This window comes from Bacillus sp. CH30_1T, from assembly GCF_008364765.1.
Classification (GTDB): domain Bacteria; phylum Bacillota; class Bacilli; order Bacillales; family Bacillaceae_B; genus Rossellomorea.
Genome location: NZ_VTUY01000015.1, coordinates 1 through 57,671, shown reverse-complemented (window position 1 = coordinate 57,671; position 57,671 = coordinate 1). Strand labels below are relative to the sequence as shown.

The 57,671-nt window shown below is 42.0% G+C and carries 55 protein-coding genes, 9 tRNA genes, 2 rRNA genes, 2 riboswitches and 1 other annotated feature (1 of these 69 running past the window's edge); of the genes, 16 read left to right on the top strand and 50 right to left on the bottom strand.

The annotated features are described in order from the left end of the window. The 5 genes from F0342_RS22125 to F0342_RS22105 form a co-directional block, all read right to left on the bottom strand. A protein-coding gene (locus F0342_RS22125; RefSeq protein WP_188048666.1) for a nuclease-related domain-containing protein crosses the window boundary here: on the bottom strand, positions 1-872 show its 5' portion. Its footprint begins 100 nt before the window's first position; 872 of the gene's 972 nt are visible here — the first part of the coding sequence; its start codon is at positions 870-872; the stop codon falls past the left edge of the window. A gap of 295 nt (positions 873-1,167) precedes the next feature. Further along, on the bottom strand, positions 1,168-2,694 hold the full coding sequence (cshA, locus tag F0342_RS22120; protein WP_188048665.1) for a degradosome RNA helicase CshA: 1,527 nt from the start codon (positions 2,692-2,694) through the stop codon (positions 1,168-1,170). A gap of 261 nt (positions 2,695-2,955) precedes the next feature. Continuing rightward, on the bottom strand, positions 2,956-3,645 hold the full coding sequence (locus F0342_RS22115; RefSeq protein WP_149157976.1) for an alpha/beta hydrolase: 690 nt from the start codon (positions 3,643-3,645) through the stop codon (positions 2,956-2,958). A 109-nt stretch (positions 3,646-3,754) separates the two neighbouring features. After that, entirely contained in the window at positions 3,755-5,131 is a 1,377-nt protein-coding gene (locus tag F0342_RS22110) for a UDP-N-acetylmuramoyl-tripeptide--D-alanyl-D-alanine ligase (RefSeq protein ID WP_149157975.1), read from the bottom strand. A gap of 89 nt (positions 5,132-5,220) precedes the next feature. Further along, positions 5,221-6,291, bottom strand: a complete 1,071-nt coding sequence (locus tag F0342_RS22105; protein ID WP_149157974.1) for a D-alanine--D-alanine ligase — start codon at positions 6,289-6,291, stop codon at positions 5,221-5,223. A 297-nt stretch (positions 6,292-6,588) separates the two neighbouring features. On the opposite strand from F0342_RS22105, the gene F0342_RS22100 reads away from it, so the two are divergent. The 3 genes from F0342_RS22100 to F0342_RS22085 all read left to right on the top strand — a co-directional run bounded on the left by F0342_RS22100 (position 6,589) and on the right by F0342_RS22085 (position 9,954). Next, positions 6,589-7,776, top strand: coding sequence for a dicarboxylate/amino acid:cation symporter (locus F0342_RS22100; RefSeq protein WP_149157973.1), 1,188 nt, complete (start codon positions 6,589-6,591; stop codon positions 7,774-7,776). 525 nt (positions 7,777-8,301) lie between these two features. Continuing rightward, complete coding sequence (locus F0342_RS22090; protein WP_149157971.1) at positions 8,302-8,853, top strand: GNAT family N-acetyltransferase; 552 nt, start codon at positions 8,302-8,304, stop codon at positions 8,851-8,853. A gap of 12 nt (positions 8,854-8,865) precedes the next feature. Beyond that, positions 8,866-9,954 (top strand): NAD(P)/FAD-dependent oxidoreductase, encoded by a 1,089-nt coding sequence (locus F0342_RS22085; protein ID WP_149157970.1) that lies wholly within the window; start codon positions 8,866-8,868, stop codon positions 9,952-9,954. A 59-nt stretch (positions 9,955-10,013) separates the two neighbouring features. Here F0342_RS22085 and F0342_RS25090 read toward each other — a convergent pair whose 3' ends face one another. From F0342_RS25090 to F0342_RS22040, 10 genes are all read right to left on the bottom strand, one after another. Further along, positions 10,014-10,202: a hypothetical protein gene (locus tag F0342_RS25090; protein WP_188048664.1), complete on the bottom strand. Its 189-nt coding sequence runs from the start codon at positions 10,200-10,202 to the stop codon at positions 10,014-10,016. A 198-nt stretch (positions 10,203-10,400) separates the two neighbouring features. After that, positions 10,401-10,628 carry a nuclease-related domain-containing protein gene (locus tag F0342_RS25775; RefSeq protein WP_395940717.1) on the bottom strand — a complete coding sequence of 76 codons (228 nt, stop codon included), beginning with the start codon at positions 10,626-10,628 and terminating at the stop codon, positions 10,401-10,403. 14 nt (positions 10,629-10,642) lie between these two features. Further along, positions 10,643-10,894, bottom strand: a complete 252-nt coding sequence (locus F0342_RS22075) for a hypothetical protein (RefSeq protein ID WP_149157969.1) — start codon at positions 10,892-10,894, stop codon at positions 10,643-10,645. Between the two features lie 245 nt (positions 10,895-11,139). Continuing rightward, the gene (locus F0342_RS22070) at positions 11,140-12,564 is read right to left on the bottom strand and encodes a dihydrolipoyl dehydrogenase family protein (RefSeq protein WP_149157968.1); all 1,425 of its coding nucleotides are present in this window, start codon (positions 12,562-12,564) and stop codon (positions 11,140-11,142) included. A 12-nt stretch (positions 12,565-12,576) separates the two neighbouring features. Continuing rightward, positions 12,577-13,158: a CDP-alcohol phosphatidyltransferase family protein gene (locus tag F0342_RS22065; protein ID WP_149157967.1), complete on the bottom strand. Its 582-nt coding sequence runs from the start codon at positions 13,156-13,158 to the stop codon at positions 12,577-12,579. A gap of 14 nt (positions 13,159-13,172) precedes the next feature. After that, positions 13,173-13,832 carry a TVP38/TMEM64 family protein gene (locus F0342_RS22060; RefSeq protein WP_149157966.1) on the bottom strand — a complete coding sequence of 220 codons (660 nt, stop codon included), beginning with the start codon at positions 13,830-13,832 and terminating at the stop codon, positions 13,173-13,175. 11 nt (positions 13,833-13,843) lie between these two features. Continuing rightward, positions 13,844-14,812, bottom strand: a complete 969-nt coding sequence (locus tag F0342_RS22055) for an ABC transporter ATP-binding protein (protein WP_188048663.1) — start codon at positions 14,810-14,812, stop codon at positions 13,844-13,846. Next, positions 14,809-15,444 (bottom strand): ABC transporter permease, encoded by a 636-nt coding sequence (locus F0342_RS22050; protein ID WP_262481853.1) that lies wholly within the window; start codon positions 15,442-15,444, stop codon positions 14,809-14,811. Before F0342_RS22050 ends, F0342_RS22055 begins: the two co-directional genes overlap by 4 nt. Positions 15,445-15,616: 172 nt before the next feature. Then, positions 15,617-16,480 carry an ABC transporter permease gene (locus F0342_RS22045; RefSeq protein WP_149157963.1) on the bottom strand — a complete coding sequence of 288 codons (864 nt, stop codon included), beginning with the start codon at positions 16,478-16,480 and terminating at the stop codon, positions 15,617-15,619. Then, entirely contained in the window at positions 16,458-17,690 is a 1,233-nt protein-coding gene (locus tag F0342_RS22040; RefSeq protein WP_149157962.1) for an ABC transporter substrate-binding protein, read from the bottom strand. Before F0342_RS22040 ends, F0342_RS22045 begins: the two co-directional genes overlap by 23 nt. Positions 17,691-17,904: 214 nt before the next feature. Between F0342_RS22040 and F0342_RS22035 the strand changes: the two genes are divergently transcribed. Further along, the gene (locus F0342_RS22035) at positions 17,905-18,393 is read left to right on the top strand and encodes a BsuPI-related putative proteinase inhibitor (protein WP_149157961.1); all 489 of its coding nucleotides are present in this window, start codon (positions 17,905-17,907) and stop codon (positions 18,391-18,393) included. A 48-nt stretch (positions 18,394-18,441) separates the two neighbouring features. On the opposite strand, the gene sfsA is transcribed toward F0342_RS22035, so the two are convergent. Then, a complete protein-coding gene (sfsA, locus tag F0342_RS22030; RefSeq protein WP_262481852.1) occupies positions 18,442-19,167 on the bottom strand; it encodes a DNA/RNA nuclease SfsA in 726 nt (241 codons plus the stop codon). Between the two features lie 24 nt (positions 19,168-19,191). After that, positions 19,192-19,971, bottom strand: a complete 780-nt coding sequence (locus F0342_RS22025; protein WP_149157996.1) for a hypothetical protein — start codon at positions 19,969-19,971, stop codon at positions 19,192-19,194. Positions 19,972-20,428: 457 nt separating this feature from the next. On the opposite strand from F0342_RS22025, the gene F0342_RS22020 reads away from it, so the two are divergent. From F0342_RS22020 to F0342_RS22010, 3 genes are all read left to right on the top strand, one after another. Next, positions 20,429-21,604, top strand: coding sequence for an FtsW/RodA/SpoVE family cell cycle protein (locus F0342_RS22020; RefSeq protein ID WP_149157959.1), 1,176 nt, complete (start codon positions 20,429-20,431; stop codon positions 21,602-21,604). Positions 21,605-21,654: 50 nt separating this feature from the next. Next, positions 21,655-21,859, top strand: a binding site (T-box leader). 51 nt (positions 21,860-21,910) lie between these two features. Further along, on the top strand, positions 21,911-23,593 hold the full coding sequence (argS, locus tag F0342_RS22015) for an arginine--tRNA ligase (RefSeq protein ID WP_149157958.1): 1,683 nt from the start codon (positions 21,911-21,913) through the stop codon (positions 23,591-23,593). A gap of 220 nt (positions 23,594-23,813) precedes the next feature. Beyond that, positions 23,814-24,395: a YqaA family protein gene (locus F0342_RS22010; protein WP_149157957.1), complete on the top strand. Its 582-nt coding sequence runs from the start codon at positions 23,814-23,816 to the stop codon at positions 24,393-24,395. 48 nt (positions 24,396-24,443) lie between these two features. On the opposite strand, the gene F0342_RS22005 is transcribed toward F0342_RS22010, so the two are convergent. From F0342_RS22005 to F0342_RS25085, 3 genes are all read right to left on the bottom strand, one after another. Then, positions 24,444-25,343: a diacylglycerol/lipid kinase family protein gene (locus tag F0342_RS22005; RefSeq protein WP_149157956.1), complete on the bottom strand. Its 900-nt coding sequence runs from the start codon at positions 25,341-25,343 to the stop codon at positions 24,444-24,446. Positions 25,344-25,511: 168 nt separating this feature from the next. Then, entirely contained in the window at positions 25,512-25,793 is a 282-nt protein-coding gene (locus F0342_RS22000; RefSeq protein ID WP_262481851.1) for a hypothetical protein, read from the bottom strand. A gap of 83 nt (positions 25,794-25,876) precedes the next feature. Further along, the gene (locus F0342_RS25085; protein WP_181778163.1) at positions 25,877-26,026 is read right to left on the bottom strand and encodes an Lmo0850 family protein; all 150 of its coding nucleotides are present in this window, start codon (positions 26,024-26,026) and stop codon (positions 25,877-25,879) included. 384 nt (positions 26,027-26,410) lie between these two features. Between F0342_RS25085 and F0342_RS21990 the strand changes: the two genes are divergently transcribed. The 5 genes from F0342_RS21990 (at position 26,411) to F0342_RS21975 (ending at position 30,656) form a co-directional block, all read left to right on the top strand. After that, on the top strand, positions 26,411-26,824 hold the full coding sequence (locus F0342_RS21990; RefSeq protein ID WP_113970217.1) for a CBS domain-containing protein: 414 nt from the start codon (positions 26,411-26,413) through the stop codon (positions 26,822-26,824). A gap of 217 nt (positions 26,825-27,041) precedes the next feature. Continuing rightward, entirely contained in the window at positions 27,042-27,209 is a 168-nt protein-coding gene (locus F0342_RS25080) for a hypothetical protein (RefSeq protein ID WP_188048662.1), read from the top strand. Between the two features lie 254 nt (positions 27,210-27,463). After that, on the top strand, positions 27,464-28,666 hold the full coding sequence (locus F0342_RS21985; protein WP_149157954.1) for a DUF819 family protein: 1,203 nt from the start codon (positions 27,464-27,466) through the stop codon (positions 28,664-28,666). A gap of 196 nt (positions 28,667-28,862) precedes the next feature. After that, entirely contained in the window at positions 28,863-30,311 is a 1,449-nt protein-coding gene (gene cls, locus F0342_RS21980; RefSeq protein ID WP_149157953.1) for a cardiolipin synthase, read from the top strand. A gap of 87 nt (positions 30,312-30,398) precedes the next feature. Further along, positions 30,399-30,656, top strand: a complete 258-nt coding sequence (locus F0342_RS21975) for a YpbS family protein (RefSeq protein WP_149157952.1) — start codon at positions 30,399-30,401, stop codon at positions 30,654-30,656. Between the two features lie 105 nt (positions 30,657-30,761). On the opposite strand, the gene F0342_RS21970 is transcribed toward F0342_RS21975, so the two are convergent. Continuing rightward, complete coding sequence (locus tag F0342_RS21970; protein WP_149157951.1) at positions 30,762-31,034, bottom strand: DUF2187 family protein; 273 nt, start codon at positions 31,032-31,034, stop codon at positions 30,762-30,764. A gap of 284 nt (positions 31,035-31,318) precedes the next feature. Continuing rightward, entirely contained in the window at positions 31,319-32,491 is a 1,173-nt protein-coding gene (locus F0342_RS21965) for an MFS transporter (RefSeq protein WP_188048661.1), read from the bottom strand. Positions 32,492-32,718: 227 nt separating this feature from the next. Further along, positions 32,719-32,822: riboswitch (SAM riboswitch) on the top strand. Between the two features lie 86 nt (positions 32,823-32,908). On the opposite strand from F0342_RS21965, the gene F0342_RS21960 reads away from it, so the two are divergent. After that, positions 32,909-34,225 (top strand): Na+/H+ antiporter NhaC family protein, encoded by a 1,317-nt coding sequence (locus tag F0342_RS21960; RefSeq protein ID WP_149157949.1) that lies wholly within the window; start codon positions 32,909-32,911, stop codon positions 34,223-34,225. 414 nt (positions 34,226-34,639) lie between these two features. Here the strand turns inward: F0342_RS21960 and F0342_RS21955 are convergent, their stop codons facing one another. The 7 genes from F0342_RS21955 to F0342_RS21925 form a co-directional block, all read right to left on the bottom strand. Then, complete coding sequence (locus tag F0342_RS21955) at positions 34,640-35,395, bottom strand: (S)-benzoin forming benzil reductase (RefSeq protein WP_149157948.1); 756 nt, start codon at positions 35,393-35,395, stop codon at positions 34,640-34,642. 104 nt (positions 35,396-35,499) lie between these two features. Further along, positions 35,500-36,291, bottom strand: coding sequence for a divergent polysaccharide deacetylase family protein (locus F0342_RS21950; protein ID WP_149157947.1), 792 nt, complete (start codon positions 36,289-36,291; stop codon positions 35,500-35,502). A 114-nt stretch (positions 36,292-36,405) separates the two neighbouring features. Continuing rightward, positions 36,406-36,879, bottom strand: a complete 474-nt coding sequence (locus tag F0342_RS21945; protein ID WP_149157946.1) for a helix-hairpin-helix domain-containing protein — start codon at positions 36,877-36,879, stop codon at positions 36,406-36,408. Positions 36,880-36,893: 14 nt separating this feature from the next. Further along, positions 36,894-38,873 (bottom strand): ABC transporter permease subunit, encoded by a 1,980-nt coding sequence (locus tag F0342_RS21940; protein ID WP_149157945.1) that lies wholly within the window; start codon positions 38,871-38,873, stop codon positions 36,894-36,896. 139 nt (positions 38,874-39,012) lie between these two features. Continuing rightward, positions 39,013-39,723 (bottom strand): EAL domain-containing protein, encoded by a 711-nt coding sequence (locus F0342_RS21935; protein WP_149157944.1) that lies wholly within the window; start codon positions 39,721-39,723, stop codon positions 39,013-39,015. Between the two features lie 57 nt (positions 39,724-39,780). Then, a riboswitch (cyclic di-GMP riboswitch) is annotated at positions 39,781-39,861 on the bottom strand. Between the two features lie 97 nt (positions 39,862-39,958). After that, on the bottom strand, positions 39,959-40,543 hold the full coding sequence (locus F0342_RS21930; RefSeq protein ID WP_149157943.1) for a DNA-3-methyladenine glycosylase: 585 nt from the start codon (positions 40,541-40,543) through the stop codon (positions 39,959-39,961). A gap of 123 nt (positions 40,544-40,666) precedes the next feature. Beyond that, the gene (locus F0342_RS21925; protein WP_149157942.1) at positions 40,667-41,719 is read right to left on the bottom strand and encodes a DmpA family aminopeptidase; all 1,053 of its coding nucleotides are present in this window, start codon (positions 41,717-41,719) and stop codon (positions 40,667-40,669) included. Between the two features lie 176 nt (positions 41,720-41,895). On the opposite strand from F0342_RS21925, the gene F0342_RS21920 reads away from it, so the two are divergent. Continuing rightward, positions 41,896-42,657 carry a CAP domain-containing protein gene (locus F0342_RS21920; RefSeq protein WP_262481850.1) on the top strand — a complete coding sequence of 254 codons (762 nt, stop codon included), beginning with the start codon at positions 41,896-41,898 and terminating at the stop codon, positions 42,655-42,657. Between the two features lie 165 nt (positions 42,658-42,822). Continuing rightward, positions 42,823-43,686 (top strand): LiaG family protein, encoded by an 864-nt coding sequence (gene liaG / locus F0342_RS21915; RefSeq protein ID WP_149157941.1) that lies wholly within the window; start codon positions 42,823-42,825, stop codon positions 43,684-43,686. A gap of 37 nt (positions 43,687-43,723) precedes the next feature. Here liaG and F0342_RS21910 read toward each other — a convergent pair whose 3' ends face one another. The 9 genes from F0342_RS21910 to sigW all read right to left on the bottom strand — a co-directional run bounded on the left by F0342_RS21910 (position 43,724) and on the right by sigW (position 54,434). Beyond that, positions 43,724-44,455, bottom strand: a complete 732-nt coding sequence (locus F0342_RS21910) for a YqcI/YcgG family protein (RefSeq protein WP_149157940.1) — start codon at positions 44,453-44,455, stop codon at positions 43,724-43,726. A gap of 163 nt (positions 44,456-44,618) precedes the next feature. Next, on the bottom strand, positions 44,619-46,817 hold the full coding sequence (locus F0342_RS21905) for an FUSC family protein (RefSeq protein ID WP_149157939.1): 2,199 nt from the start codon (positions 46,815-46,817) through the stop codon (positions 44,619-44,621). A 373-nt stretch (positions 46,818-47,190) separates the two neighbouring features. After that, positions 47,191-48,993, bottom strand: coding sequence for a glutamine--fructose-6-phosphate transaminase (isomerizing) (gene glmS / locus F0342_RS21900; protein ID WP_149157938.1), 1,803 nt, complete (start codon positions 48,991-48,993; stop codon positions 47,191-47,193). Between the two features lie 88 nt (positions 48,994-49,081). Then, positions 49,082-49,273, bottom strand: a complete 192-nt coding sequence (locus F0342_RS25075) for a hypothetical protein (RefSeq protein ID WP_188048660.1) — start codon at positions 49,271-49,273, stop codon at positions 49,082-49,084. 268 nt (positions 49,274-49,541) lie between these two features. Continuing rightward, complete coding sequence (gene glmM, locus F0342_RS21895) at positions 49,542-50,891, bottom strand: phosphoglucosamine mutase (protein WP_149157937.1); 1,350 nt, start codon at positions 50,889-50,891, stop codon at positions 49,542-49,544. 25 nt (positions 50,892-50,916) lie between these two features. Continuing rightward, positions 50,917-52,158: a CdaR family protein gene (locus tag F0342_RS21890; RefSeq protein WP_188048659.1), complete on the bottom strand. Its 1,242-nt coding sequence runs from the start codon at positions 52,156-52,158 to the stop codon at positions 50,917-50,919. After that, the gene (gene cdaA / locus F0342_RS21885) at positions 52,151-52,987 is read right to left on the bottom strand and encodes a diadenylate cyclase CdaA (protein WP_148971376.1); all 837 of its coding nucleotides are present in this window, start codon (positions 52,985-52,987) and stop codon (positions 52,151-52,153) included. Before cdaA ends, F0342_RS21890 begins: the two co-directional genes overlap by 8 nt. A 235-nt stretch (positions 52,988-53,222) precedes the next feature. Continuing rightward, on the bottom strand, positions 53,223-53,855 hold the full coding sequence (locus F0342_RS21880) for an anti-sigma factor family protein (protein ID WP_149157935.1): 633 nt from the start codon (positions 53,853-53,855) through the stop codon (positions 53,223-53,225). A gap of 15 nt (positions 53,856-53,870) precedes the next feature. Continuing rightward, a complete protein-coding gene (gene sigW, locus F0342_RS21875) occupies positions 53,871-54,434 on the bottom strand; it encodes an RNA polymerase sigma factor SigW (RefSeq protein WP_113970158.1) in 564 nt (187 codons plus the stop codon). Positions 54,435-54,600: 166 nt separating this feature from the next. Between sigW and F0342_RS21870 the strand changes: the two genes are divergently transcribed. Further along, positions 54,601-54,762 carry an aspartyl-phosphate phosphatase Spo0E family protein gene (locus tag F0342_RS21870; protein WP_098351124.1) on the top strand — a complete coding sequence of 54 codons (162 nt, stop codon included), beginning with the start codon at positions 54,601-54,603 and terminating at the stop codon, positions 54,760-54,762. Between the two features lie 59 nt (positions 54,763-54,821). On the opposite strand, the gene rocF is transcribed toward F0342_RS21870, so the two are convergent. From rocF to F0342_RS21810, 12 genes are all read right to left on the bottom strand, one after another. Beyond that, positions 54,822-55,724 carry an arginase gene (gene rocF / locus F0342_RS21865; RefSeq protein ID WP_149157934.1) on the bottom strand — a complete coding sequence of 301 codons (903 nt, stop codon included), beginning with the start codon at positions 55,722-55,724 and terminating at the stop codon, positions 54,822-54,824. 506 nt (positions 55,725-56,230) lie between these two features. Next, positions 56,231-56,306 (bottom strand) — tRNA-Ala (locus F0342_RS21860). 60 nt (positions 56,307-56,366) lie between these two features. Further along, a tRNA-Lys gene (locus F0342_RS21855) sits at positions 56,367-56,439 on the bottom strand. 5 nt (positions 56,440-56,444) lie between these two features. Then, positions 56,445-56,519, bottom strand: a tRNA-Gln gene (locus F0342_RS21850). A gap of 68 nt (positions 56,520-56,587) precedes the next feature. After that, positions 56,588-56,671, bottom strand: a tRNA-Tyr gene (locus tag F0342_RS21845). A gap of 11 nt (positions 56,672-56,682) precedes the next feature. Next, positions 56,683-56,758: transfer RNA gene (locus F0342_RS21840), tRNA-Thr, on the bottom strand. Between the two features lie 85 nt (positions 56,759-56,843). Next, positions 56,844-56,919, bottom strand: a tRNA-Val gene (locus F0342_RS21835). 41 nt (positions 56,920-56,960) lie between these two features. After that, positions 56,961-57,035 (bottom strand) — tRNA-Glu (locus tag F0342_RS21830). A gap of 20 nt (positions 57,036-57,055) precedes the next feature. Then, positions 57,056-57,128, bottom strand: a tRNA-Thr gene (locus F0342_RS21825). Positions 57,129-57,130: 2 nt separating this feature from the next. After that, positions 57,131-57,205, bottom strand: a tRNA-Asn gene (locus F0342_RS21820). 8 nt (positions 57,206-57,213) lie between these two features. Beyond that, positions 57,214-57,330 (bottom strand): 5S ribosomal RNA (gene rrf, locus F0342_RS21815). Positions 57,331-57,482: 152 nt separating this feature from the next. Continuing rightward, a 23S ribosomal RNA gene (locus F0342_RS21810) occupies positions 57,483-57,671 on the bottom strand; the annotation flags it as partial.

Below are 57,671 nucleotides of genomic sequence, written 5' to 3'. Positions count from 1 at the left end.
TGCAAAAATCTCCTCAGTTCGCGATTGGTTATGTGATCACTTAATAGTAAGAAATAATCTCGAATCGCTTCTAGATGAGCATATTTAGATGAACTACCACATTTAACGCAAGACCACGCTCCACTTACTCTAATCATTGGTATGTGATAGCAGTTTTCACAACGGACTCCAGTCACAATATCGATTTGGGTAAGAGAATATTTCTCCATAAAGTCTAACTCAGATTCTTCATGATTTTTTAAAATGGTTTTCTTCATTTTGGTCATTTCTTTATCAGTCATGTCCTCTTTTACGTATATCTTATTTAAACCCTTGATATTATCAATTATATTTTGGGCATGAATAATATTTCTGTAAGGTGAGTCCACTGATGGGGGTTCGGTATATTTTAAGATGGTTGATGGGTTGCTGAATACAACGAGGTGTTTGATTGGAGGGTGCTTCAGCTTTTGGACACTGAACCATTTTTGCAGTAATAATTTTTGTCTTTGAACCTGAGAGATCGGGTCAGAGAATCCTTCTGTAATTCCTTTATAAGTCCGGGTAAGCTGTCTTATGAATGGATCAATGGTAACTATTCCTGAAATGTTCTTTACTTCGATAACTAAAATATAGACTGGGGTGAGGATGAGGAAATCGATTTGGAAATAGTTTGAGAATAGAGGAAGCCTTACATCATAAAAAATTTTATATTTCTTGTCGTTCAAGAAACTGAGGTGGTAGTAGACAGTTGCTTCACCGTTGAAACCTGCTTTTCTTTTCTTTAAATCCTTATCTACAATGGGAAACTTTTGATGATTGAGAGGCAGGCGCCATAATAACGCTTGGCTTTTACCAATATTGATTGGGATTTTGAGTTCTTTACAGATCAATTGATCACTCTCCTTTAAGGTTCTGCCTACTTTAGTTCGCCACAGGCTTAAAAAACCCTTCTTTTTAATTTCAAAAATACACAGAATATCACTAATTGCGTCGATGTCTGAATAATTGCGTCGTTTTCACCTTAATTGCGTCATTATTTTGTTTATTGCGTCGCTTCACATGACAATTGTATTTTTGTAAAAATTGGAACCGGTTAATCGTCCTTGCTCCATTCCTATACGTAATCAAACCCAAAACAAAAAAAACACGACAACCCAAAGGTCATCGTGTCCTCAAATCTATTGATCAAGAATTGTTATAAGATTTACGTTTGGTTGAAGATTGTGGTCTGCCGCCGCCAGTACGGTTGCGATCTCCGCCACGGCTTCCGCCTCCGCGATTTCCACCGCCGCTGCGTGATGATCCACCACGGCTTCCGCCTTTACCGCTGCGTGCTCCACCTTTGTATCCACCGCCGCGATTTCCGCCGCCACGATTTCCACCACCTCTTGATGGTAATGGACGCTCTTCAGTGATTTCAACTGGTGTTGTATCCGGCTCTTTCGTCAGGACACGGATCGCTGCTGCAACTGCTTGAACAGAATCATGGCCTCCAAGGAATTCTTCTGCTAATGGATAGTAATCTTTTAGATCACTTTCTTTTGCCGCTTCAGCTAATTTTTCAAGAGCTAAGCGTTGTTGACCTTCAAGGGCTTCGTTTAAGCTAGGTGGCTTAAGAGCCGTCATTTTCTTCTTCGTTGTTTGTTCAACGATCTTCAGGTAACCCATTTCTCTTGGTGTTACAAAAGTGATGGACATACCCTTCTTACCTGCACGACCTGTACGTCCGATACGGTGAACGTAGCTTTCAGGATCTTGAGGAATATCAAAGTTGTAAACATGCGTTACGCCGGAGATATCTAATCCACGAGCGGCAACGTCTGTAGCGATCAGGATATCGATGCGCCCCTCTTTGAACTTCTTAAGAACCGTCATACGACGAGCTTGAGAAAGATCTCCGTGAATACCTTCTGCCAGGTAGCCGCGAATGCTAAGAGCACGGGCTAATTCGTCTACTCTGCGTTTCGTACGACCGAATACAATCGCAAGTTCCGGTGATTGAACGTCGATTAAACGGGAAAGAGTATCGAATTTTTCTTTTTCGCTTACTTTAGTGAAGTATTGTTCAATGTTCGAAACCGTTACTTCTTTTGATTTCACTTTGATTACTTCCGGCTCTGTCATAAAGCGATTAGCAATGCGTCGGATCGGATCCGGCATTGTTGCAGAGAATAGAAGTGTTTGTCTTGTGCTTGGAACAGTCTCAAGAATGCTTTCGATGTCTTCGATGAAGCCCATGTTCAGCATTTCGTCTGCTTCGTCAAGTACTAATGTTTCAACATTTTCAAGGTTGAGTGTTTTACGTTTGATATGGTCAAGAAGACGACCTGGTGTACCAACGATGATATGAGGGTTCTTTTTCATCGCTCGAATTTGACGTTGGATGTCCTGTCCTCCGTAGACAGATAACACGCGTGCACGCTTGTCAGCTCCGATACGATATAACTCTTCAGAAACTTGGATGGCAAGTTCACGAGTTGGTGCAATGATAAGAGCTTGAACGTTTGGATTTTTCATATCGATCTTCTCGATCATCGGGATTCCAAATGCTGTTGTTTTACCTGTTCCAGTTTGTGCCTGACCGATAATATCCTTACCTTCTAAACCGACTGGAATCGTACTCGCCTGAATTGGTGTCGCTTCTTCAAAGCCCATACGTTTAATTGATTTCAACGTAGATGCGCTTAAGTTTAAATCTGCAAACTTAGTCAATGTTACATTCTCCTTTAATTTACATCTTTTATAACTAATCATTATCTGATTATATTTTTAGGTCGGAACGAAATCTTACCCACCGAAAGACTTCGGTATCTAATCTAAAACTGTCTATATGAGATGTTTAGTTTTATGTTTGGTACAAAAAAATACACTCTTCAAAATAGAAGAGCTAGCACGTCCAACAAATTAAGAACTATGTTGTAGCTATGTTACCACTTCTAGAATTGAATTTCAATCTAATGTCAAATAGTCAATCTATTCATTTAGAAGGAATTGGTAGATCTCTTCAAAAAGTTCGTGCTTATCTTCACTATGACAGATCAAGTGTTTTGCTTTAGGGGAATAAAAAAGGTTTTTTTCTTGGGAAGAAATAGTCTCATATATATATTTTGCAGCTTTAGGGGGGACTATTCCATCAATCTCTCCTTGGGCAATAAAGGTAGGAACGTTAACCTTTTTCAAGAGTGGGCGAGCAATACGAACGACTTTTCTAAATTCGTACGTGGACAGAACTGGGGTTTTTGTCACCTTCCATTTGTACCGTTTGTACAGCTCGTTTTCAATCAGATTTCCTTGCATTCCTTCTTTGATCATATTTCCAATATCTCTCAATAATTGTTTCACATTTATATAATAAGCTGCCGCGCTTAAAAGCACGAGCTTATTGACTTCATATTTCACTGAAAGATACGAAGCGATCAAACCGCCCATGGAGAAGCCTATTACGTAAACCTCATCGCATTTCTCTATAAGATCTTGAAGTTCTACCTCAGCATGCTCGATCCATTCAATATGTTTGACCCCTTTCAGTTCAAGGGTTTCACCATGACCAGGCAGAGTCGGCACAACGATATCCCAGTTGGTTCTCTCTTGAAGGAAATCTGCCAGAGGCTCTACTTCAAAAGGGCTCCCAGTGAATCCATGGATTAGTAAACAACCGATCATGTTATCCCCTCTTACTTTTCAAAAGGTAGGGAGCGAGCCAAACTCCCATCATCTACAAGCTCATTTTGTTCATTTCTATTAAGGTTTAAACTTGGACGTCAGTAGAAATTTATGCCTTTAATCCATCGATGACTTCTTCAAGCTTCATTCCCCTCGATGCCTTGAATAAAACCAGCTCTTCCCCTGTAATGAAGGAGGACAGTTTTTTTGCCAGGCTGCCTTTATCTGTATAAGAGTGAACACGATCAGGAGAGAAATTCTCAAGTGCACCCTTACCTATAAAGTCACCTAAAGGACCAAATGTAAACACATGCTGAATTTTTTCCGGATTGATCAATTGTCCAATTTCCTGATGAAATTCTTCTTCCTGGTCTCCAAGCTCCAGCATATCACCAAGCACCAGGATTTTTGTATGGAACCCCTCAAGCTCTGATACAAGCTGAATCGCAGCTTTCATGGAAGTAGGGCTGGCATTATAAGCATCGTTAATGAGGCTCTCGCCTTTCTTTCCTTCCACCATTTCCATTCTCATCTGGGTCAGCTTTAACGACTGTAAGCCTTCTTTCATGTCATCGACACTGAGACCAAATTTACGAGCGATGAGAATCCCGGCTAGAGCGTTGTGGATATTATGAATCCCTAATACGGGAAGAAAGAATGTTTCTCCTTCAGCGAAAGAAGTCTCAAAATAACTCCCTTTATTATCCATACTGATTTTTGTTGGATAGATAGTGTTGGATTCGCTTCTTCCGAAAGTCTCCACATGCTTCAGGTTGAGTTCCTGAACGCCATCCTGTAGCAACGGTTCATCTCCGTAGTATGCAAATAACCCATCAGACTTCAGGCCCTTCACAATCTCCAATTTGGCTTTGGCGATCCCTTCCCGCGATCCCAGATCCTGAAGATGTGATTCTCCAATGTTGGTGATGATGGCAGCGTCGGGCTGAGAAATCTCTGATAGAAGTTCAATCTCTCCGAATCCACTCATTCCCATTTCAAGTACAGCCACTTCTGAGTCCTGGGGCAGAGAAAGGATCGTTAAAGGAAGACCAATGTGGTTGTTATAGTTCCCTTGTGTTTTATGAACTCGATATTTCAATGACAAAAGGTTTGCCACAATATCTTTCGTTGTTGTTTTTCCATTACTGCCTGTAATTCCGACTACCTTTAAATCAAGCTCATGGCGATATTGATTCGCCAATGACTGAAGGGCCAGCAGGGGATCTTCCACCACTATTACGGGAATATCTTCAGGTGGATTAGGGACATTGACATCCCAAAGAGCGGCAGACGCACCATTTTCAATTGCATTGCGAACAAATTGATGACCGTCCACGTTTTCTCCTTTAAAAGGAACAAACAGATTAGCATCCTCAATCTTTCTCGTATCGATGGAAACACCCTTCACCACAACCGACTCAAACTTGGAAAGATCGTTTTTTACATTAAGCATGTTGCATATATCTTTTATTTTTTTCTCAAACATTCGCTTTCTCCTTTTACTCTTTTTAATAAAAACAGAGCAGGGACTGCCTTTAGACGGTGAATCTTCTGGTCAGTCCCAAGTATCGCGTGTTACATCGTATGTTTAATTGTTTGTTTTTCTTGATAACGTTCTAAGCCAAGCTCTACTAATTTTCCGATCAGGGTAGGATAGTCTACCCCAGTGTGCTTCCATAGAAGCGGGAACATACTGAATGGTGTGAAGCCGGGCATTGTGTTGACTTCATTCATATAAATCTGACCATCTTCTGTTAAGAAGAAGTCCGCACGCACAAGTCCTGAACAATCCAGGGCTTTATAAGATTGAATCGCGATATTCTTCATTTCATTGTAAATGCTTCCTTCTACTTCTGCAGGAATGATGAGGGCAGTATCTCCGTCTTCATATTTCGCTTTGTAATCATAGAAGTCTTTTTTCGGTACGATTTCGCCCGCAACTGAGCACTCCGGTTGGTCATTCCCTAATACACCAAGCTCAATTTCACGTGCTTTCACACCTTCTTCGATGATAATTTTACGGTCAAACTGGAACGCTTCCTCGAAGGCAGTCTGCAGTTCTTCACGGGACGTACATTTGCTGATTCCTACTGATGAACCTAAGTTAGCTGGTTTTACAAAACATGGATAGCCAATCTCATCTTCCACTTGTTTGTAAGTAGACTCAGGGTTCCCTTTCCATGTGCTGCGGATGAACCATGTGTAATTGACTTGCGGAATGCCTGCTTGAGCAAATAAATTCTTCATGATGACTTTATCCATTCCAGCAGATGAGGCAAGAACGCCATTCCCTACATACGGAAGATTTAACAGTTCAAGCATCCCCTGAACCGTACCGTCTTCCCCATTCGGTCCGTGAAGCAATGGGAAGATCATGTCGTACCCAACAGACCCAGAAGGAGTGATGGATGTACTTAAGGCATTAGGGGCAATTTCTTCCCCATCCTTAAACTGTAATGCTTTCACATCTTCAACGGGAGCATTCAGTTGTGGACCTTTGATCCACCCGCCTTCCGTAGAGATGAAAATAGGGTGAATTTCATATTTATTTAAGTCCAGGGCTCCGATCACGGCCTTGGCTGTTTGCAAGGATACATTATGTTCAGCAGATTTACCGCCGTACAGTAAGCATAACTTCGTTTTCATGTATGAGTTACCTCCAATATTCACAATAGATGTTTCTATTTTATCACTTTCATCGGAAAGGGAAAGAATGATTCCTATGGAAAATAAAAATTACCACATTTGTCTTGATTCGAAAGACATTAAGTAAGGCCCATTATATATGTATGCAAAGGAAAACTAGTCCTGCGACAGGGAGTTGATAACATTATTCTGAATACATTTAAGATTTCGCCTATTTGAAAAGCTATTAAAATATCCCCCTATAAAGTGTACAATCTTTCTATTAAAAACATTTGTATTTTCAAGGAGGACACCAGGATGAGAAAGCTAGGTTTACTGCCTAAGATCCTATTAGGTATTGCTTTAGGTATTGTCATTGGAGCGTTTGCACCAGAGTGGTTCGTTAAAATCTTCGTTACGTTTAATGGATTATTCGGTAATTTCCTAGGATTCGCTATTCCATTAATCATTATTGGATTTATTGCTCCAGGAATTGGATCCATGGGTAAAGGAGCTGGTAAGCTTCTCGGTTTAACCACAGCTCTCGCATATGGTTCCACGGTGTTAGCCGGTTTACTCGCCTTTGCGGTTGCGAAGTCTATTTACCCAACTTTGTTAGCAAATCAAACGTCTCAATCATTTGAAAATCCCGAAGAAGCTCTTCTAAAAGGGTTCTTCACAGTGGAGATGCCACCAGTAATGGGCGTAATGACGGCTCTACTCATCGCCTTCACCATTGGTCTTGGAATGGCAGCCATTAAGGGAGACGCTCTTCAAAAGGGCATGAATGAATTCAGAAACATCATTGAACTTGTGATTGAAAAAATCATTATTCCGCTCTTACCGGTTCATATTCTTGGAATTTTCGCGAACATGACTCAAGGTGGACAAGTTAGTGCCATCATGTCTGTATTCGCTAAAGTATTTGTTATGATCATTCTTTTACATGTAGTCTTTTTAATTTTACAATATACAACTGCTGGAACTTTAAGAAAACAAAACCCGCTTTCTATGATGAAAAGCATGCTCCCAGCTTACTTTACCGCACTCGGGACTCAATCATCGGCTTCTACGATTCCCGTGACGCTTGAGCGCTCAAAGAAAATCGGTTCAAGAGAAAGCATTGCGGACTTCTCTGTGCCACTGCTTGCAACGATCCATTTATCAGGTAGCACGATTACCCTTGTCAGCTGTGCCATGGCGGTTATGTTCATTCAAGGAGAAGCGTTACAGTTCATTCAGCTGTTTCCATTTATTCTGATGCTTGGAATCACGATGATTGCGGCACCTGGTGTTCCGGGTGGAGCTGTCATGGCTGCCCTGGGTTTACTTGAGACGATGTTAGGCTTTGGTCCAACAATGACATCCCTCATGATCGCCCTTTACCTTGCACAAGACAGCTTCGGTACAGCGTGTAACGTAACAGGTGATGGTGCGATTACGTCGATTGTGGACAAGCTTACACAGAAAAAAAAAGTACCTCTTTCTAAAATAAAAGCAAGCTGATATATAGAAGAGGCTGGGACAAAAGTGTTTTAGCCTAACTAAAACCCGAACTAATTTGCATTCTAAGTGGCAAATTAGTTCGGGTTTTTAATTTGTTCAAATGGACATTTAGATGTAGCTCTTTCTAGCGGTTGATTGGAGTGCAAGACGAAGACTCCTGCGGGAAGAGTAGCTTATGTGAGACCCCGCAGGCTTGCCGAGGAGGCTCACGGGCTACCCGCGGAAAGCGAAGTCTTGCACGGAAATCATTAGCGGCATTAAGTGCCTACACTGAAATGTTCGTCTTTATTTGGTGGTTTTTTAGTTTTGTCCCAGCCTCATCTGTTTTCTTGTTGAAGGGATTCTTCTACTTCTTGTCTCTTTCCCTCAAGGATGAACATTTTATCGGGATGTGCTTCAAGTGCCTTTTCCGCTTCCATAATTCATAACTGGCATCCATTCTTTTTATTCGATTAAACGAACTCCTCATGAGAACTCTATTTTCTGTATAATGGAAATATTACATATTAAAGGAGTGCTCATGAATTGAAAATAACCGGTCATCGTGTAACACTTAGAAAAATAGAAGAAAGAGATCTTCCTACTCTATGGGACTATATTTATGGAGATCCCTCTCCAGAATGGAAAAAATGGGACGCCCCTTATTTTGAACATAAACGCTTAACACGTGAAGAGTACATAAAATCATCCAAAAAAAATAAAAGCCGCAGCGATGAATTCCAGCGCATCATTGAAGTAGACGGAACCATCATTGGAACCATTGGATATTATTGGGAGTACGAACCTACCAGATGGCTTGAAGCAGGCATCGTCATTTATGACCCTTCCTATTGGAACGGAGGCTATGGAACAGAAGCGTTATCCCTCTGGGTGGATCACCTGTTTCAATCAAAGGAAATTGGCCGTGTTGGCATCACCACATGGTCAGGAAATGAACGGATGATGAAGGCGGCAGAGAAAATCGGGATGAAACTCGAAGGAAGAATGCGTAAATGCCGTTATTACAATGGTGTCTACTACGATTCCATCCGTATGGGCATGATTCGAGAGGAATGGGAAGAACAACGGCCTCTATAAAGGAGATTCATTATGAAAACAATCATCTTAGTCGGTGGAGGACACAGTCACCTGCATTGTTTAAAAAAACGGATAGAAAATCAGGATGATAACGTGAAGTGGGTCCTCATTTCCCCTTCACGTTATCAATATTATTCAGGAATGTTCTCTGGTTACACGGAAGGAATCTACTCGTTAGAGGAAACGCGAATCGATCTAGAGAGATTGTGTGAGGACGCTGAATGTGAATTCGTCGAAAGAACCGTTCTATCGATCGATCCTGATCAACAGTACCTTCTAACGGACAAAGGGGACATTTTCACTTACGACTTTGTTTCCTTCGACATTGGATCCCGTAACGACTCATTGGAAATCGAGGGCTTACATGAACACAATCTTCCAATCAAACCAAACTATCGATTCCCTGAGCAAATAGAGAAGTTGCATAGCAGCAGGAGAACCGTCTTTATCGGTGGCGGGGCAGCGAGTATTGAAATGGCGTTGTCATTGAAGGCATGGAAAATAGACAACGGCTTTAAGGATCATTTGGTAACGGTTGTTCATTCCTCCCCCCTCTTAGAAAAAGCCGGATCTTATTCTTCAAAAAAAATAACCGGTGTTACCCTTTCAAAAGGGGTAGAGCTATATCAGGGACGCGTAGATATAGTAGATGAAACTCACGTGTATACAGGTGACGGAACAAGTATCGACTACGATGAAGTCATCTTCTTAGGTGGGCCAAAAGCTCCGCCACTATTTGGGAGCAGTATTTTACCGACAAATGAAAAAGGCTTTCTAATGGTGAACAGCTATCTTCAATCCGTCGAATACCCGAACGTATTTGCTACGGGCGACTGCGCCACTTTAAAGGACTTTCCCGATATTCCGAAAAATGGGGTGACAGCGGTACGCCAAGGACCTGTCCTGTGGAAGAACCTGAACGGGGCAGCGGTGAACGGTAAAATCATTCCCTTTGAGCCTCAAAAACGCTACCTTGCAATCATGTCGATAGGAGATAAACGAGGCTTTTTAACGTACGGATCATTTTCATTGGTCAGCGGCTGGGCCTGGCGGTTGAAGAATTGGATTGATGTGCGGTTTGTGGGGCGGTATGGAGGGTGAAATGATAGGTTTTATTGTTTGTCCCCCCTGTTGAGTGGAGGTTCAAGGAATGAAGTATATTAAGTGCGGTCTTTCTCGATTCCAGGTGGAGAAAATTTCTTACTTGTTTGTTTGTTATTTGTTGAGATAGTAACAAGGAATAGTCCCGTAGTGCCGAAATGTGTGCGTCTTTGGATTTTCCACTGCACATTAGGCAATGCCAATGCCCATATTTTCTTAACATGGGCAAATGTTGACACTCCGGACATTGTACCCCTGTTATTAATTCCCCTGTGGATATGCCATATATTTCATCAGGAAAGGCTATTAGAGGTGCATGCTTTTTCACTAATAAGTTGGATAATTTTCTTACTTGTTTAATGGGAAAATGTTCTTTATGGTAGTAGGTGAGAAGCGAGAGGATTCGCTCTTCTACATTTTCCACTCTGACAACATTATGATATTTTTCATTTTGTGAAGTGGTATTCAAGATTTGTCATAACTACAAGCGTGGCGATCGGGATTGAGGGGACCTTCATTTTTGTGAACCATCGAATCAACTGCTTTTTCTGACGCTCAACCTGGGTGACAGGATGGCTGAAAGCCTCCTCTTTATCTGCAAGCTTGCGAATAGCCTGGTCGAACCTTGAATCTAACGTGTAGGTTCCAGATATGTGTTTCACTTCTAATACAATGACGAGATATGAAGTCAGGAGGAGGGTATCGATTTGGAAGTAACGGCCTCTATTTCTAAACGGAGATCATGCAAGATCATTATATTCTTATCTTTAGAAATAAACTGCAAATGGTAATCTAACTGCAACTCTCCTCGGTAACCTGCCTTTCGTTTGGCCAGATCTGTTTTAATGACCTGCAAGAGATAATGGATTGGCGTCAGCCTCTCTATTAATGCTTCATTCATCAAGATTCTACGTGGGATTTCCCTGTTTTTAGCGATCAATTTATCAACTCCTTCTTTTTCTTACCTTAACCTATTCGACACCGGCATGAAAAAACCTTTAAAAATCCAAATATAATATGTATTTTAGACTATGCTGTTTTGTGTTGTGCCACTTTCCCACAAACTTGTGCCACTTTTGAAGTTTGTTGTGCCTCTTGCGGGATTTATTGTGCCAAATTGTTGAACACACTCCATATCAACAAAAAAACGCAACCGCCTCCCAGCAGTCGCGCCTTCGATATCTCTCATCTAAAAATTTCAACAAACTTCTTACTAATCACAGGCAGCACACCCTCGAACAGCTTCTCTCTCCAATACAGATCCGCAACCTGCTGTACGGCTGCAGCGTGATTCGGGTAGGGATAGACCATATTGGACAGTGCGCCGATTTTGCTTCCTTTTTGCATGGCGAACACGACGGGTTGCATCCAGTCTCCTGCGCCGGAACCGACTGCGTGGGCACCGAGAATCTTCCCGCTTCCGTCTGTGATGATTTTGACGAGGCCATCTGTGTTATGGTCTGCTACGAACCGATCAACTTCGTCTAATGTTTTTTTATAAACTTTGTACTCTAAACCTTGTTCCACAGCCTCTTCCTCTGTTAGCCCGATATGAAAGATCTCAGGTGTGGTATAGGTTGTCCATGGAAGTTTGTTGTAAGAAACTTTACGTTTCAAACCGAATACGGCATTTTGGACGACAAGCTTCCCTTCCATTCCTGCCCCATGGGTGAAAGGGTATTGACCATTGACGTCCCCGATGGCGAAGATATGAGAATGGTTCGTTCTTAGTTCGTCATTTACTTTGATGAAGCCCCGGGCATCTACCTCAACTCCCGCAGCGGGAAGATTCAAAGATTCTGTCCCAGGTTTGCGGCCCGTTGCCAGGAATAATAAGTTTCCATCCACAGATTGCTCTACGCCGTCTTTCACATATTGAACCACTTTCTGTCCATCCCGCTCCGAAACACATTTAATGTCCGCTCCATAGATAAACCGAATATCCTTTTCCAATATACATGTTGCTGCTTCACGGATTTCCTTATCTTCCTTCCCCAGAATCTCATCGTGCTTCTCAAGGACAACGGTTTCTGATCCCAAATGAGAGAATGCTTGTGCCAGCTCTAAACCAATCGGACCTCCTCCGATAAACACGACTCGGCGGGGCAGTTCATCTACTTCAAAAACAGTTTCATTCGTATGATACTCAACGTCTTCCAAGCCTTCAATCCCAGGAATGAGCGGACTTGACCCTGTTGCAACGACTATTCTCTTCCCGGATATCCGGTCCTCTTTTTCCACTAAAATCGTGTGAGGATCAATAAACTCTGCTCCGCCAAAGTAAATATCGACCCCTAATTGCAGGAATCGATCGGGATCGTCATGTTGTTGAATATGGGCAATGGCTTCTGTGACTCTCTCCTTTACCTTTTTCATATCGACTGAACCCTTTGTTTCGAAACCATAGTCATTGCTTGCCCGGATCACAGCCACTTCTCTCGCAGATTGGATGAATGCCTTGGATGGAACGCACCCAAAGTGCAGGCAGTCTCCGCCGAGAAGACCGCTCTTTTCGATGAGGGCGACTTTTGCTCCAAGAGACGCGGCTCCTGATGCGACGGTTAGTCCACCTGCCCCTCCTCCTATTACTATCAAATCGTATTGATCCATCTTGATCTCTCCTTATGAAAGTAATCGTTTCGCTTCTAAAAATCGCTGTAAGCCCGTGTACAATTCCACTGCAAAAAAAAGTAAGGTGGTCCACAGGACGATGGACGGAAATAGCATCATGACGCTGAACAGAATGAATCCTTCCGTCCTTTCAGCAAGTCCTGCCTGATAATAAAAAGATTTCATTCCCTGTTTCTCCGATACGGCTCCGACTGTCAAGAAAATGGTCATGGAAATAATGATGGATACACTTAGTAAAAGAAGCGCCCACATAATCTCTGGGTGTATGAAAGCAACGCCCAGAATGACACTGATCTCGACGATTCGATCAAAGGTGACATCCATGACTGTTCCAAAGGGGGATGGCTTGGTTAATCGGGCCATGGTACCATCGACTGCGTCCAAAAAGCCGGATACCCATAATATGATAACGGCTAAGATCGGGAATCCAAAATAATAAACCAGACCTGTAGCTGAGCCTACTATAAAAGCAATCAACGTTACTTGATTGGCTGATAATCCCCTTTTTAAAAGCAAACGTGCTGTTCCCTCTATACTTGGCTGCACCAACTTACGGGCATGCGTATCTAACATGTGTTTCCCATCCTTTACTTGTCATCTTTACTCGATAATCCCAGCCAGTCTTTCATTTTTTTCTTAAAGATTAAAGGCACGATGATCATCATCAAGAAAAAGCCGATAGCAATATATACATTCGTTCGATCTTCTCCTACCAAGCTTGACCCCAGAAATACATACCCAAACGTACCAGGTAAGATCCCGATGGCTGTAGCGAAGATGAATGGGATGTATCTCACCTTTCCCATGCCGGCAAGGTAACTGATGAGATCGAAGTTTAAAAAAGGGACGAGCCGTAATAGTAATACATAAACAAAACCGTTCTCCTCCATCTTCTCGCGGATCTTAATCATACGTGGAGATGGTCTTTTTAATAGTTTTGCCCCAAGGAATCTTGCAGTATAATAGGCTACCGTTGCACCACCTAAAGCTCCGATCAAAATGTAGGTGAAGCCTTCAAATGCACCGAAAGCAAGACCTGCAGCCAATGAGAGGATGGAAGCTGGAAAAAGAATCAGCGGGCGAATCGTATAGGCGACAACAAAAACAATAGGAGCCCAAATACCGAAGGACACTATCCAATCTCTGATGTCATGTGGCTTTACGTTAAAGAAATTCCGGCTCAGCCACATGAGGAGCAGTAATATGGTAATGAACAACAAGATATTACCGACTTCCTTCTTTTTCATTCTCTTCCCTCCTATTCCTCTTTCTGAAACGTTTGGATGCTCACTTCCTCTGCATAAAGCCAGATATCTTCAGTAGAAGCCTCTAATTCAATTGGTAGATTTAGCTTTTGCTCCAGTTCATCCACCCATACTTCATAGAGGTTGGTCCCTGCTACAAATAACTTTTGTAGCACAGTTGCTTTCCATCTTGGCAAGGAAGCCTCAGCAAAGGTGGAGCTTACCTTTATGTGGGAAGCATGAATGAATTGCTGCTGATTCAGGATGAGTCCGTCACTCATGAAAGATGCCACAAATGGGGTGTGTGGCCGATAATAGATATCCTCCGGTGTTCCTATCTGCAAGAACCTGCCACTCTGTAAAACTGCCACTCGATCTCCGAGTTCATACGCTTCATCACGATCATGCGTTACGAAGATGACGGTTGTTTCTTCTTCTTTAAAAATCTGCCGTACCCATTGCCTCAGTTCCTTCCTGAGCTGCAAATCCAGACTGCTGAAAGGTTCGTCTAAAAGCAAAAGCTTCGGCTTCAAAATCAAAGAACGTATCAGGGATACACGTTGCTGCTGACCGCCGGATAACTCAGAAGGATAATGATGCATCACTTCTCCGAGGCCGACTCGTTCAATATAGTTCATGGCTTTTTTCTTGTTTTCCCCTTTGTTTCGTTCCTTCATTTCCAACCCGTACATGACATTTTCAAGGACATTCATATGAGGGAATAATAATGGCTGTTGAAAGACCATCCCAATGGGGCGTTTTTGAGGCTTTAAAGAGGTGATATCTTTTCCATCAATATACGTGTTTCCTTCTGTCGCAGACTCTAACCCGGAGAGAATGCGAAGGAATGTTGATTTACCAGACCCGGACGCTCCAACCAATGTGAGGATCTCTCCTTTATTTAATGTGAACGTAACGTTGGTTAAAATCTCTTTATCTTTAAACGATTTGGTTATTTGATTAATTTCTATGAATGAACTCAAAGGTTCTTCCTCCCTCTTGGATGTTGGTAAGGGAGTAAGAATTTCAAACACCCTTCTAGAATGATGTACAGTATGATGGGAATGAGTGCGAACACGATGGAGAAGGCTGCCATTACCGCTTCATCTGCCGTATCGGTAAAAGGATAATAGACCATCGAGAGCGTCACGACATTCCCTCCCCCTATAACCGCTGTAAGAACATACTGGCTCAGGCTGATTACAATCGTCAGGAATAAGACACTTCGAATGCTTGGAAGAAGCAAGGGCAATTCAATATGGTAAAAACGTTGAAAAGCTTTGCCTCCAAGCATAGCTGATTGCTCGATTAATTTTGTACCAATCCTCTCATAGCCTGCTTTGAACATTTTGATACTATACGGAATGGTGGGCACTAAGTGAACGAGAGCCACTCCGGTCCAGTGATCAGCAAGTCCATATCGAATGAACGTAATATGGAGTCCGATCGCCACCACCAATACGGGTAAGAATAGAGGCAACATTAGAAGTGCTTCAACGATGGATTTTCCTCTGAACGACGATAATGAAAACACTCTTCCTGATGTAACACCAATCAGAAGATTTATCACCAGTACAACAATTGCGATCCTGATAGAGGCACCAATCGAATCCACGAATTCCCCCTCATTTATTAACACTTGCCACGCCCTTAAACCAGGTACAACAGGAACTGGACTCCCCCATCTCCAAACACCGAAAAAACTTTTATAAACTAAAAATAAGAGGGGAAACACAAAAAGAAGAAAGGATATGATGTAAAATAACGATTTTCTCAAGTGAACACCTCTAATTTCGAATCCCTTTTGTAATGTGCAATCGTTTCTTGTTTGTGAAGTAAATAAGGAGCCACATCACGCCCCCAATGCTAAGCCCGACTAATACGAGTGAGGCGAAAGCCAAGGGGCGGTCACTCCAGCTGCCACTGTAAAACCAGTCGTAAGCAAGGATAGCCAGCAATTGCGGTGACGTCACTCCCAGAAGCTGGGGCACTTCATATGCTGTAAAAATGAATGCGAACAGAATCGCTCCGGTTTCCACGAGAACGGGAAGTATAAATGGCCATTCCGCCACCCAAAACGCTTTATAAGGACCCGCACCCAGTAAAGAAGCGATCTCTTTATAGCTTTTAGAAAGCGTCGCGTAAACGGGTAACAGCATCAGAGTAACAAAGGGAACCTCCTTCCAGACATACGTCAGAATGATTCCGATCCCATTCCGATCCTGGACCAGGGTCGGGAACTGACTTCGGTCGTCGATCCAACCGCCCATTTCGAACACATTGGAGAAAAAACCACTTTGATTAAAGAGCAAATAGACGAGATAAGCCCATACAAAATGGGGAACCAGCATCGGAATCCATACAAGTAGTTTATATTTATTTTCCTTTAGTAAAGATGAGAATGCCTTCACAATTCCAAGTCCAATGCAAAGAGATAGAATGGTCGAAATGGAAGTCACAGTCAAACTGAAGAGAAAGGATGTCATAAACCGCTTCTCTTCGAATAAATCTACGTAGTGCCCGAATGTGATATTCCCTTCACTCCCTACGCTTTCCAGTAGAGCAAGAACGATCCCAAGTCCAGGAATAAAGATAAAAAAGAGTAGGGCGGGAATGAGGAGTAACGTGTTATTGACTCTCTGCCACTTCACGGATCCAGTTCTCCTTTAACCATTCCACGTACTCAGCATCCAGTTCACCCCTATAGGTCTCTTCGAGTACAGACGCCTCCAGTACACTTCCCCCCCGATCTATGCTCATAAATTTAATTCTCCATTTTTCATCCAGCTTTTCATAAGAAATAGGTGAACTCTCACCCCAGTAGTCAGGCTTTACTTTCTCATGCTGAGCTTCAGGAGAGAGTAGTTCATTGATGGCCACCAGCGCTCCTTCTTTGTTGGGGCTGTTGAATGGAATTGCCAGAAAATGAGTATTCCCAATCGATCCTACATCGTTTAAAACAAATGACTTTGTGTTTTCAGGGAACACTCCATCCTTGATCAGATGCTCTGCCCTTGCTTCGTTGTATCCCATCGTCATCCAAACCTCTTCCTGGCTATATAACTTATCAAGGTCTGTTAATGTCGCGGGGTACGTTTCTCCTTCTCGCCACAAGAATGGCTTCATTTCATTCAGCTCTTTCCATAGCTCTTCCCCCATCTTCTCTGCTGATCCTTCGTTGAATGAAGACTGAGCTAAATCCGAGTCAGATTTAGCATAAAGAAGATGTCGAAGAAATGCATTACCGGTGAAATCAGCCGGATTGGGATAGGTGAATTTCCTCGGATGCTCTTTCATGAATGCTTTTAATTCATCGAAGCTGGACGGGGGATTCTTCACTTTATCACTGTTATAGAAGAAGACAAATTGAACCTTTCCCCACGGTGCTTCATATCCTTCTGTTTCCGTCCCGAAGTCATATTGAAACGCTTGACTTTCTGTATCGTAATATTTCGTGAAGTTTGGCAGCTTATCTGTAAACGGCCCTGCAAGTAAGTCATTTTCCTTTGCATTTTTAAAGTTTTCTCCATTAATCCAGACAATATCAATCGTTCCTTTTTCCTTTCCTGCCCGTTTCTCCGTTTGAAGTTTTTGCAGAATTTCCTGTGTGTCCAAAGGTACTCGATTTAACTCGATATTATTTTTATCTTTCAGCATCGGAGCAACTAAGTCATCAATATAACGGTTAATCCCATCGTCACCGCCCCACATGAAGAGATTCACTTTCGTTCCTTCTGCTTCCGCCGTGATGGTTTCCCAATCTTCATCGGGAAGTTCCACACTGTCGGTTGCATTTGAAGGACCACAAGCAGATACTATGAGTAAGGAAATAACACAAATAATAGCTAACCATTTTTTCATACACTTTGCTCCTCTGTTCTTTTTCTATAATTCTATTGTACTGAACCTCGTGATATAAAAAAGTAATCTGCCTTACATATGTAAATCTATGCCCTTGTAGAGGAAGAAAGAAACAAGTTCAGCACATCCCTATGTGTCATCGTGCCCATATTCGGGAACACTTGTAACCTTTTGGGATATACCCTGTCTAATACGGTAAGGAGGTGGATCTGGCATGAAGCGAATGCTCATGTTATTTATAATACTTATGGCAGGAATAGCAGGTTGTGGAACGGCTGGTGAAGAAAACGGCAGTCAAACCAAAGAGGACAAAAACTCAGGAGCTGGTGAAGATATTTCTGTACAGAAAGGGATTGTTGCAGGCGAAATGGAACCTTCATTAACGAAACAAGATGGAAACGGTCAGGCTGTCTATGTCTATTCGATTAAGAACCAAACAGAGCAAGAGAAAACCTTCGTTTTTTCATCAGGACAAACCATTGACTTTGAACTTAGAAACGATAAAGGTGAAGTAGTGTATAAGGACTCAAAAAATAAGATGTATACCCAGGCGATCCAGGAGATCACCGTGAGACAGGGTGAAGAATTTTCCCAGAAAGTCGTTCTCCCCAATGTCGGGAGCGGTACCTATACATTGACTGTTTGGTTAACGGCTAAAGGAGACCTTGACTATAAAGCTAAAGCAGAAGTACAGGTTGATTAAATGCAACAAAAAAAGATTGATCTTCACATGCTATGATGGATGTGAAGATCAATCTTTTTTTGTATATACAGGTAAAGGTCCATTTAAGGAAATACGCTCTGGTGTCACGATACAGCTTCTTCCGAAAAATCGGACACCCTGATCTTCGGCCTCTTCCATGACCCGGGAAAAATGGGGATCGATTTCAGGAGCGGAAGTGATCCCGCGCAAATCCGTTCGCTGAGCAATAAACAGGACAGCTGATTGATAGCTTCCTTCCGCCTGCAGATGTGTAAGCTCCTCTACATGCCTTGCGCCTCTTGACGTGACGGCATCAGGAAACTTCCCTATTCCTTCTTCTACCATGGTGACACTTTTTACTTCAAGCAGTAATTTTTGTTCATTTTGTTTGTGGGTGAGCAAGAAGTCAAAGCGTGAGCTTCCTACTTTAAATTCGGCTTTTTCTAACCGCCAGTCCTTTAGCTCTTCCAGCACTTCCATTTGTAAGGCTTCGAGCACTAACCGATTCGGATATTGGGTATTCAAAGAAACATACATATCGTTAGGAGCATCATACGTCATGACGGCTGACCATTTTGTTTTCCTTTTAGGATCGGTTGATGCCTGAAGCCAGATCGGGTTCCCACGCACCAATAGTTCTTTTAATCTGCCTGGATCCGGTAAGTGGACTTTATCTATTGAACCTGAAGGAAGTTGACACTCGAGCACAAAACGATTGAGACGCTCGAGAAACACGCCTCGAACCAATTTGTCATGAAACTGAATTTCTATCAAGCCCTCACGCTCCTTCATTCCTCGTTACCGAAGTAAAGCACTCCAGCTTTTCGTTTTACGATCATAGGATAATAATCCATTTGCTGGTGATTTCCGGATTTGCTTATAATCTTCCGCCATCTCGTCCATATCGTAATAATCACCGATCACCCATATAGGGATCTCTATCTTGCCTCTCGTTAGTATGGCTTTTTCCAACGAAATGACCATGCCTTCTTTTAATTTGTCTCTAAAGGAATGAATCACTTCTTGACCGATGATAGGATAGTCTTTCTCTTTCTTCATACCAAATAAGCCTTTTCCGCCTTTGACTGTACTCAATTTCGAAGAAACCGTCGCTCCTAACATATGATAGAAGTCCTCAAATTCCCGATAATAAATCTTATTAAACCACCCATCATCATGGGAAAGGTACGCGTAACGATTGTTCAACTTTGAATAAAAAGGAGGGTTCAGGGGTTGCTTGACGTGTCCCATATAAAGAAGCTCCGCGATTTCCTGACCGTTCAATTCGTCGACTCCCACTTCTTCTTCAAAGTCAATCCAACAGAAATCACCATAGCTGTGTACTCCATCATTCATGATCTTCTTCATTTCATCCTGTTCTACATACTCCATATGCGTATGTATATTAAAGGCGCCATGCTCGTACTGATGTTTAATTAGAAGTAGATTCTTCAATGGTTTTCGGGCATTTGAAGCAAACTCGTTGAAATTGATCCCGTAGGAAACGACATACTGACGATCCGTATTCTTGTGAACATAGATGATATCTTTAACCTGATTATTAGCCTTCAAGAACATTCCCTCCATCTGATTGACACGATGCACAACTCGTAGTTTCTATTTTAGCAAATATGTAGGGTACTTGTTCTTTTCTATTTCATTTCAAAATGATGACAAAAGTCGCAGGTAATTGTCGAAAATAGACATATTGCAGGACCGTTGGCTTTAATTATTTCTATTTAGGTTTATAGGAATGGAAGGAATCGCAGTTGCGTTTAAGGGCACGGCACTTTCTTCTCATATTCTAAAGACAATAATGATCACAATTATGTAAAAAATGGTATTACTTTTCACTCTTCCCCTTTCGAATCCCACTCCTATGGGCTTTACCATTGAATTCATTTCGACAAATGTCGTTTAATGCCTGTCACATCCCAACAGAACTTCCGTATTTTATCAGGTCATGAGTAGAAATTTCCCTTCATTTCTATTAGACTAGGAATGTGAAATCTTTAGAAATTCAGGTGAATTGATTATGGAAACTCGCCAGCGATTTGCTGACAAGATCGATTGGGGTCTTCTCTTTTTATTAATGTTGTTTTTTATCGTTAGTGCTATGGGAATAAGCAGTGCCCAGACCTCAGGTCAATATGGGACAAACTTTGTGATAAGACAGGCTTTTTGGTATGTCGTAGGTGGAATTATTATTGGTGGAGCCTTATTCCTTGATTCCGATCAGTATAAGCGACTTGCCTGGTACATATACGGTGCAGGGATTTTCCTGCTGCTTGTATTACTCATCTCACCGGAAAGCATCGCCCCTTACAGAAACGGAGCCAAAAGCTGGTTCATGCTGGGACCGCTTGGTTCGATACAGCCTTCAGAATTTATGAAGACGTTCTTAATTCTTGTTCTTGCACGAATCATTACAAATCATCATGAGCTAAATCCAAGTAAAACCTTACAGACAGATTTTCAATTGTTAGTGAAAATCGGGGCGACGACTTTCCTTCCCCTTGCTTTTATTATGAAGCAGCCGGATTTAGGGACTTCCCTTGTCATTTTAGCCATCATGACCGGAATCATCTTAGTTTCAGGTATTACGTGGAAGCTGATCGTTCCGATATATGCTTCTATCGGAGTGCTTGGGGGAATCATCCTTTCACTTGTGATTTGGGCTCCTGAGCTGCTTGAAAAATATTTAAATGTAAAGCCTTATCAATTTGGACGTATTTATGCTTGGTTAGATCCTTATAACTACGCAAAATTAGAAGGTTTTCACTTAATTAACTCCCTTAACGCCATTGGCTCCGGCCAGATCTTCGGGAAAGGCTACAGTGATGGAGAAGTATATATCCCTGAAAATCATACCGACTTTATTTTCAGTGTGATCGGGGAGGAATACGGATTTATTGGCGCAAGTGTCGTGATCAGCTTATACTTCTTGTTGATTTACCATCTGACGAAAACGGCTCTAGACACGAAAGAACCGTTCAACGCCTATGTATGCGCAGGGATTATCAGTATGATTACATTCCATGTGTTCCAGAACATCGGAATGACGATTCAATTACTTCCGATTACCGGGATCCCCCTTCCTTTTATCAGCTATGGGGGAAGCTCTCTTATGGGGAATATGCTGGCCCTGGGACTTGTATTCAGTATGAGGTTCCATCATAAAACGTATATGTTCTCATCAGAAGATTCTTAATTACAGGTTGCATTCATCTCCAGAATGTGTAAAATGATAGTAATTATATACGATATTCGAAGATGAAGAGAGTAATTCTGACGTGGATCGAAAGCGAACCGGGGATGGTGGAAGCCTGGTGTGAAGCCTGGGGTGAACCGCACTTCTGAGAAGTTTTTCTTGAAGTTAGTAGGGAAAAACCGGGATCTCCCGTTATACAATGAGCGCCCTTTTTGGGGAATAAGAGTGGTACCGCGAGCTAAACTCGTCTCTATGTTGGATAGAGACGGGTTTTTTTGTGTTTGATTTTATCAGGAGGTGTTGATGATGGATTTAAAATTAATAGTAGCCGATGCGCTCACAAATGTGTTGTCCGATTGGAACAAGAATGATCTTTACGAGTTGATTGAAACGCCAAAACATTCTCATTTGGGAGACCTGGCGTTTCCGTGCTTCCAGCTGTCGAAATCATGGAAGAAAGCACCACACGTCATTGCAGGTGAGATTGCCGATGCCCTCTCCTCTCCCTTTTTCAGTAAAGTGGAAGCAGTTGGTCCCTATGTTAATATCCGATTTGATGGAGTGAAAGCAGGTAAGGAAATTGTTTCAGCCATATTAGAGAATGGCGCGGATTACGGAAGTCATGAATTTGGAAATCAAAAGACCATCGTATTGGATATGTCCTCCCCTAATATCGCGAAACCATTTTCGATGGGACATTTACGCTCCACAGTCATTGGAAATTCCATCGCCACCATTGCCGAAAAATGCGGCTATACAACAGAAAAAATCAATTATATCGGTGATTGGGGTACACAATTCGGGAAATTGATCGTCGCATTCAATAAATGGGGAAACCAACAAAAAGTGAAGGATAACCCGATTGCTGAATTGTTTATTTTATATAAAAAATTTCATGAGGAAGCAGAAAAGGACCCTTCACTTGAGAAAGAGGGAAGAAAAGCCTTTAAGCTATTAGAAGACGGAGATCCGGAAGTAACGGAGCTTTGGAGATGGTTTAAAGAGGAATCACTTCATGCCTTTAAAACGATTTACTCGTTGCTCGGAGTGGAATTTGATTCCTATAATGGCGAAGCGTTCTTCAATGACAAAATGGATGAAGTCGTGACATTGCTTCGGGATCATGACCTTCTAGAAACCTCTGAAGGTGCGAAAGTCGTTCGTTTAGAAGGAAATCTCCCCCCCTGCCTCATCAAGAAGTCAGACGGAGCTACCCTTTATGCTACGAGAGACCTGGCTGCAGCACTGTATCGCCATCGTCAGCATCACTTTGATGAAGCTTTGTATGTTGTTGGTCAGGAACAGACCATTCATTTCAAACAAGTGATGGAAGTACTAAAGAAACTCGGGTTTAACTGGGCGGATGATATGAAACATATCCCCTTTGGACTTTATTTGAAAGATGGAAAGAAGATGTCCACCAGAAAGGGCAGAGTCATTTTACTCCAAGAGGTTCTCAAAGAAGCGATTCATATGGCTGAAGAAAATATTAAGCAGAAGAATCCTCACTTAATAAATGCTTCAGAGGTGGCGAAAGATGTTGGGGTTGGAGCCATTATCTTTCATGATTTGAAAAATGATCGTGTGAACGATATTGAATTCTCCCTGGAACATATGCTGACCTTCGAAGGTGAAACAGGTCCATACATTCAATACACGTACGCCAGAGCTCAATCCATTCTGAGAAAAGCGGGTGAATCCCTTCCATTGACGTTTGAGGGGCTTGACGATGCTGAAAGCTGGGAAGTGATTAAACAGTTACGATTATTGCCGGAGATGGTCGAGAAAGCGTGGAAACACTATGCGCCTTCAACCATTGCCAAATATTTAGTCGATACCGCACAAAGCTTTAATCGTTATTACGGAAAAACTAAAATCATTTCAGAAGACTCCCAGCAGGCCTCCCGTTTAGCATTGGTTCATGCTGTTTCGACTGTCCTCGCGGAAGGATTACGATTATTAGGAATGAAGTCTCCTTCAGAAATGTAGAATCAATAAGATTTCTGTCACTATTTCCCGAGAAATAGATTATTTCGCTTAAAGCTTTTTTCATTCAAACTTTGCTAAATGTTATAAATAGAAAACTTCCGTGAATTCGTTTCATCCATACAGGATAATTCATGACTCCTTTTGTGAAAAGTGATATACTTTCTTATGTTCCATTAAAATCGAAAATAACGCTTGATCAATAAAGGAGATTACTCAATTTATGTCTGAACTACTTCACGCTTTCGAAGCATGGTTACTGGATTATGGTGTATGGGGACTGATTCTAGTTTCATTCGCCGATTCATCATTTTTCCCTATACCACCTGATGTAATACTGATTCCATTAGCCATTGCCAATCCGGATAGCGCATTGCTGTATGCACTTTATACGACTATTGCTTCCGTTACCGGAGCCCTTCTTGGCTGGTGGATTGGTAAGAAACTTGGACGACCGATCCTTGTGTATTTCTTCTCTGAAAAAAGGATTCAAAAGGTAGAGGAATACTTTAATAAATATGGAGCAATGGCTCTTTTAATCGCAGGACTTACACCTGTACCTTATAAGATCTTCACGATTTTCGCAGGGGTTTCCGGTGTTAAGATCAGAGTACTTGTGATCTGGTCGATTATCGGAAGAGGAATTCGTTTCTTCCTTGAAGGTGCAATTATTTTAGCGCTCGGAGCTAAAGCAAAACCTTTCATTGAAGAGAACTTTACACTTCTTACGCTTGGTGCTGGTGGCGTCTTAATCGCCGTTTATCTTGTATACTTGGTTATAAAAAAGAGAAAGAAAACTGTATAATCATAGAAAAAGCGAGCAAGGTGACAAATAATCACCCTTGCTCGCTTTTTATTCTGATATTCCAACCAGAAATCGCAGATGCTTATTTAACACTTGAAGAGATTGCCTGGTTCCTTCATATAATTCCCCATCCATATCAAGCTTTTCATTCTGTCCAAGTTCGATATGGGCTTCCCTTGCTTGAATATGAATAATATCGTCATATTGTTCGCTGATATTGCCTGTACTTTTGATAACAAGAAATTCCTTTAATAACGGAAACCCGCTTTTCTTGACGACGTAAATATCCATCAACCCATCTTCCATATCAATGCAGTTCGGCAGTGGGTTAGAGCCTATCGAACGTCCATTAGCGGCCAATAGCATCACCACTTCCTCTTCAATCACCTCATTTTCCGTTGTTATCTTTACATTTAAGATTGGGGCCTCCTGAATGGATTGAAACGCACTAATATAATAACTCAGTTTTCCAAGGACACTCTTTGACCCCCCATCGATATTATCGCTCGTCTCTGCGACCAGCCCCGTTCCCCAGAAATTGCTGAAATACCGCTCGTCCGCTTTGACGATATCGATATCCTTTTCAAAAGGACGATCGGTGATGAGTCGGACAGCTTGTCCAATATTCATGGGAATATGTAACGAGCGTGCAAAATCATTACACGTTCCTCCAGGGAGGATGCCTACCAATGGTCGTTTTTCTAAGGCTGCCAATCCGTTGATGGCCTCATGAATCGTTCCGTCACCACCCATAATGACCACCAGCTCATATTGATTACCCCTTTCCTTACAAATTCTTTCGGCATCGCCTTTCTCTTTCGTTTTATGAATAATTAAGTTCGTACAGATATCTAATAAAGGGGGCACAGCATCCTTTAACAGAACTTCTAACGTTCCTTGACCTGCCTTCCCATTACAGACCAACAATATATCCGAAAACATTGTCATGAATCTCGTCACCTAACTTTTAGAGTAGTAAATAAAAAGAGGCTGACCCAAAACGATGAGTGATGTCATCCTTAAAGGACCAGTCCTAATTCTTTCAGAGTTTCTGATTTATTTCTATAATGTGTTCGTGACTTAGATGCCCTTGAATTCTTGGGTCAACCTCTTTTACTATGCTGTATTGGAATCTTCTTGCGGGACTTGGAGAACAGATCGATAGGCAATTCCAACACGACCTTTAATATAACTTTCGGGGTCATAAGGAATATGGTGATTCTCCATTCGATGAATTTCCGTTTCTGCAAACATAGCAAGTGCACGACACACCTGATCTAACGCCATGCTTACACGATGAGGATCTGGCTGATCTCGGCTCATACAGTAGTATGAAATTTCATCTGCCTTCTTTCTGATTTCCTTTAATGTTTGTAAATCAAACATCATTCTCTCCATACCTACCCCTCCTCTTCACTACTACTTAGTATATCGTGAAAAAAGGGGGAATATGTCTGTCCAATGTTTCTCGAGCAGTCAGTTTAATAGTCTTGGGTTAACGTCTTAGGTAATGGCTGATACTGCTTCAGTGAATGAAGAATTTCACGTCTTGATTTCGTTTTTGAAATATTAACACCAACGTTCGACAATTTCGTTATCACTTTTTTTAAGCGATCGTTCTCCTTTACCACGTTATTCACCTCTTTTACAAAATGTCGTTACCTATTTGTACGTTTATTCTAAAGAAAAGTTTCACTTTATGGTCAATGGTTTTCCTTTTCCCTAAAAATGAAACTATAATCCTATTTCCGCACTTTTTCTTAGATTATTTTGCCCTACTTACACATTTTAAAAGGCTATTTTCGAATCCTACTCATATCGGAGTGGGATATGCCAAAGGAGGATCTTACAGGACGTATTGGACTCAAGTATTTATTACTAAATGATATCCAAGAAGCACTCTATAAAGGTCAGTCCCGCTCATTTGAAAATAATGGCTGAACGCATTAAGAATAGTTGAGTGGATTTGTTGAATAATAATGGTGTACTGCCAATTTGATTAAGGGGGAATTTACATGCAAGTACGTGATATTATGTCGACAAATGTGGAAGCCGCTTCAAATCAGGACTCACTTCAGAGCGTCGCATCTAAAATGAGTTCCAAAAATGTTGGTTCCGTTCCCGTTGTTGAAAACGGACAAGTTGTCGGTATGGTAACAGACCGTGATATTGCTACTCGTGGACTGACTCAGGGTGCACAGGGAAATGTCTCTCAAGTTATGTCACAGCAGGTCGTGACAATCTCTCCGGATGCCTCGGTTGAAGAAGCATCAGCTTTGATGTCCCAACACCAAGTCCGTCGTTTGCCTGTCGTGGAAAACGGACAGCTTGTCGGGATGCTGGCTCTGGGAGATTTGGCAGTACAACAGCAGTCGGATCAAAGTGCCGGAAGCGCCCTTAGCGGAATTTCACAAAATCACCTCCGCTAACTAAGGCTACAGGTACTCACTTCTAAGCTTTCTTTATCCGAATAAGAGGCTATCTTTGCATAGCCTCTTATTTTGTATTGTAGATATAAAGAAGGTCCGTCCCTCCATTCGACTTGGTTATAGGTAAGTCGGCATATTTTTCACTTTAAGGAAGGATTTTCTTGTATTGTGACGAATATGTGTTAAACAAATGATGTTTATGGAGGAGGATGTTTTTATGAGTCGTGCTGCACGATCGTATCGCAAGGAAGTACGTCATTTTAAAAGTGAAAACCGTAGAAGAGTCTTCGCCGACAGCATTCTTGATTTTTTATTTATGTTATTTGGTATTACAATGATTACGGGTATTTTATTATTCGCTTTAGGATTCTGGAATTATTATTAATCCTTATCCGATCTATTTATATTAAACATCCTCATCACAAGCATTCTTTACTTAATATGAAGAATCAACATGTTGCCATGGACTCCTATGGCTTTTTTTATGGAGAAAACGGCTCTGTAACTCCTCCCTGTTACTTGTATGACCCTTCTATTATTCAGTATTGGTCAAAGATTAGCACTTATTAAAATTCTAAATAGTAACCGTTTTCAATGTTATAGTAAACCTTGTTATTGATTTTTTAAGGAGGTTTTACTATGTGGTGGCGTTTTGACACTATCTTTATTCAAGAACCTATGGCAATCTTTTCTTACTTAGCTGCCTTAGTAGGTCTTGTGTTCATTCTTGGAGAGTCGAAGAATCCTTTCTTACAGAAGTTCTTTCACTATGCTCCCCCATTAATCTGGACTTATTTCCTTCCAATGTTATCTACAACGTTTGGAATCATCCCGGATCAGTCGGCTTTATATGACTTTACATCAGCTTACATATTACCAGTGGGATTATTATTGCTACTTCTTTCTGCGAATGTTCCCGCAACATTAAAGCTTGGTCCGAAAGCGATTACGATGTTCCTTGCCGGGACTCTTGGTGTCGTGATTGGAGGACCCATCGCTTTAGCCATATTCCAACCGTTTCTTCCTGAAGACGCATGGACTGGCGTTGCGGCACTTGCCGGAAGCTGGATTGGCGGAAGTGCCAATATGGCAGCCATGATTGAAGCAACTGGTACACCGAAAGAAATCCTTTCGCCTATTATTGTCGTCGATACCGTTGTCGGATATAGCTGGATGGGAATCATGATTGCCCTGGCAGGATTCCAACATAAATTCGATAAATGGAACAAAGCGGATAACTCGATCATTCGTAAGGTAAATGAGGATATGGGAGAAATTCAACGTAAAAATGCCAAGCCTATCGAGGTTCCTTACCTGGCTGCCATCATTGGCTTAGGATTCGGTGTAGCTTACGTTGTACGAAAGTTCTCAGAAACGTTACCGGTCTCAAATGTTCTTTCTGCTGGAACGTGGACAATTATGATCATTTCTGCAGTCGGGATCATCTTCTCCTTTACTAAGATTCGTACCCTTGAGAACTACGGTGCAAGTAAAATCGGATACGCAGGAATTTATCTCCTGCTTGCAACGATCGGAGCAAAAGCCGATCTTGCTTATGTATGGGATTCCCCCCAATACGTAGCAATGGGGATTGTATGGTTAGCCATTCATGTGATCATCATTTTCTTAGTGGCACGCTTACTACGAGCTCCTCTGTTCTTCGTAGCTGTAGGATCTCAAGGAAACATCGGCGGAACAAGCTCGGCTCCTGTTGTAGCCTCTGTATTCCAGCCTTCTCTTGCCCCTGTAGGTTTATTGATGGGGATATTAGGTAACGTGGTTGGGACTTATGCCGCCGTTGCCTGTGCCTGGATTGCCGAATGGGTAAGCAGGACATTATAATTTATGTAAAACGGATCACTGACCATCAGTCAGTGATCCGTTTTTTTGTGAACCCTAAATTCCGGTCCGTGTATCATTAATAAAAAATAATTGTTCGGATAGCTTTCAGCCTGCTCTGTTTTTCTTTGTCATTTTTTTCTATTCCAATCTCAGGTATACTACTTATAGAAAGCTAGTTAAAGGAGCCTTACATACTATGAGTATCCTATCTACTCTTTTAGGGGTTTTATTTGTTCTTAACTTAGTCCTCGCTGGTGTCATCATTTTCCTTGAACGAAAAGATGCCAGTGCGACCTGGGCATGGCTTATGGTTCTGTTTTTCATTCCCCTTCTCGGATTTATTCTTTATTTAATCTTCGGTCAGAACTTAAGCAGAAAGCGGTTATTCGACTGGGAAGATATGAAGAAAATCGGCATTGAAGATTTGATTCAAAGGCAGATCCACTCCCTGAAAGAACACCGATTCCCATTTAAAAATGAAACGTCCTCCCGCTATCAGGACCTTATTTATATGCACCTTATGAATAATGAAGCTCTTTTGACCCAGGATAACGAAGTACAATTGTTCACCCATGGGGAGGACAAATTCGAGTCCTTATTGACAGACATGGACGCAGCACAGGATCATATTCATATTCAATATTATATCTTTAAGAGAGATCACTTAGGCAAGCGGATCCTGGAGAAGCTTACTGAGAAAGCAAAGCAAGGCGTAAAGGTCAGGGTTCTGTATGATGAAATGGGATCTCGGCGGACAAGAAGAAGCTTCTTTAAAGAACTTCTTGCAGCCGGAGGGGAAGTGGACGTGTTTTTCCCTTCCAAAATTCCCTTTATCAACCTCCGCCTAAACTATCGTAACCACCGAAAGCTCGTGATTATTGACGGGAAAGTCGGTTATGTAGGCGGATTTAATATTGGAGATGAATACCTGGGCTTGAATCCTAAGTTCGGTTATTGGCGTGATACTCACTTGAGGATCGTAGGGAGCTCAACACTTGCCATGCAAACCCGGTTTATTCTGGATTGGAATCAAGCCAGCCGTTCAAAAAAGATTGCTTACGATTCACGATATTTCCCACAGCCTTCCTTTACTGGTCATGCCGGAGTACAGATTGTGACATGTGGCCCCGACTCTGAATGGGAGCAAATTAAAAACGGTTATATTAAAATGATTTCAACTGCCAAACGATCCATCTATATTCAAACTCCTTATTTCATACCTGACGTCAGTCTGCTGGATTCGTTGAGAATTGCTGCTCTTACAGGAGTCGATGTCCGTATTATGATTCCGAACAAACCGGACCATTTATTTGTGTATTGGGCGACCTATTCATACATTGGTGAGTTACTGAAGGCAGGCGTGAAAATTTATATTTATGATAACGGCTTTATTCATGCCAAAACCATTGTAGTGGATGAAACCATTTCTTCTGTCGGAACGGCAAATATTGATGTACGAAGCTTTCGCCTTAACTTTGAGGTAAATGCCTTTTTATATGATCAAACCATCTCTGAAAGTCTGAGCGCTGTATTCAGGAAAGATATGGAGCAGAGTAGAGAATTATCCATGGAAGAGTATAATGAAAGACCCATGAAGATCAAAGTGAAAGAATCAATTTCAAGGCTACTGTCCCCTATCTTGTAGAAATGATATTCTAAGACATTGCCATGAGTGCCTGGAAGAAGGCATAATAGATGATATAATGCGTAATTGATAGAGAGGGATGAAATCATGAGTGTACATAAAGATATTACAAAGCATTCAAGTAAGCAAAATCAACTGGTACAACAATTTATGATATTGGATGAGCGTAGAGAAAGAGCAATCGATGAAGCCGTTCAGCTTTGTTTGAATGATCAGCTGTTTACAACGGATGCCATTAATCATGTAACAAATGAAATCAATATCCTTGCCCGTCAAGGTGTCGTTCCACAGAGAAAGCTTGTCACAATTGAAATGGTGAAGGAATATGCAGCTAAATTAAATTAATCTGATTGTAGCTGAGAGTGTCAGACTCCACATAAAAAGACCTTGATACGTCTAATCCATATTAATGGTAGGCGTTTCAGGGTCTTTTATTTTTTATGTTGGAACTTAAGCTTTTAATGCGCTATTCCACCCATCATATACAAATACAGGTTGTGTGCCATTTTCTGTGCGTTCTATGACGACATAGTTTTTATGTGACACAACGGTTTGATCGTCAGGTAAATCCAGCTTCTTCGCAACATCCCTGTCCATTTTGACAATGACCGTATTTTCTCTAAGGGTAGTAACCACGCCATTGATTACATGTTTCTTTCTTTGGAACTGAACGGTATCTCCAAGGTTTGCATTATCTTTTGAGTACACAAATGTATTTTCCATTTTAATATCCCCTTTTTAAATAATGTAATTTTCTAGTTTATTTAATTGAAAGAATTTTCTAATAATATCATTCTAACTGGTATTTATATAATAATCAATGAATACTTATCCTTCTTCTACCACAATTCATGTTTGCCAAAACCTTTTAAAAAAACTTTTTTGTTTGCTTCTTCTTTCTCCCTCATTATATCTATTGGCTACCATTAAAGGCAAATCCTTCCTTTCTGCATTTGTTTACAAAAAACGCCTGTAGAGAATTTGTTCTCTACAGGCGCCTTGATGTATTAATAAGCGAGTGCATTCTTCTTTTCTTCCTTCATGAGAACGAAGCAAAGGAAAATACCTAATAGGGATAGGACTGCGAAAAATAAGTACACTGTGTAAATGGAGTACGTTTCATAGATAAAGCCGCCAACAAAGGTACTGAACCAATTCCCCAGACCGTTACCGATTGCTGAATATACCGTAACGGCGGTTGCTGTAATGTGGGAAGGCGTGATTTCTTTAATGTATCGCAATCCGGCTGGAATGAACAAGCCAATGGCAAGTCCTTGCATGACAGCCGATGAATAGACAAGCCATAAACTTGGTTCTGTAAAGTAAAAGAGCCAGCGGAGCATGGATGCAGCACCTGCCAAGGCAGCGACTGTCAAGAGTCCGAACTTATCAATCCATCCACCGGCGATTCTCATAAAGGGAACCTCCGATAACACTGCAATCAGGAACGCAAGACCAATCCCCGCATACGTGCCGCCTGAATCTTCAACAAATAATCCGAAATACACATTGTTTGCTAAATTCGGCCCGAACACTAAGAATGTGACCGCTAAAAAGATAAGGAACTTTTTCATAGTGAATAATTCCTTCATCCCTGCCTTTAAATCAAGCTTTGCAGCCGCTCTCTCTTTCGGAAACCGGAAAGAAAGGAATCCGGATAGGACTAAACAGATAAAGAAAGAGTAAAAAATGATGGTTGGCCCGATAAATCCTTCTGAAAGTCTTCCCATCATAAAGACTGCTATACCAAAGCCCAATGATCCGAATAGACGGATATTTCCATAGTTATACCGGACCTTACTTGTATACTTCAAGCTGATACTATCGGAAACGGGAATGATTGCACTTTGGAAAATGGCAACTAGAATGGCCACGATAAGCAGGCCATAGTAAAATTCCATAAACAAGTAACCGAGTGCAAAGATTCCCGCTACTAAAGAGGTTAAACCAAGAACCACGGTGGGACGATTGGTCGTGTCACTGACCATTCCCCAAATAGGCTGGAAGAAAATCATCATGATGGGACCTACAGACATAATCGTTCCAATCTGATAACCATTTAACCCCACGCTTTCGCTCAAATACACACTGAGTAAGGGATATAAACTCCCAACACCGAAGAACGTTAATAAATAAAATCCTTGTAATGTGAAAATTTGATTTCGTACAGTTCTTTCCACTACCGTATCCTCCAAGATGTTTTTTGTCTTCCTTATAGTAGACCTTGAACGTTCAATTGTCTATGAGTTTATGCCTTATTATGGATAAAGTCATGCTTTTGTTGCTGATAAGGGAGGAAATTGACCGGTGTCCATATCAAGCAAACAGAAAAATTTCCCGTTTGACTTTTTCGAGTAAACCCTTTAAAGTATGGAAGTACATTTTAAATCAACTAAATACGATATTCTTCTTATCCAGAGAGACGGAGGGACTGGCCCTGCGATGTCTCGGCAGCGGACTCATATTGAGTGCTGTGCCACATCCAGCAAGCGAATGCTTGAAAGATAAGAGGAGTGTTTCTTTCTTTTGAAACCTCTTCTTATTCCGGAAGAGGTTTTTTGTAATTTAGTAAATTGGACGACAAAGGAGAGTTAGGAATGAATCAAGAAAGAGGAAATCTATTGGCGTTACTGCCTTTGATCATATTTGTTTCTCTGTTCCTTGGAGCAGGCATCATTTCAGGAGACTTTTATGCCTTTCCTGTATTAGTATCAATTATCATTGCATCCGTTGTAGGTTTGTTGATGAACCGGAAAGAGACTTTAACGGCTAAGATTGAGCGTTTCGCTAAAGGAGCCGGTCACCCTGATATCATGATCATGGTCTTTATCTTCCTGTTAGCAGGAGCATTTTCCGGAGTGGCTGAAAAGATGGGGGCCGTTGATTCAACCGTAAACTTTGCCCTTTCCGTGCTGCCCGGTAACTTGATTATCGTTGGATTATTTATTATCGCGGCTTTCATTTCGTTATCAATGGGTACATCCATGGGAACGATCGCAGCACTTGCGCCAATTGGTGTAGGGATTAGTTCAGGTACAGATATATCTATGCCCCTTGCCATGGCGACAGTTATTGGAGGAGCGATGTTCGGAGATAACTTATCATTCATCTCAGATACGACCATTGCAGCTGTTCGTACACAGAAAACGGAAATGAAAGATAAATTTAAAGTCAACTTCTTCATTGTATTACCTGCCGCGATCGTGACAATGGTAATTCTCCTTGTTCTTACTATGGGGAATCAAGCAACTGTCGGAGCAGAAAGCTTTAATTGGATTAAAATTCTGCCTTACCTAGGAGTTATCGTCGGTGCTCTTGCAGGATTAAATGTGTTTGTCGTTTTGTTCGGCGGAATTGTTTTAGCTGGAAGCATTGGATTCATAGATGGAAGCTTTACTCCATCCAGTTATTTCGGCAGTGTGGCCGATGGAATGACAGGAATGGCAGAGATTGTGATACTTTCCGTACTGATCGGCGGGGTTGTCGAACTCATCCGTCATAACGGCGGGATTCAGGCTTTACTTTATCACGCAACACGTAAAATCAAGTCTCCTCAGGGAGCACAGCTTGCTACTGCAGGATTAGTGAGTTCTACTAACCTTTGCACAGCAAACAACACGATTTCGATTATTATTGCCGGTCCACTTGCTAAGTCGATTAGTGAAAATTATGGAGTGGACGCCCGTAAATCAGCCAGCATCCTTGATATTTTTTCTTGTTCGATTCAAGGGTTGATCCCTTATGGAGCACAGGCCCTGTTAGTGGCTGAAGTCGCAGGCATTTCACCGATCAGCATCATCCCATATGCCTTCTACCCGATCTTGATTGCTGTTTGCGGTCTGATTGCCATTCGATTTGCACTACCGAAATTCACACGTAAATCAGCACCTGAAGCGAACCCGGTTCGATCTTAGTAGGTGATAGTAGAGAGACAAATCCTTAGGGGTTTGTCTTTTTTTGAGATAAGAGGGTTTTCATGAAATGTTGATTAACGAAAGCAACATATAGCATACGAATTCAAAATTTCGGCAAATTTTCTTTGATTTTTATTAAACTTGGACTTTTTTGTGGTATTTGTTAAAAATAATCCACTTAATCAATACACTCCCTTAAAAAAAACCTCAATTTTGCCCGTCATACCTCAATTGTAGGGCAATGTATTTTTTTGTTGTGCCACTTTCGAGGAAACTTGTGTCACTTTTTGGCTTTGTTGTGCCACTTTCGCAGTTTATTGTGCCAAATTGTGAATACCACTATTCATTATTGTTTATAACCACGGGTTTTCAAAATTCAAAAAGCAAATCCCCTCCCAGGAATCTGCTTTCTTTTTATAACAGATCATTTACATGATACAACTTACCACTTTCAATTTCGCTTTCTGTTACAAGTTTAACCAGTGCATTTGCGACCGTATCCGTTTCGCGAAGCATTCCTTCCTCTTTGTAGCGCTGAAAGGATTCGACATCGGCAAAGGATTCTTTAGAAGAGGAACGGATCTCTCCTTGCATGTCCGTATCCATGACCCCCGGGCTGAAGGCAATCACTTGATGTCGGCTATGCTTTTTAGAAAGCTCTAAGCTTACGGTTTCCGTCAACATGTTCACGCCTGCTTTGGTTGCGCAGTACGTACTCCATCCGTGAACAGGACGACTTCCTGCTCCTGAGCTGATGTTAATCATGATCATCTTTGTGTCAGAATCCCGGGCTGCTCTTAACATCTCATTGGTAGCAATCATCGGTGATAGTAAATTCACATGCACACTCGTTTCAAGGGCTTCGTTTTCTACCTCACCAGACGGGTTGATTGGTGTCACCACACCGGCATTTTGAACAACATAGACTCTCTCGGGTTGATATCCAAATACTTTTGTTCCCACTTCACGGAAGGCCTCTTCTGTTTCTCCTGATTGTGCAAGATCGCATGGAATGAAGTCATACGATACCCCTTTTTCCCCGGCAAGCTTATGCAGTCTTTCATTATCTGATCTGGAAACATTGATCAAACCTATGCCCTTTTCGATAAATAGCTTGGCGATCGATTCACCTAAGCCTCTTGTTGCTCCCGTCACAATTGCATAATCCATATGGAATCATCTCCTTCTTACCTTCTGATTATAAGGGAGGGTCTTCTTTTCACAAAAAAATATGTCTCATTTTAACAGAAGATTTACAAATAAAAAGCACACCATCAAGGCATGCTCTCATCAATCAAATGATATTCAGGTATTAAATCTGACAATGGGACAATGGAAGCTTTTTTCTCATAAAGAGGAAGAAACTCTTGAAGCATGGTGGCGACCTTGATTCCTGTGACCCCGACATGACCTATGGCAATGGTGGAAGTGTCACTGTCTAATTCTTTAGACAGAAGCTTGGCTTGCTTTCCGATATGCTGGATGGTATAGACATCATCAAAGAATAATTCGTTTTCAAGATAGGGGACGTCCAATTCTTTTGCAAGCTTTGGAATGACACTCTTTCCCGTTGTTTTACTATCCAAATAAAATAATCCCTTTTCCTTGCATACTGCTAATACGATCCTCATGACCCTCTCATTGGCTGTGGCCCTTGATCCCATATGGTGATTGACTCCTACGGCATAGGGAACCTCTTCAATCGCCTTTTCTACTCTTTTCCGGATTTCGTCATTTGAAAGCGAAGTGGTGATTGCCCCTGGTCCAAGCCAGCTTGCTTTCCCGGACATCGGTTCCATTGGTAGATGGACGATGACCTCATGGCCCAGCCCATGTGCCTTTTCAGCATCTTTCCTTGTTGTTGGCAGAAAGGGCATAACTGCAATCGTCAAGGTGACGGGTAATTTCAGGATTTCTTCTGTTCCCTTCATGTCGTTTCCTAAATCATCAATAACGATTGCGAGTTCATTATGATGAGCTGGAAGGGGCAGGATATTTCTTGCAGAAGATGAAGCATGAAAAAAGATCGGCAATAGTAAACAGATGAACAGGCTTCTCACTTTCATCACTCCTTTTCCCTTATCATGTCCATTTTGAGGAGTATATACGAAAGAGGTCCGTCCCTGAAGAGAGCGTAAATAAAAAGGCAGGAAGCTGATTCTGGCTTCCTGCCTTTTGGTTTATGAGGTCCGTCCCTCATCCCAGCCTTTGGTGGGTCGGTTGCTGGGGTAGCCCTGGGTTTGGCGGTAGTTTTTTCTTTGGGTGGTGAAGTCCCACCAGTTTTTGGTGGAAGTTGGGTTGTTTGCGTGGTGGACGACGCACCTGAGGGAGTCTTCCACGCATGGGTCCATCCAAACGCCGTACTTCTTTTCTAAGTCTATAATGAGGTCTTCCCCTTTTTCATTCTTTATGTCTTCGTAAGAATGAAAACCAAGATCTTCAACCACATTATGCGCCATATTTGGTCCGATCGACGGAATTCGTTGGAAAATGGACATGCCGACTAAGTACCGGGCTCTAGCCATAGAAATGTTTAGTTTTTCACTTAAAACATTGGGAGACAGTTCGAAGATGTCTCCCAGTCTGATCTTTTCTTTACGAAGTGCCGATCTTTCCTCATCGGTTAGTGGTAATTTAGGACTCTTTCTACTCACCTTCTATCTCCCCTTTATCCCTTAAAGGATTGTTGTCGAACCAAATGGAAGTCTTCCGTCACTGGACGGTAGGTTTTCTTCTTGACCAGCCTATGGTTGGTCTTAATCGGGGTGTTGTTCACCAGGACCCCTACCTTTGTTTGCTGGATTTCCTTCACTCCTTGCACAATCAACTGCATGGCAATGATGGCAATCATAAAGGCTGCTAATGGAGCGATGACAATCCAGTACTTTCCTGTCATTAAGGAATCTTTAGTGGAACTGATCAGACCTGACCATTCAAATGTTCCTGATTTCGGAGGGTCGGGTACCAGACCTCCTGTGATGATCGTTCCTCCTAAGAACAGATGAAACAATCCCAGATGGACAAGAATGAGAAGCGTTTGGATAAACTGCTGCCCCCATATAATGAATAATCTTGGTGCCAGATGAGGGAATAGATGCGTCCACAGCAAATGCTTATTGCTTCCCCCTAAGAGCTTAGCCGAAAGAACAAAATCCTGTTTTCCTAATAACCTCAGTTCATTCCCTATTAAAACCGTCGTTAACGGGAGGACAAGAATCGTTAACACGACAGCTTCAAAAACGAGTCTTTCAAAGATGGAGTGATCCCACCCTAAAACGGGCAATCCCCAAAGCACTGGCCTTAATAGAAGATACGCAATGAGACTTAAAGGAAGAAAATGAATGGAATCCACCATACGATCAAGCCAATTTTTTCTGTTTTCTTTTAAGTGAAAATGATAGGCTATTCCAAGATAGAATCCACCTATCACCCTTAAAGAAGCGACAACCAATGCAAATAAGAGGGTATACTTTGCCCCGACGATCAGTTGATCGAGGATGCTATACCCGAAGAAATCCGATCCTAAGATCATCTCTCCAAATGGCTTATGTGGAGGTGCACTGATGATTCGTCCCTCATCGTTCTTCATAAACTGAATTTGTTTAATCGGATCTTCTTTCATCATTGGATAAAGGAAGCTGACAGCAATCAAGAGAAAGATGACACTAAACCCGATGGCAAACTTCCCATTATGCATATGCTGCCACCAAAGCCGTCTTATAGTAGAAAGCCAGCTCCATATCTTCCATTCTTTCCACTTCATTTTTTCCTTTTTATATTTGGTGTGGTCGACGCTTCCCTCCCGATTAATCCATAGATATACACCTTGATACACTACAAAAAAAGGCGTGTATATCATAATCAGTGAGATGGCTATGACCATTGGTCTGAAGTCTTGGACGATATAATACGTGATTCCTCTCATATTGAAAATCGTTTCAATGATGAATAAGCTCGACAGCATCCCCCATATGATCAGCTTTCCATGATAAAACAGGCTGGGAGAAATATTTTTCAATATGTGAGCAAAAAGGATCCTCCCTTTCGACATGCCTTTACTTTGGGCAAACTCTATATGTGGCTTTAGCATTTCTTCTTCCGTAATAAAAAGGAGAATACGAAAGAAAGAGATCATGGGAATAATCGATAATGTAATGATTGGTGCAAGGAAGATCTTTTCATCCCCATACTCCGTGAAATTCATCAATTCAAAGCCAAAATATTTAATAACATAGACAATGAGAAGCTGGAGCATAAACGCAAACATTAAGTCAGGCACCGTCTCAAAGAGGTTTAATACTTTCTTTAGAGAAGACGTAACCCACCGGGGCAAAAACACTGTGAAGATGGTAAGGATGAATGCTATTCCCAGACCCAAGCCTAAAGCTCCACCGATAATCTGTAAAGAATACAGATAAGGACCCCAAAGCATGTCCAGAAAATCGACGGTTATCCCTTTATATGAATAGCTCCAATTTTCACCGTCTAAAAAAACAAAAACAAACTTATAAAACTCTTCCAAGAAACCGACAAAGTTGTACAGACCCCTCTCCTTAAATACTTCAGGAGCAATACTCACGGCCAAAATACCAATTAACCCGAGAATATAATAGAACATAAATTTCAGCGGAAATGTGAGAAGCCTCATACCATGATCCCCTTTTTTCTCTTTTTCCTCAGTTTAATGGAATCGTTAAATATTTTCAATTTTATTTTAATTCGGATAATAATACGTCAGATATCCTCGAAAAAAGGTGACTCCTGTATTTCAGAGTCACCATTCTCATTTAAGCCAATAACCGACTCGGCCTTCCCAGATAAAAGCCTTGCCCTATTGTAATCCCAATGTCCTTTGCCACTTGCATATCCTGTTTGGTTTCAATGCCTTCTAACACAATTAACGTATCCTTACCGTAGAATTGATTGAAAAAGGAAAGGAATCGTTGTTTCTTATAGTCTCGAGCCAGGTTCAAAGCAAAATAGCGATCCATCTTAATGATTTCAGGTTCATATTCAATAGATTTCTTGATGGAGGAAGTGCCTTGCCCGAAGTCATCAATCGCATACCAAACACCATATTGCTTAAGTTCTTTGAGAGACTCTTTTAATATTGGATTCTGCCACAGCTCCTCAGCACTCGACTCATTAATCTCCAGAACGAGACGCCCTAATATGTCAGGATGTTTCTTCATGAGATCATAAAAATAGGTATGAAAGCTTGGGTGAAGAATCGTTGTGATATAAATATTAAGAAATAACTTACAGTTCTTCAGTCCATTCTCTGAAAAACTTTCAAGAGCTTTTGAAATGGATAAGGTATCAAGCTTATACAAGATATTCGCTTTTATCGCAGACTGAAAAACATTTTCGGGATTTTCGTTATACTTGTTTCGTAACAGGCCCTCATATGCATAGAGGGTTTGATGCTTGCCCATTTCATATAAGGGCTGAAAATCATGATAAATATAGTCGTTTTGAAAAATAGTAAAGATGTTCATAGGACCCCTATACTCTCTATAGATTATAAAAAAACCACACAAAAACGTATTCCTACGTTCGTATGTGGTCGGTTGCGCTACTAGCTCCCCTAAATGTAAGCGCCCATCTATCATTTAGGTTCAAAGCTCCCATTCGAATTGTCAGTATATGATTTTTCTCATAAGAAAAATATACCACAAACATAGTACTTATGGGTTATTTTTTAATTGATTATTAGAAAATTCTCAAAAATGATCATCTTGATACATAAGGATTGTCCTTTACCCAGAACCTCCACGGATAATCTCTGGCTTTCCCTGTGTTATCAATCCCAATTCGTTTTCCTTCCATAATCTCTTCAGGCTGGTATCCCTTTGAAATGATGAGAGGGGGTTCCAGAAAGCTGCCTCCGTAATCCTCCATGGTAATGCCCAACGCTTTTGTCAGTTTTCCCGGGCCATTTGTCCAATTTTTTTTCACATGACCTGATCGTCTTCTTTCCATTAGCTCCAAGCCATCAAGGGGTTCGACCGCTCTAATGAGAATCGCTTCGGGTTTTTCTTTTTCCCCACTCACTACATTGACCAGGCAGTGAGTATGCATAACATATGTATAGATTCTGCCGGCTTCATGAAACATGACTTCCGTCCGCTTCGTCCGTCTATTCCCATAGCTGTGAGCCGCCCGATCCTCTGGCCCTAAATACGCTTCCGTTTCCACAATATAACCTGAAGCTTCTCCCTCCTCCGTCTCTTTCACTAACACACATCCCAACAAAGACTTTGCAAGTTCCAAAGTGGGCTGTTGGAAAAACGAAAGAGGCATAGGGGTATAATTCATGACTGTCACTTCCTTCAACCAAATAATTCACGCATATGTATGGTATACCCCATTTAATGGATGGTTAAATAAATTTCCATTAAAGAAAAAATACTAAAGAGGTAACGAATAAAGGTTCAGGTCTTATTTCGTCAGTCCATAAACCAAATCTAAAGGTATCGCTTCCACCTTCCGTCCATTCCTGCCCGTTGTGGTTTCCGCTTTACAGAGAGAGTTCCATATGGCTTCTTCTACACTATCCACTGCCATTTCAAATAGAGTAGAGATGATCGGTCCGTCTTCTTTAATGAAAACGTAAGGAATCGTGTTATCACTGGAAGGCTGATGTGGAATGCGGTGAGCTGTAGAAAACGCAAGTACAACATCACCACTCCCATGGGCTGCATACGAACCCGTTCTTGAAAGGCCGAATGAAGCACGTTTCGCCAGTCGTTTAAGCTGTCTTTCATTTAGAGGTGCGTCCGTCGCCAGGATCATCATGATTGATCCATCCGGTGTATTATGATCCTCCAAAGCGTTTAGGATAGGTAACCTTAGATCTTTCCTCTGACCAAAATTCGTTAACACCAGGGCTCCCACCGTATACTTCTCATCTCCAAAGGCACACTCCCTGGAGCTCGTCCCTATACCACCTTTATACCCTAAACAAAGCATTCCCGTTCCCGCTCCTACACAGCCTTCTTCTACAGGTCCGGATTGTGCATGAAGAATTGCTTCCCTGGCATCTTCAGGCTTTACATGAAGACCGCGGATATCATTAAGAAACCCATCATTGCATTCTCCCACAATGACATTTACTGTCCCCGTTGTGTCTCCGATTTCAGGTGTTTCGTCCAGCATATATTGAACCGTCCCTTTTAACACATCCCCAACTGAAAGAGTATTCGTCAAGAGAATGGGACTTTCAAGGACACCCAGCTCCTCGATTTGAATCGTCCCGACTGTTTTTCCAAAGCCATTTATCACATGACAACCCGCGCATAGCTTATCACGAAACAGATTGCCATCATGAGGTAAAATCGCCGTTACACCCGTTCGTACCACGTTACCTTCATGCTCATAGTGAAGGGTTTTATGCCCGACCTTCACTCCCTCAATATCGGTAATGCTGTTATACTTCCCACTTGAAAAAGAACCGATACCGACTCCCATTTCCCGTAATCGCTTTCGTTCCATTGATGGAAAACCTCCTTTAATTCTTATCCATACTATTCGGGTTCAAATCACAAAACCCTCTTTAACAAAGAAGCAAACCCTATTATTAACAGTGTAAAGAACACGTAGAAAGTACATATTAAAGACTGTTAAATGCCTACTTATAAAAGGCAATTAAAAATATTGGAGGATCTGACATGAAAAAACGATTTTTTTCCATAACAGCCTGTGCCGTCATCCCGTTTATGCTGATGACTGCCTGTAACAATAACGATGCAAACGATAACCTGATGGATACACAAAACGTGAATTACGATCCTGTTACCTATGATAACGACGGCAGAGATCGGATGGATGGAATGCAAGGAAGCCAAACTCCCCTTCACCGTTTCATGGCTCCGATAGACCCAAATGGTGACTTACGCGAATTTACCCACTTAGACCCCGGTGAGGAAAATGCGCCAGGTAATGAAGAAGCCCGTCAGCCGAATCAGCCTGCACAAGAACCGAATACGGCACAACCGGAACCACCTACAGAGGGTCAACCCAAACAGGATGCACAGGCATCCGATGCTAGTGGATTTATGAAGCAGGTCGTTGATTTAACCAACCAGGAACGTAAGAAAAATGGACTTGGTGCCTTGAAGATGGATGGAGAGTTAGCGAATGTGGCGGAGATGAAATCAGAGGACATGAAGGAAAATGACTATTTCTCTCATACGTCTCCAACGTATGGATCCCCTTTTGAAATGATGGAGAACTTCGGGGTGGATTACTCCACGGCAGCTGAAAACATTGCTGTTGGACAAAAAACACCTGAATCTGTCGTTAATGCATGGATGAACAGTCCCGGTCATCGTAAAAATATTTTAAACAAGCAAGTCACTCATATTGGTGTTGGAACGGCGAAGGATCCCAGCCAGGGAATTTATTGGACGCAAATGTTTATCGCGAAATAAAGCTTCGGACCGGTCATCAAAGGCCGGTCTTTTCAATTACATAACCCGCACGAACTCGGCCTCTGGTCTGATTCAAAAATAATCCTATGGCTCATTGTGATGAACCGGCAGCTGCATTAAAATAATACTATAAAATGGAAAAACAAATCAAAGCGAGGGATAGTTATGAAAAATGCTTTTGCCGTGATCATTGCACTGCTTGCACTTGGTACGCTATACGTCATCCTGAATGACAATACATCGTTATTTGCTAAAGAAAGTCAGTCAGGGGAACGTATCGGGGTAACGGACAAAATCGATCACATCGATCTTAAAATGGAAGGCAGCGATACAGAAGTCATTCCTACAGACAAAAATGAAGTCAAGGTTGATATTGAAGGAAAAGGGGCGCTGACTTTAGCTAAAAAGGGTGACACCATTGAAGTGGCTGTAAAGCATAAATGGTATGAATGGATAGGGTTCAACCGCAAATCAAACGTAACTGTATACATTCCAAAAGAATATAATCGAAGCATGGAAATAGAGATTGGTTCGGGTAACTTACAATTTGCCGGAGAATCCGCTGCGAATCGAATGGAGCTCGATGAGTTATCGGTTGAGATGGGTTCTGGAAACATGATTCTTGAAAACCTTGAGACGAATGTATTCGAACATGATGGTTCTTCTGGAGACTTGGTCGTGAATGCCCTCTCAACAAAAGAAGGTAATGTCGATATCAGCTCCGGAGATGTGGAATTGTCGAATTATAAAGGCCCACTGGAAGGTGACTTATCTTCCGGGGAGCTAACGGTCGGGATGAAAACTCTTAGCGGTGATGTGAATTTTGATGTAAGCTCTGGAGGTGTCAACCTGGATCTGCCGGAAGACGCAAGCTTCAAACTGAACGGAAAAGCAAGCAGCGGAGACATTTCCTGCAATCTGCCATTACAGAATCAGAAAAGAGAAGATGGGGATCTTTCAGGTGTGGCAGGGTCTGGTAAATACAACATTAATGTTTCCGTCTCTAGTGGGAATGTCGATATATATTAAAGAAAAGAGTGTCAGGCTGGTCCTGACACTCTTTCACTTATTTATGATGAAAGGGGCATTTGCCCTCGATCGGTTCTACGTCGTCTCCAATGAAGTATTGCTTCCATTCACGGTGTTCAGGGTCTCCATAATGACTGATATTCGGATGCTTCGGTAAGCCGTCCCACTTCTCAACCCGCTCCCTAACTTTCTCACGGGACATAATGCCACCCTTTGACGTTCCTTCCAATCCTTCAAAGATCCTTCTCGGCTGAAAGCCTAATACCAAGCTGTTCCCAAGGTCCCTCGTCTTTCGCTGCTTATAAGCAGGAGCATTCCCAAACACGAAAAACGGCTCCCCGGCAAATGAAAACGCCCACAAATGATGATCCGGATCCTCCGGGTAATCCTCAGGCCAAGCCTCCTCATCCTCATCATGAAGAAACTGCAGAATATTCCAGAAATACTCACGATAATGAGGGACGGACCTCTCCTCATCCTCCGGTTCAACAAACAAAAAGAATCCGTGTCGAATCAGCCGCTCACCTTCTGGTACATCGAACAAGTCGATAAACTCTTGAATCGTCTGTGGCAGGTGCTCCCAATTGTCGTGACTGATATACGAATACCGAAGCTCTCCTTTTTTCTCTCCGGTCATACCGAAGTAACAAGGAAACGTTCGATCAGTTACAACCTCGTGAAAATTCTCATATTCTTCGATCACCCATTGAGGAACAAGTTCAGGGTTTTTCATATCTTCTTTTGTTAGCAATAAGCTTTCGGCTGCCATTTCCTCCACCTCACGATATTTAGATGGTATGCTTTTCCCGAAGAATGATGGGTTAAAACAATTTCTGACAAGAAGTTATCTAAAATGAATATCTGCAACATAATTTTATTCATATACCAGGTGGAATTAGCGCAATAAATAAAAGGGTAAAGCGAATTGCACTTTACCCTTTTGTTTGAGTTTCCTTCACCTCAGCACCCAATTCCTCTCCAAGTGCTATAATTGATTGATTGATTCTCCACACATAGTAGAGGTGATGAATCAGATCCACCTGTGATTTCTTCCAGCTCGGTGCCAGGGTTTCGATTTTCTCCCTCTCCTGACCTAAGCTCCACAACACACGGCTGCCCTCATTTTCTTTTAATAATTGTCGAAGTGTTTCTATGTTATGAGTAATTTTTTCCTCTGTCTGGTGAAAAACACTGGATAGTTCTTCCGAAACCTTTGTAGGTACTTTTCTATTAGACGAAGCCAGCAGATGCTTCGCATAATAGTTTATGGCTGTCACCACTGTGATCCAACGACCGATTCCCGACCTTGTCACGGCACCAGGTCTTTGTAAAAGCGATTGCGCCTCATCCTTAATTCCCTGAAGCAACTGATCCAAATCGAAAGCTTGATCTGTTAATGGTTTGTCTTCAATATTCGTAAAGGTTTTTATATAGGAAGAAACATATCCTCCAAGCTCTTCAAGAAAATCATCAAAGGCATCTGCCACCTTGTCTTTCGTTTTCTTTGGAAATACAAATGCCGAGACAGTGAGGGCAATCACCGCTCCAGCAATTGTATCAATGACCCGTGCCCCCATCAGCTGCATACTGATTCCGCCCAGGAGCAGGTCATACATAAACGCGATGAGCATCGTAATGAACAAGCTCATGAGAGTATACGAAACCGTGAAAAGATAGAAGGCCAGAAACAGAACGACAAACAAGAGGAAAACTTCAAGCTCAGAATTTCCTGAAACGAGCTTTGCAGCCCCGAATCCAAGAATGGCCCCGATCACCGTTCCGACCGAACGTTGAAAGGCCTTCATATACGTTCTACCTACTGACTCTGTACCAATTTGAATAATGAAAGTAGTTAACAGTACCCAGTAGGGTTGTGCTGGAGCAATCAACTCCCCTACAATAATCGCTAACGTACCGGCTACAAGCGCTTGAATCGCCTTACGAGTAGAAGGTTTTAAACTCTTTATCTCCTCTTCAGGCTTATCCTCTTTTTCCTCATCAAGAGACTCGTCCTTATTCTCTATGTTCGTTTCCTTGCTATTTGAAACCTTCAGTGATTCTTGAATGGTGATGGCTGCTTCCAGTACATGATTGGCAATGGACTCGATACGCCTTAGAAGGTACACCCAGCCCTTAGGCTTTTCTTCTTGATTCAACACCTCTGACAAAAGAAGACGAAGGGCCTGAATGGCCATTTCCGCTTCTTCAAGGGAACGGGGATCATAATCCTGGGCCAGTACTTCTGCATCACGGAGCGAGCGGAGAACCCAGACCAACAAGCGTCTAAGCTCAGTAACCTCTAAGGCATCCAACTCCTTGAGCCGCTTCAAAGAATCGGTTAACGTCTGAATCAACATCTCTGTATCAAAAACATAGAGACGCAATTGCGAAGGTTCGATACCAGGCCAAAGCTTCTTCAAATCATTCTCATTGATATCACTGGCTACGATTCTTGCATACTCATTCAGCCTTCGAACATTTCGATTGAGAAGCTTCCTCCGTTTACTACTCGTGTCCGGATCCTCGATCATCTTCATTAAAATCGTAAATGTCAAGTTGGATTGAATATGAAATGAACGCATGCTCCTTCTTAACACATGAACCGAACCTTTAAAGATAATGAAGTTATAAAGAAAAGCGTACACGACACCAATCACTATCCCGATGTAGAACCATGAAAGGTGAGTCACATCAAGCTGCAGAATCGACGAAATATAAATCGACAAGAATCCTGCCATTCCCATGGAAAAGTACCGGATGGCAAATCGGGAGAAGTAAAAAGCGCTGAATATCGCTCCTACCAGTAGAATATTTACAACTAAACTATAATGGGCAAAGGCAGAGCCCAATGTGATTCCAACCGCTACCGCCACACCGATCAACGGGGTCGTGACCTTCTTTTTAGCCGTTGTGTCATCCATGACAACGAAGATCCCAAGCATCCCCACCATACCTGACACAATGGCCGGCGTAATCGTTGTGTGATCGAATAGTTTTAATAAAAACAGCATCGTAAACACAGCCGATATTAAACTGATCGTTGCCTTACCAGCCTGCTGAAATCTCTTGCGGCCCGGGTCTGACGCGAGGAACCTTCCTAGCCATATATGCTGTCTATGTAACTGTTTCATTTATCATCATACCCTTACTTTCACACCGTTTTTCATTCTCTATTATCGTACCCGTTCCAATAAAAAAGTAACCTGGACTGCGGAAGCAGCAGGTTACTCTATATTCGCTGGTGCACGAAGAGAACATGAATCTATTTGTATGATTATAAGGGTTTTACGTGGTTGGGTAAAGGAAAGTGCTTAATTATTTTCTTTTTCTCACCACTTACCTATAGAACTACCTCTTCTGCGCATAATTCCCACCCCAAATGGCAAACTACCAAATGGTGATAAATTCTATGAATAAACGTCTGAATTACACGGCGAACTGGAGTCTGACGCATAAAAAACCGGTCGGCCCAGAGAGACCAACCGGTTTTCATCTATTTAACCCTTACTCAACCGTAACCGACTTTGCCAGGTTACGCGGCTTATCTACATCACAATCGCGGTGCAGAGCAGCATAGTAAGAAATTAATTGTAATGGGATGACAGAGATAAGAGGTGTTAACAATGGGTTAACCTCCGGGATGACGAAGCGATCTTCTTCGTCTTCTAAGCCTTTCATGGAAATGATACAAGGGTTTGCTCCACGAGCGACTACCTCTTTCACATTTCCTCTGATGCCTAGGTTTACTTCTTCTTGAGTTGCAAGTGCAACGATCGGAGTACCTTCTTCGATCAGAGCGATCGTACCGTGTTTAAGTTCTCCTCCGGCAAATCCTTCTGCCTGGATGTAAGAGATTTCTTTCAGCTTCAAAGCGCCTTCCAGACCTACATAGAAGTCCAGTGAGCGGCCGATGAAGAAACAGTTGCGAGTCGTTGATAGATATTCGCGTGCGATATCTTCAAATTCTTCTTTCGTATCGCAAAGTGCTTCCATCGCAGTAGCAACAATACCAAGCTCTTGAACAAGATCAAAGTCCTGGTTGTTTCCACATGCCTGCCCAGCAACGTGTGCAAGGATAGCAAGTACAGCCAACTGAGCTGTGTACGCTTTTGTTGAAGCAACGGCAATTTCAGGTCCTGCATGAAGAAGCAATGTGTAATCCGCTTCACGAGACAGGGTAGAACCCGCTACGTTTGTGATCGTTAATGATTTATGTCCAAGCTCTTTGACTTGAACCAGTACGGCACGACTATCTGCCGTTTCACCACTTTGCGAAATAAAGATAAATAGTGGTTTCTTAGAAAGTAAAGGCATATTGTAACTGAATTCGCTTGCTACATGAACTTCTACAGGAATTCCTGCACTCTTCTCGATGAATTGCTTTCCAACAAGACCAGCGTGGTAGCTCGTTCCACATGCAATGATGTAGACACGGTCCGCTTCTTGCATCGCGCCGACGATTGGCTCATCGATGTGAAGTTCGTTGTTCTCATTTTGGTAAGCTTGAATGATTTTACGCATCACTAGTGGCTGTTCATCGATTTCTTTAAGCATATAGTGAGGGTATGTTCCTTTTTCGATATCACTCGCATCGATTTCAGCGGTGTAAGGAGCACGTTCCATTACTTCACCGATCAGATTTTGAATTTCAACCTTTTCTTTCGTTACGATGACCATTTCTTTATCCATAAGCTCAACGTATTGGTCTGTTACTTGAATCATCGCCATAGCATCACTTGCTACAACGTTGAAGTCTTTTCCCAGACCTACAAGCAGCGGACTTTTATTTTTCGCTACATAGATTGTTTCATCATTTTCAGAATCTAAAAGGGCGATAGCATAAGAGCCTTTAAGAAGCATTAACGTTTGACGGAAAGCTTCCTCTACCGTGTTTCCTTCTTCTACAATCTTTTCAATCAACTGAACGATTACTTCTGTATCCGTGTCACTCTTGAACGATACATCCGTTAAATATTCACGCTTAAGTTGAGAGTAATTTTCGATTACTCCGTTATGAACGATTGTAAAACGGCCTGAATTACTTTGATGAGGGTGAGCATTCACCTTGCTTGGTACACCGTGGGTAGCCCAGCGCGTGTGACCGATTCCTGTGTTGCTTGAGACACTCTCATCAACGATACCACGAAGGTCGGCAATACGACCCTTCTCTTTAAACACATGGATGCCTTCATCGTTTTGAACGGCAATACCTGCAGAGTCATAACCGCGGTACTCAAGCTTTTCAAGACCTTTTAAAAGAATTTCCTTTGTATCTGAATTTCCAATATATCCAACAATTCCACACATAATTAATATATCCTCCCTGAACATGCAAGGGGGCAAGAACTCTTTTGGGGACAACTTGCCCCCTTATCTCTGTTTGTCATTAGTAATTTTATTGGTCACTTTCTTCTTCCCTTTGTCCATTAAGTTGCCTCAACGATTTAAGGAAGAAACTTTCGGCTCGGTGACACATGCGAACCGGGAGGCATCCGCCGAATGCTCGATAAACCTCCACCTCGTCAACTAAACGATCCTTTTCGTATCCATCGTTTAGCCCTGGCGCTTTATAAGGATGATTACTCACTATCCACCTTTCCTTCTTGAATCATTTCCATTTAATTTGAAAAACGAAAACAAAATCATCATACACTAGCAGGTTTCCCCTAGTCAATAAAAATCTTACAAGAACAAGAAGTTGTTATCCCATTGTCATGTTCCCGACACAGAACAGTGATAAACCCTTAGGAGTCAACTTCCGTTTTCAGAACGGTAGTTCGATGATATTCAAAAGTACTCTCCTTATTAAATATGCATAAGGAGCACGTATTGACCCCTTATGCATATAAATTCCACTATTCGTTCAGACCCATTTCTTCATCAACAACTTGTACGATTTCATTAACATAACGATCACAAAGTTCTTCGGTTGGAGCTTCTGCCATGACACGCACTAACGGCTCCGTTCCAGAAGGACGAACAAGGATACGGCCATTTCCGTTCATTTCTTCTTCAACCTTTTGAATCACTTTTTTAACTGTTTCATTATCCGTTACATGGTGCTTGTCTGTCACTCGTACATTCACAAGTTTTTGTGGGAACTTTTGCATTTCTCCCGCTAGTTCAGATAATGATTTACCAGTCACTTTCATAATGTTCACAAGTTGGATACCCGTTAACAGACCGTCTCCTGTTGTATTGTAATCCAGGAAGATGATGTGGCCAGATTGCTCACCGCCAAGAGTATAGCCATGTTTCTTCATTTCTTCCACTACATAACGATCTCCAACCGCGGTTTGAATGCTTTGGATCCCATTCTCTTCAAGACCTTTATGGAAGCCAATATTACTCATGACTGTAGATACAACTGTAGATTGTTTTAACTGACCTTGTGACTTCAAGTATTTACTGCAGATGTACATGATCTGGTCACCATCCACGATTTGTCCATGCTCATCGATTGCGATAATACGGTCCCCATCCCCATCAAAGGCAAGCCCCAGGTCTGCACCTTTTTCTTTCACCATCTCAGCAAGTGCTTCAGGGTGGGTAGATCCTACACCCTCATTGATGTTCAACCCGTTTGGTGATGCTCCCATCGTCGAGATGTCAGCATCCAAATCAGCAAACAGATGAGTAGCAAGAGCGGATGTTGCACCATGTGCACAGTCTAACGCAATATGTAAACCATCGAAATCTTCATCTACAGACTGTTTTAAATACTGCAGATATTTTTGTCCGCCTTCGAAATAGTCACTAACTTGTCCTAAGTCAGCTCCGGTCGGACGAGGAAGCTGATCAACGGTTTGATCTAATAGATCTTCAATTTCGTTTTCCTGGTCATCGGATAGCTTGAAGCCATCCGGTCCGAAGAATTTAATTCCGTTATCTGCAACCGGATTATGAGAAGCAGAAATCATGACACCAGCCTGAGCTCCTAACGCTTTCGTTAAGTAAGATACCCCTGGAGTTGAAATGACACCTAAGCGCATCACTTCAGCACCAATTGATAGAAGTCCGGCTACAAGAGCTCCTTCCAGCATATGTCCGGAAATTCGAGTATCTCTTCCAATCAATATTTTGGGACGCGTAGCATCCTTTGTTAGAACATAACCACCAAAACGTCCAAGCTTAAATGCTAATTCCGGTGTTAATTCTGTGTTCGCTACACCTCTTACTCCATCAGTTCCAAAATACTTACCCATTGTCATTCTCTCCTTTTTACAGCTCTTATGCTGATGTGTTCTTTTCTTTAATTTCTACTTTTACTGTTCGCTGAGACAAGGTCCATTCAATATCCTCCGGTCCGTCTGCCTCTATTTCCACCTCATGTTCACCGGGCTCGAGCCCTGAAAGATCCAGAGCAAGCGAGAAGTCTTCTTTCGTCACTTTGCTCACCTGGGCATTCTGACCTTTCAGCGCTACATCAACGACACCTTCTTCAGGTGACATGATTGTATATTCATATTCTTCAGCTAATCCTTGTGGGGTGATTTCAAGTCCTGATAGGCTCTTTTCCTCGGTTGTGTTGACATCAACCTTCACCTTAACTTCTTCAGGAGCCACTTTATTTAAGCCATCTTGCAGAGCGAGCGGTACCGTAATGGTTGAATCCTTCGTAATCTTAGATAGGTCTATTTCTGCAAGCAGCTCTTCTACTGTATCCAGTACATCCTGTCTGCCGAAGATGGTTGCCTCCTTAGGCTCAACTGAAATCGACTCCAGCGTCGTCCCTTCTGGAAGACTGCCTTTTTGTTTAATAGTGACCGGTACACTCTTACTTTTGTTTACAACCGATACGGTCACATCGACCACTTCCGGATCAATTTGAACATCTAATTTATTATACTCACGGTCAAGCACTTGCACCCTGGCTTCCCTTGTGACATTTTCATTGATTTCCTCATCAAGATCAAGTGTCGCAATGACATATGCAATTCTCTCCACTTCATCCTTCGAGCCTGTCACTTTCACCGTTTTCGGATCAACAGCCAGTCCTTCTGCTTCATATCCATTGGATAAAATACTCTCATTGAATTGAGGTTCAATCGTAAATTCTTCGGTTACCTTTTCTTGAACCGATATATTGACGGAATCTGGATCGAGTTTCACTTCGAGTTTTTCAGAAATATTATCTATCTTAATCTTAACCTGATGCTCTCCGATACCGATATCATTTAAGTCTACATAAACCCGGAAATCCTTGACTTGTTTGGCTTGTTGAACAATTGCCTTAGATCCTTCTACAGTCACATTCACCGTATCTGGCAAGCCGCTTACTTCTAAATTCTCACGATCATAGAAAACTTCAAGCGGGACGTTCTGGATCGTTTCAATCGCATTTTGAGAGTTACCGTTGTTGTTGTTAGCCGTCTTCTGAATATCATCAAAGTTGACGGACAGATAGAGAATGAATGCTAACATCAATCCCACAATACGCATGAACCAACGACTTTCCATGAATTTATCCATTTTCTTTCTTCCCCCTAAAACTCCATTTCGTCGAGGAAGCATTTGTCTTATCGCCTATGAGCTCTACCATAAGAATTTCTGTGAAGCGCTCCAAAGAGAGGTCGCGATGTAACTCTCCATTTTTCGTAATGGAGATAGCTCCCGTTTCTTCTGATACAACAATCGTAATACTATCTGTTACCTCACTGACGCCAAGTGCTGCCCGGTGTCTTGTTCCAAGTTCTTTCGAAATGAATGGGCTTTCCGATAATGGAAGATAACAAGCCGCTGCAGCAATTTGATTTTTTTGAATGATAACAGCTCCATCATGAAGAGGTGTATTGGGAATAAAGATATTAATCAGCAATTGGGAAGTAATCTTGGCATTGAGTGGTATACCTGTTTCAATATAATCACTCATCCCTGTTTCCCGTTCAAGAGTAAGGAGGGCACCAATTCGACGTTTTGCCATATAGCTTACGGCTTTCGTCATTGATTCAATCATCTGCTCCTGCTCTTCTTCTTCCTGAAGTCCAGTCCTTGAGAATAAACGGCCCCTTCCCAATTGTTCAAGGGCTCTGCGGAGTTCAGGCTGGAAGATGATAATAATCGCCAGGAACCCCCATGTGAGGGCTTGCTCCATCATCCATCCCAGTGTATCCAATCCAAAGATACTACTAAGACCTCTCACAATGATAATGACAAAAATACCTTTTAATAATTGTACTGCTTTCGTTCCTTTTATCAGCATGATCAGTTTATAGATTACAAACCATACTACGAGTATATCTACTATATCCGAGACATAATCCAGCGCGGAGTAATCCGAAAAAATATCGATAAACGGCATATTACATCCTCCAATAGCTTAATCGAAAGCGTAAGCCGCCATGTGTGGCTTCTCCATTTTCGTAACGTTCCTATTATAGCATATTTTATCACTGTCAAATGAAAGACACCCACGGCTTCATGATTCTTTCTCTTCTATTCATGAACTCACGTTTTTGCATAAAAAAACTGACATAGATTCATATATGTCAGTCCTTTTTAGGGACGGACCTTACTTCCATCCCCTCTATTTTATCCTACTTTTCTTCAAGTTGCGAATTTCCCCAATCCATCGTGTCTTTAGCCCCTTTTTTGATCTGGTACCAAAGCCACTCAAATGCCGCATCGATTTCATGGATTTCTCCTGTCACGCTCCCTGCAGAAGCCAAGTACTGCTTTCCATTAATGACCGTGACATTCCCCGTTACTTTTCCTTCAATTTTCACATCACCATTCCGGACCGTCAGATCTCCTTTCACGACTTCACCCTCAGGCACCACAACCGTATGATCCTGAACCACTAACTTCGCATTCTTCGTAAATGAAAAATCCTGATCGTCATTCCATGAAGTTAAGAAGCTGCCGGTCATAAAGAAAAAGAATAGGGCCGCAGCCGTGAGTAGCGGATGGTGGCGGAACCACCTCTCGACCCCCACTTTCTTCTTCTCTTTCGGCAATCTTGACATAACTCTATCTGTAAAGTCTGCAGAAGCACTAATATGAGAGGTACTCTGTACAAACGCAATCGCTTTTTTCAGCTCATGAAAGTGATGCTGACACTCACTGCATTCCTGTAAATGATGCTTCAGCATTTCTTCTTTGTTTCTATTTAAATCTCCATCTAAATAATCGTGCATATACTCGATGATTTCTTCAGGACAAGGTTTCATATTCACTCACCCTCTCTACAGTGATCTTAATTGTTTACGGAGAGCTTCACGCCCCCTATGTACTCTCGTTTTAACCGTTCCCAGGGGTAAATCCAATATCTCGCTGATTTCTTGAAGAGGAAGCTCCTCGATATATTTTAAAACAATTACCGATCGATACTTCTCAGGCAACTTGGAAATTTCCTTCTGAATGGTTTCCTGAAGCTCCATATTCTCTACTTCTTCTTCCGGCAGCTGAACATCCGCAGCCACTTGTGAGTACATCGTCAAGCCCTCAGTCCCTGCTACCTCTGCATCTAAGAAATAATCCGGTTTCTTCTTACGGATCCTGTCGATACAAAGATTTGTCGCTATCCTAAATAGCCAGGTCGAAAACTTTCTCTTCTGATTAAAGGTTTCAATATTGACATATGCCCTGATAAAAGCTTCTTGGGCAATATCCTCTGCTTCATGACGATTTCCAAGCATCCGGTAGCAGATTTGGAACACTTTATCCTTATAAAGCTCGACTAATTCGGCAAAGGCGTTCTGATCACCTTTCAATACTTGCTTAATCCGCTTTTTCACTAACGCTTCCATTTCACAACCTCCGCTCTATGCGGCTATATTTATATACGTAACTTCCTACCATAAGGTTTCAATTTTTTTATATTACTATCCTAACAAATTTTCCGGGAAAAATGTTTACAATTATTAGAAAAAGGGTATAAAGGAACTAATTATTTCTTTGTGGGAGGATCTCGAAATGAGGGGAAGAATGAATGATTTATTATTTCAAATTGAAGACTGCCGTCGCCAAATGGTTGAACTAGCATTAAAGTCATCCTTTGCCGACGAGCAAGTAGTTGATTTGAGTACTCGTCTTGATGATCTGTTAAATCAATATCAAGTGGTCAAGCACCATTGAAGCGAATAGATGAAGGCTGAGAACCTCCAAGGGTTCTCAGCCTTATTTTTTCCTTTTGATTATAGTAATTTCTCTCCAAATAGTGACCCCATCAACGCAACAGCAACAGTAGCGGTTTTATTCTTCTCATCCAGGATAGGATTTACCTCTACAAATTCTGCAGAAGTAATCATTCCTGACTCTTCTAGCATCTCCATCGCTAAGTGACTTTCACGGTAGCTGATTCCTCCAAGAACAGGAGTACCTACACCAGGTGCGTCGCTCGGGTCTAATCCGTCTAAATCAAGTGATAAATGGACACCATCCGTTCTGCCCTTCAAGTAGTCAATGGACTCTTCCATTACCTTTGTCATGCCAAGGCGATCGATTTCGTGCATCGTGTAAACTTTAATGCCTTTTTCTTTAATTAACTCTCTTTCACCTTCATCTAATGAACGAGCTCCAATAATGACGATATTCTCAGGCTTGATCTTTGGTGAGCTCTGCCCGATACCCGTCAAATCTTCATGGCCGATGCCCAGGCTTACCGCAAGAGGCATTCCATGGATGTTACCTGACGGAGACGTATCCCCCGTATTCAAATCACCGTGTGCGTCATACCAAATCACACCTAAGTTTTCATAGTGAGACGAAACACCAGCCAATGTTCCTATGGCAATACTGTGGTCTCCACCAAAGATTAATGGGAAATCTCCACTCCCGATTACATCATTCACCTTACCTGCCAACGTCTCGCTAGCTTCAGCAACCGCTTTCAAATTACGCAGGTTCGTATCAGGATTATTATGTACACGCTCAGCCTGGCCAATCTCAATATCACCCAAGTCTTTAATGTCATATCCAAGGTTCTCAAGACGCTCAACAATACCAGCGTAACGAATCGCACTCGGTCCCATATCCACGCCTCTGCGCATTTGACCTAAATCCATTGGTACACCAATAATAGAAATATTTTTCTTCATGAAAAATTCCCCCAATTCAAAATTTATTTACACCTCTATTCTATCCATATTATGAGCCATGGTTCAACTGGACAGGATTGTGTATATATATGCGTGTGTAGAGGGATTTGAGGTAGATTGATGTAAGATTATGTAGACGGGTTTTGGGCGAAGATGCAAGTGTGGGATCGATTTTGGTTTGAGGAGAGTGGTAAAGATCATTTTGGCATAATATCCGGAATTTGAAAATAACTGGTCCAGAATAACAAATAAAATTTTAAATTTGAAAACAAATGTTGGAAAGTTAAAAATATCCTTTTAAATGGAATGTTTTTTAAGGGGGATAGAATGATTTTCGTACTTACTTGTCCAATACAAACAAAAAAACCTTAAATCTCCTAAAAGATTCAAGGTTCAATCATGTCGTATGTATGGTTATTTTACTCCGCTAATATTTCGTAAGCGGATAGATATTTTGCTTTCAGCAAAAAAATCAATGAAGATTATTTTGCTCTCGCAAAAAATCTTGGTGGAGCCTAGCGGGATCGAACCGCTGACCTCCTGCGTGCAAAGCAGGCGCTCTCCCAGCTGAGCTAAGGCCCCATATGTTATGGATTATAGAGAAATTCTCACACCTTACTTAGCATGTGAGAAAATGTGTGATGAGCCATGAAGGACTCGAACCTTCGACCCTCTGATTAAAAGTCAGATGCTCTACCAACTGAGCTAATGGCTCTTAAGTGGCTGGGCTAGCTGGATTCGAACCAACGCATGTCGCAGTCAAAGTGCGATGCCTTACCGCTTGGCTATAGCCCAATAATTACTTTAATGGCATAAAAAAGGGACATTTATAGGATGTCCATTTTACACTTAAATATACAAAATGGTGGAGGGGGGCAGATTCGAACTGCCGAACCCGAAGGAGCGGATTTACAGTCCGCCGCGTTTAGCCACTTCGCTACCCCTCCAGCTAAATAAATGGTGCCGGCAAGAGGACTTGAACCCCCAACCTACTGATTACAAGTCAGTTGCTCTACCAGTTGAGCTACACCGGCATATTCACTTTAATATGAAGTCTTAATGGAAAGTTACTTCACAGAAGCTTTTTAAGGAAAGATATTTTGCTGGCGCAAAAATCTTTGGTGGAGGATGACGGGATCGAACCGCCGACCCTCTGCTTGTAAGGCAGATGCTCTCCCAGCTGAGCTAATCCTCCACTATGTAATTGGTAGGTTATTTTGCTTCCGCAAAAAACTTTGGTGACCCATACGGGATTCGAACCCGTGTTACCGCCGTGAAAGGGCGGTGTCTTAACCGCTTGACCAATGGGCCATTCTGAATAAAAATATAAAAGCTTCCAACCGGGCTCGAACCGGTGACCTCTTCCTTACCATGGAAGCACTCTACCTGCTGAGCTATGGAAGCAATGGCTCCGCAGGCAAGATTCGAACTTGCGACCGATCGGTTAACAGCCGATAGCTCTACCACTGAGCTACTGCGGAATGATATAGCCTGGCGATGTCCTACTCTCACAGGGGGAGATCCCCCAACTACCATCGGCGCTGAAGAGCTTAACTTCCGTGTTCGGCATGGGAACGGGTGTGACCTCTTCGCCATTATCACCAGACATATTGCTTACAATGACAAATATTATTATATAATATTTCCGAGAATTTTCAAGGGGTAAATTAAAATTTATTCCCTGAAAACTAGATAAAGAATTGATGTCAAGAAAGCCGAATACCGACCAATTATCGTTCATTTAAAAAATGACTCTTTGTGGTTAAGTCCTCGATCGATTAGTATCAGTCAACTCCACATGTCGCCATGCTTCCATCTCTGACCTATCTACCTAGTCATCTTCTAGGGATCTTACTCACATACGTGATGGGAAATCTCATCTCGAGGGGGGCTTCATGCTTAGATGCTTTCAGCACTTATCCCTTCCGCACATAGCTACCCAGCGAT

Bases quoted from the DNA above. Each gene is read 5' to 3' on its own strand.
- F0342_RS22070 (WP_149157968.1), bottom strand. From the start codon at position 12,564: ATGGATCAATACGATTTGATAGTAATAGGAGGAGGGGCAGGTGGACTA.
- F0342_RS21970 (WP_149157951.1), bottom strand. From the start codon at position 31,034: ATGGAAAATACATTTGTGTACTCAAAAGATAATGCAAACCTTGGAGAT.
- F0342_RS21955 (WP_149157948.1), bottom strand. From the start codon at position 35,395: ATGGATTATGCAATTGTGACGGGAGCAACAAGAGGCTTAGGTGAATCG.
- F0342_RS22040 (WP_149157962.1), bottom strand. From the start codon at position 17,690: ATGAAAAAATGGTTAGCTATTATTTGTGTTATTTCCTTACTCATAGTA.
- cdaA (WP_148971376.1), bottom strand. From the start codon at position 52,987: ATGCCGTTTATCGATATTTTTTCGGATTACTCCGCGCTGGATTATGTC.
- F0342_RS21920 (WP_262481850.1), top strand. From the start codon at position 41,896: ATGAAAAAACGATTTTTTTCCATAACAGCCTGTGCCGTCATCCCGTTT.
- F0342_RS21935 (WP_149157944.1), bottom strand. From the start codon at position 39,723: ATGAACATCTTTACTATTTTTCAAAACGACTATATTTATCATGATTTT.
- F0342_RS21985 (WP_149157954.1), top strand. From the start codon at position 27,464: ATGTGGTGGCGTTTTGACACTATCTTTATTCAAGAACCTATGGCAATC.
- cls (WP_149157953.1), top strand. From the start codon at position 28,863: ATGAGTATCCTATCTACTCTTTTAGGGGTTTTATTTGTTCTTAACTTA.
- F0342_RS22025 (WP_149157996.1), bottom strand. From the start codon at position 19,971: ATGTTCTTGAAGGCTAATAATCAGGTTAAAGATATCATCTATGTTCAC.
- rocF (WP_149157934.1), bottom strand. From the start codon at position 55,724: ATGAAGAAAAATATTTCTATTATTGGTGTACCAATGGATTTAGGTCAA.
- F0342_RS25090 (WP_188048664.1), bottom strand. From the start codon at position 10,202: ATGTCCGGAGTGTCAACATTTGCCCATGTTAAGAAAATATGGGCATTG.
- F0342_RS21960 (WP_149157949.1), top strand. From the start codon at position 32,909: ATGAATCAAGAAAGAGGAAATCTATTGGCGTTACTGCCTTTGATCATA.
- F0342_RS22105 (WP_149157974.1), bottom strand. From the start codon at position 6,291: ATGAAAACGAAGTTATGCTTACTGTACGGCGGTAAATCTGCTGAACAT.
- argS (WP_149157958.1), top strand. From the start codon at position 21,911: ATGGATTTAAAATTAATAGTAGCCGATGCGCTCACAAATGTGTTGTCC.
- F0342_RS22065 (WP_149157967.1), bottom strand. From the start codon at position 13,158: ATGTTAGATACGCATGCCCGTAAGTTGGTGCAGCCAAGTATAGAGGGA.
- F0342_RS22035 (WP_149157961.1), top strand. From the start codon at position 17,905: ATGAAGCGAATGCTCATGTTATTTATAATACTTATGGCAGGAATAGCA.
- F0342_RS22005 (WP_149157956.1), bottom strand. From the start codon at position 25,343: ATGACAATGTTTTCGGATATATTGTTGGTCTGTAATGGGAAGGCAGGT.
- F0342_RS21975 (WP_149157952.1), top strand. From the start codon at position 30,399: ATGAGTGTACATAAAGATATTACAAAGCATTCAAGTAAGCAAAATCAA.
- F0342_RS21910 (WP_149157940.1), bottom strand. From the start codon at position 44,455: ATGGCAGCCGAAAGCTTATTGCTAACAAAAGAAGATATGAAAAACCCT.
- F0342_RS22085 (WP_149157970.1), top strand. From the start codon at position 8,866: ATGAAAACAATCATCTTAGTCGGTGGAGGACACAGTCACCTGCATTGT.
- F0342_RS22060 (WP_149157966.1), bottom strand. From the start codon at position 13,832: ATGAAAAAGAAGGAAGTCGGTAATATCTTGTTGTTCATTACCATATTA.
- liaG (WP_149157941.1), top strand. From the start codon at position 42,823: ATGAAAAATGCTTTTGCCGTGATCATTGCACTGCTTGCACTTGGTACG.
- F0342_RS21940 (WP_149157945.1), bottom strand. From the start codon at position 38,873: ATGAGGCTTCTCACATTTCCGCTGAAATTTATGTTCTATTATATTCTC.
- F0342_RS21950 (WP_149157947.1), bottom strand. From the start codon at position 36,291: ATGAAAGTGAGAAGCCTGTTCATCTGTTTACTATTGCCGATCTTTTTT.
- F0342_RS22115 (WP_149157976.1), bottom strand. From the start codon at position 3,645: ATGATCGGTTGTTTACTAATCCATGGATTCACTGGGAGCCCTTTTGAA.
- glmM (WP_149157937.1), bottom strand. From the start codon at position 50,891: ATGGGTAAGTATTTTGGAACTGATGGAGTAAGAGGTGTAGCGAACACA.
- F0342_RS21870 (WP_098351124.1), top strand. From the start codon at position 54,601: ATGAGGGGAAGAATGAATGATTTATTATTTCAAATTGAAGACTGCCGT.
- F0342_RS22020 (WP_149157959.1), top strand. From the start codon at position 20,429: ATGGAAACTCGCCAGCGATTTGCTGACAAGATCGATTGGGGTCTTCTC.
- F0342_RS22100 (WP_149157973.1), top strand. From the start codon at position 6,589: ATGAGAAAGCTAGGTTTACTGCCTAAGATCCTATTAGGTATTGCTTTA.
- F0342_RS21925 (WP_149157942.1), bottom strand. From the start codon at position 41,719: ATGGAACGAAAGCGATTACGGGAAATGGGAGTCGGTATCGGTTCTTTT.
- F0342_RS22000 (WP_262481851.1), bottom strand. From the start codon at position 25,793: ATGGAGAGAATGATGTTTGATTTACAAACATTAAAGGAAATCAGAAAG.
- F0342_RS21990 (WP_113970217.1), top strand. From the start codon at position 26,411: ATGCAAGTACGTGATATTATGTCGACAAATGTGGAAGCCGCTTCAAAT.
- F0342_RS21880 (WP_149157935.1), bottom strand. From the start codon at position 53,855: ATGAAACCTTGTCCTGAAGAAATCATCGAGTATATGCACGATTATTTA.
- F0342_RS21905 (WP_149157939.1), bottom strand. From the start codon at position 46,817: ATGAAACAGTTACATAGACAGCATATATGGCTAGGAAGGTTCCTCGCG.
- F0342_RS22010 (WP_149157957.1), top strand. From the start codon at position 23,814: ATGTCTGAACTACTTCACGCTTTCGAAGCATGGTTACTGGATTATGGT.
- F0342_RS21890 (WP_188048659.1), bottom strand. From the start codon at position 52,158: ATGGATAAATTCATGGAAAGTCGTTGGTTCATGCGTATTGTGGGATTG.
- F0342_RS25080 (WP_188048662.1), top strand. From the start codon at position 27,042: ATGAGTCGTGCTGCACGATCGTATCGCAAGGAAGTACGTCATTTTAAA.
- glmS (WP_149157938.1), bottom strand. From the start codon at position 48,993: ATGTGTGGAATTGTTGGATATATTGGAAATTCAGATACAAAGGAAATT.
- F0342_RS22110 (WP_149157975.1), bottom strand. From the start codon at position 5,131: ATGTTTGAGAAAAAAATAAAAGATATATGCAACATGCTTAATGTAAAA.
- sigW (WP_113970158.1), bottom strand. From the start codon at position 54,434: ATGGAAGCGTTAGTGAAAAAGCGGATTAAGCAAGTATTGAAAGGTGAT.
- F0342_RS21930 (WP_149157943.1), bottom strand. From the start codon at position 40,543: ATGAATTATACCCCTATGCCTCTTTCGTTTTTCCAACAGCCCACTTTG.